The organism is Clostridium thermopalmarium DSM 5974, from assembly GCF_002995795.1.
Lineage (GTDB): Bacteria > Bacillota > Clostridia > Clostridiales > Clostridiaceae > Clostridium_H > Clostridium_H thermopalmarium.
Map to the genome: position 1 here is coordinate 1 of NZ_PVXN01000053.1, position 57,671 is coordinate 57,671.

The following is a 57,671-nucleotide window of genomic DNA, read 5'->3' on the forward strand; positions in this document are numbered from 1 at the left end:
CTTCTCTTAATATTTCTTCCTTCAATTCTTTTGTATAAGTTCTTCCTCTCATGGCTTACCTCCAATCACTTTCTACATTATAATAAATGTATAGGCAATTGTCCAAATCAATTTAGGGGCTTATGAGAATGAGGCTTTTATAATGAAAGCGGGACTAAGGACGTCAAGTTAGTCAGTTTCAGAGATAAGTCAAATTTGATGATTTTAGTATTAAATTTCAAACGCAAAAAGCAAGCACTTTATAATTATGTGAAAATAAGTAGGGTTTACAATGTAAAACAAAGTATACAGATATATCTATTATATACTACATATAACTTTAAAAGCAAAAAATATAAGGCATACATTTTTAATTTAATATTAAGTTGTACTACAAAGTAATCTCCTTTCAAATTTAAAAGTAATGTGAATATTACAGTGAAATAATAACATAATAACTATAAGTAAAAGGAGGTGTTGCAGTTATAATGAAAAAAATAGTATATACTGTAGTAGTTTTTATGATCACTATTACTATGTGTGCACTTTGTTGCAGTGGAAAAACAAAAGCCTTTAGCGAAAAAAAGGAAATTCAGTTAGAGAAAGTAGCTGCTAATTATTGTAATGAAGCTTTATTGTCATTTGCATATCCGTTTATTACTAAAGCAGTTTATGACTATTATGGTACTAATAAACAGTTTGATTTGTTTGATGCTAAAATACTTAGTATTGATAAGCCAAGTGAAGCATTTACTTATAGGGTTATAATACAGATAAATACTTTTACTGGAGCACATAATCCACCTCTAGGCACGGATACGATAACTATAGAAACTAGTCCAGAAAGTACAAAAGTAATTAATTTTATTCATAAATCAGAGTAAATATAGAAATAAGCCTGTGTTTTTAGTGTGGGCTTATTTTTGTTATATAGCATAAAAAATTAGATGGTAATAATAAAATATATTAACATAAGTAGAAAATAAATGTAAAATTAGTATATAATGTTACATAAATTGCGATAATTAATGTATGAGGAAGTGATTTGATGTTTAAAAAGATCACCTTTTGTATATTAATCTTATTAGGAATAGTTATATTAGCAATGAACTATAAAAATATATTTGGCAGCCCAAAAACTGTACATGCTGTAGCTTTCAAGCCAATAAATATGTATGAGGCTTATAAATTATCATTATTGACAGTAAAAAAATTAAATAAAAATGCTCAAGTATGCTATATCAGTAGTGTTGATGATCCAAAATTAAAAGATATGAATGAAGGTGTAGACGGAAAAAGAAGATTTTGGAATTTAGATTTCGCTGTTCCTAAAACAGATCAACACTATATAGTGACTATACATGACAAAGATGTAGTTAGCTGTAAAGCAGTGAAGAGTGTAGTTGAAGAGGAAACCATTATGAATGATGAAAAAAGTATATTAAATGCTTCAAATAGACTAAAAGATATAAAAGATAAATATAATATCAATCCGAGCATTGGTTGGGCATCAGGATATCATTTTAGGTTAAACTTAGAAGATAATAAATATATGGTGACAGTAATAGGAACTGATAATAGTGGAAATATGGCTAAGATTTTTGTTGATTCACTTACAGGTAATATTGACTCAGCTATTCATAAAATAAGAGTAGGTGGGGGACTGTTCAAGGAGAAGAATAAAATTCAACCGTTAGAAAGTAAAATATTTGGAGCTGTAGGAGCAGCTAAAGCAGATAACTTTCAAGGCGAAGAAGTTATTGCAATTTGGGGGTTTAGCGGAGATTCTGAGTCCTCTATAAAACCAGTGTCGTTAATAACAGCTGATGGGGGACAATCCTGGAAAAAATTAAAATTAAATTATAATATAGCGAGATTATGGTTTTCATCAGGATATAAAAAAAATAAGACTATGTATATAGTAGCAGACTCGGGAGCGTATGTATCAAAAGATGATGGAGATACTTGGGTAAAAACGATTGATATTTCAGGAGATATAATTTATGGATGTAGTATTAATAGAAATAATGTTTCTATAGTAACACAAAAAAAGTTATACATTTCTAATGATGAAGGTAATAATTGGACTATTAAAAACGTACCTGAAGGAGCTCAAATAATTAAGAGTGATTTAGATGAAAAGTTGATTATGATAAAGAATAATCAACTATTTATAGAGAATAGTGGGGGTTGGATAAAGTTGTCTACTCCATTAAATGATGATATTGAAGGGCTAGAGGTCAAAGACAATAGCATAATAATATATAATTCTAAAAAAATTGCTATATTGAATAAGAATACAAATAAATGGACGATGCTTGAGGTGCCTGTACAAATAAAAAACATTTTTATAGATCAAAGTTTAAACGGAGGTTATTCAATTTACATATATACACCTGAGAATAGCCTATATAAATTAAAACAAGGAGGTGATTTTATAGAGTGGACTAATGAAAAAATAGATGTACCACAATATGAGCAGCTGGTAACTATCATATCAGGGTACGATAAAAAACTATATTTTTGTACGGTCCCACAGCAACGGTGGGAAGAAATTAAAAAGGGGATGTAGAACTTATGAAGTTAATGAAATTAAGCAAGATTTTTGTGATGACATTAGTAATAGGAGTAGCTGCCATTACTATTACAAGTGCTAAAACTGTAAAAGCAGATGTATTTTATGAATTATCTCAAACTGTTACAGGCTATACAGGCAGTGGATATACTGCAAGTCAAAAGACTCCTAAAATAGGATATGTTGCAGTTCATCCTAAGGAACCGATAAGATATCCTGGTGATCTTAGAGCTTTGGATCCTTTAATTCCATTTGGTACCATGATAACTGTATTAAATAACAATCCAATACCAACTCCAACAGGATTACGTAGTATTTTTTATGTAGAAGACACTGGTGACACAAATTATGCGAGATACAATGCTGGAAAGCTTACTTATCATTGGATAGATGTATATTGTGGTGCTAGTACATCATCAAATATAGCATTTGCTAATAATAATCTTAATGCTATAGAGAGAAATTATATGTGGGAAAACTAGCTAAAAATAAAAAGCTATATATAATAACTATTCACATGCTTAATGCATTATTACATAATGATAAAAAATTTTATATCCTATAAATATAATATAGAGGTTCTGTCTTCAAATTTTGTTTTGAGATAGAACCTCTATATTATTATAAGAAAGAAATGGATCTTTATTAGTTATTCATATTGAAAATACATCTAAAGGATTATATTAAAACATATCTGATTTAATTTAATTCCATTTCACTCCATTCAGTTTTAAAATCTTAGTATATAACTATTTTTGTTAAATAGATGTGAAATAATTTAAAGATTTTTTGAATATAAGCAGAAAATTTGTTGTATTTTATAATATAATATATAAATATAGGTGTGTAAATCATAAAAAGTAATACATAAGCTCTACACATACTGACTTATAAGTGTTTTGAGGATATTACACATAAATACAAGTAAGTATAAAAGAGGGAGAATTAATATTTGGTAATGTAGACACATGGTTAATCTGGAATCTAACTAAAGGAAAGGTTCATATAACAGACTATACAAATGCATCAAGAACAATGCTTTATAATATTCATGAATTAAAATGGGACGATGAAATTCTAGCAGAATTAAATATACCAAAATCAATGCTTCCAGAAGTTAAACCTTCTAGTAAGATATATGGAGAAACAGATCCATCAATCTTTGGTTCACCTATAAAGATTGCAGGGGATGCTGGAGACCAACAAGCAGCACTATTTGGTCAAATTTGCTGTGAAGAAGGTATGGCTAAAAACACTTATGGAACAGGATGCTTCCTTCTTATGAATACAGGACATAAAGCTGTAGAGTCTAAGAATGGTCTTCTTACAACTATGGCAGCTAGCTGTACAGAAGAAGTTGAATATGCTCTTGAAGGAAGTATATTTATAGGTGGAGCAGTTATTCAGTGGTTGCGTGATGAGCTTAGAATTATAAGCAATTCTCCAGAGTCAGAGAAATATGCAACAGCTGTTGAAGATTCAAATGGAGTTTATTTAGTACCAGCTTTTGTTGGACTTGGAGCACCATATTGGGATTCTTATGCAAGAGGAACTATAGTAGGACTTACAAGAGGAGCTAAGAAGGAACACTTAATAAGAGCTGCTCTAGAATCTATGGCATATCAAACTTATGATGTATTAAAAGCTATGGAAGAGGATTCAGGAATAAAACTACAAGCATTAAAGGTTGATGGAGGAGCATGTGCTAACAACTTCTTAATGCAATTCCAAGCTGATATTTTAGGTACTCCAGTACAAAGACCAGAAGTTATAGAAACAACAGCACTAGGAGCTGCTTATCTTGCAGGCCTTGCAGTAGGATACTGGAAGGATAAAGAAGATATAGCTGCTAACTGTAAGATTTCAAGAACCTTTGAGCCTAATATGGACGAAGAAAAACGTGCTAGATTAATTAAAGGATGGCACAAAGCAGTAGAAAGATCACAAAACTGGGAAGAAAAATAAAAATTAATTAAAAATGGCTATGATGTGTGGTAATCCCACATATCATAGCCATTTTTGCTATTCCACAAATATAAAAAATAAACATAAGTATTATTATACATATCAAAATAATACATCATATCATAATCTATATAATACAAAAACAGGTCAAAATAATCAAAAAAGATTTAAGGATTTAGCAATAAAATTTATATATAAACAAGTTATATTAGTGTTAAAAAGATATTTATATTAAGGGGGATTGAAAGTGAATGAAGTTTTAAACAAAAATTACAATTTGCCTAAAAGCAAAAGAATAGACAAATTAATTAATGATTTATATACTGTAACACCTGAAATTGAAGCGCAAAGAGCAATCTTAATAACCGAATCATATAAAGAGACTGAAGCATATCCAATAATAATTAGAAGAGCTAAAGCGTTAGAAAAGATATTAAATGAAATGGATATAGTAATTCGTGATGGAGAGCTTATAGTTGGTAATTTAACTAAAAGGCCTAGAGCAGCTTCAGTATTTCCAGAATTCTCAAATAAATGGTTGTTGGATGAATTTGAAACTCTAGCAAAAAGAAAAGGTGATGTTTTTCTTATATCAGAAGATACAAAATCTAAGCTTAAAGAAGTATTCAAATATTGGGATGGAAAAACTACAAATGAACTAGCTACAGAGTTAATGTTTAAGGAAACTAAGGAAGCAATGAATGCTGGAGTATTTACAGTTGGAAATTATTATTTCAATGGTGTAGGACATATTTCTGTAGACTATGCCAAAGTATTGGCTAAAGGTTTTAATGGTATAATTGCAGAAGCTGAAGAAGAAAGAGAAAGGTCCGATAAAACAGATCCAAATTACATAAAAAAAGAGCAATTTCTAGAAGCTGTAATAATAACTTCAAAAGCAGCAATAAATTTTGCTAAACGTTTCGCAGATCTTGCAAAAAAATTAGCTGAAGAAACAACAGATAATGATAGACGTTTAGAATTATTACAAATAGCTGAGAATTGTAAGCGTGTACCAGGAAATCCTGCTACAACATTTTACGAAGCGTTACAATCTTTCTGGTTTGTACAAGCTATAATACAAATAGAATCAAATGGGCACTCAATTTCACCTATGCGCTTTGACCAATACATGTATCCATATTTTAAGAAGGAATTGGATGCAAAAACTATTACAATGGAAAAAGCTCAAGAATTATTAGATTGTCTATGGGTAAAATTTAATGATGTTAATAAAGTAAGAGATGAGGCATCAACTAAAGGCTTTGGTGGATATCCAATGTTCCAAAACTTAATAGTAGGAGGTCAAACATCAGAAGGATTAGATGCAACTAATGAATTATCTTTTATGTGTCTTGAAGCTACAGCACATACTAAATTACCTCAACCTTCTATATCTATAAGAGCATGGAGTAAAACTCCAGATGAGCTTTTATTAAAGGCAGCAGAAGTAAGCCGTTTAGGATTAGGAATGCCTGCTTACTATAATGATGAAGTCATTATACCATCCCTAGTAAATCGCGGCCTAAGCATTGAAGATGCAAGAGATTATGGAATTATAGGATGCGTTGAACCACAAAAAGGTGGAAAAACTGAAGGATGGCATGATGCAGCATTCTTTAATATGGTAAAAGTATTAGAAATCACCATTAACAATGGTATGGATAATGGAAAACAAATAGGACCTAAAACAGGGGAATTTACTTCGTTTAAATCCTTTGATGAATTTATGAGTGCATATAAGACTCAAATGGAGTACTTTGTAAAGCTTTTAGTTAATGCAGATAACAGTGTGGATATAGCACATGGACAAAGAGCGCCACTTCCATTTTTATCATCTATGGTTGATAATTGCATAGTTAAAGGTAAGTCTGTTGAAGAAGGAGGAGCTTATTATAACTTTACAGGTCCACAAGGAGTTGGTGTTGCCAACGTAGCTGATTCATTGGAAGTTATTAAAAAGCTTGTTTTCGAAGAAAATAAAGTTAGCTTAGCAACACTTAAGGATGCTTTAGACACTAACTTTGGGGAAACTAAAGCAAACCCAATAGCCGAGCTCGCTAATAGTATTAATGGAGTAAATGGAATACAAAACTTGACACGTGAAGATATAATGAAAGTTATTGAAAAACTAATATTTGAAGAAAAGAAAATTTCATTAGAAGATTTAAACCATGGAAAGGATATTAATCTAGGAGGATACGGGCATAAGGAAAGTCTTCGCCAAATGCTAATAAATAGAGCTCCTAAGTATGGTAATGATATAGATGAAGTAGATGATCTAGCAAGAGAAGTAGCATTATTATACTGTAGAGAAGTTGAAAAATACACTAATCCACGTGGTGGAAAGTTTCAACCAGGATTATATCCAGTTTCCGCTAATGTGTCTATGGGAGAACAAACAGGAGCAACGCCAGATGGACGAAAGGCAGGAGAGCCTTTAGCTGATGGAGTATCACCAATATCAGGAAGAGATAAAAATGGTCCAACAGCAGCAGCTAATTCTGTGGCTAAATTAGATCACTTTATAGCTTCAAATGGTACATTATTCAATCAAAAATTCCATCCTTCTGCATTAGAAGGTCAAACAGGTTTGCAGAATTTAAGCGCATTAGTAAGAGGATTCTTTGATAATAAAGGTATGCATGTACAATTCAATGTAGTAAGTCGTGAAACACTTGTAGATGCTCAGAAGAATCCAGATAAGTATAAGAACCTAGTAGTTCGTGTGGCTGGATACAGTGCTCATTTTACATCTTTGGATAAGTCAATTCAAGATGATATTATAAGAAGAACTGAACATTCATTCTAATTTGTTCTTACTTCATTTTAAATAAGGGAAGAGTTTTTTAACTACTTCCCTAATTTTTTACAAACAGCATTCTACTTATTAGGATAGGCGCTTGTTATTAAGTGTGTTAGATAATACTTTTAATTATAGGAGGTAAATTAATGTTGAGTCATCAAGTAGACTTTAATAAAAAAGGAGTCATTTTTGATATACAGAGATATTCCGTTCATGATGGCCCAGGAATTCGTACAATATTATTTATAAAAGGGTGCCCTCTATCTTGTATATGGTGTAGTAATCCAGAATCTCAGTGCATAGAACCACAAATAATGTTTTTTTCTAAAAATTGTATAGGATGTGAAAGATGCTATGAAGTTTGCGGAAAAGGGGCTATAGATTTTAATCTTCCTAGCAGAATTAATAAAGATAAATGCGTTAAATGTGGCAAGTGTGTTGAGGTTTGTTATGCAGAGGCATTAAACATGACAGGAAATGAAAGAACTGTGCAAGAATTATTATCAGAATTAAAAAAAGATAATGTACATTATAGACGTTCTGGTGGAGGCATTACATTATCTGGTGGAGAAGCATTAGCTCAGCCAGAATTCACTATAGAATTACTAAAAGGATGTAAGGCAAGTGGGTTTCATACTGCAATTGAAACAACTGCTTTTTCAAATCCAAGTGTTTTAGAAAAGGCATTGCCTTGGCTTGATTTAGTTATGCTTGATATTAAACATATGAATTCAAATAAACACTATGCATATACAGGTCAGTCCAATGAATTAATATTGAATAACTCAAAGTTAATAGCAGAATCTGGAGTGCCTCTAATAATAAGAGTACCTATAATTCCCACAGTTAACAACGATGAGGAAAATATTAGGGCCACAGCTAATTTTGCGAAGGACTTAAAAAATGTTAGTGAAATACATATCTTACCATACCATGCTTTTGCACAAAATAAATATGAATCTTTAGGATATGAATATAATATGAAAGATTTGCAGCCACCTACTAGGGAAGAACTTAATAATATAAAAAAAATAATAGAAGAGTATGGGTTTATATGTAAGATTGGTGGAATAGATTAGAGTTACATTCACATTAGATAGACTTCAGTTAATATTAAAATGAAGGTATACATTACTCATAGAAAATCATTGTGGAGTGATGTATACCAATCTTTAATATATAGATAATATTAAAGATTATTTTTATATTTACATTTGAATTTATAAGGTGATAAATTTTCATTTTTATAGAAGACCTTACTGAAATATGACACATCAGAGAAGCCTACTTCCATGGAAACTTGAGTTATAGATTTATCTGTATTAATTAAAAGTTTCTTAGCTTTTTCAATCTTTAAGTTAGTAACATATTGTGTAAAGGTTATACCAAGCTTTTGTTTGAAATATCTACTTAGATATTGAGAATTTAAATGAACATGATTAGCAACAGTATTTAGACTAATATCTCGTGAATAGTTATTGTCAATATACTTTAATACAGCTTTTATTGTATTTTCAGATATATCTTTAGATTTTAAGTCTTTTACTTTTATAGAATCTACTTTTTCAATAGATTTTAGAGCTTTATTTACAACCATTTTTAAATCGATTGGCCTTATAGGTTTTAATAGATAATCGATAACTCCATATTTTATAGCAGTTTGTGCATAGCTGAACTGTTCATATGCGGTGATTATGATGGTTTTCACATTAGGAAGAAACTCTATTATTTCCTTTTGAGCATCTAAGCCGGTTTTTTCTGGCATTTTTATATCCATGAGTATTATATCTGGTTTAAATACCTTAGCTTTTAATACTGCTTCTTCACCATTTTTAGAATCCTCTATAATATCAATGTTATAAAATTCTTTTTTTAATATAATTCTTAATGCCTTTCTTTCAAGAGGCTCATCTTCAACAATCATAAGTTTATACATTCTAATCACCTACTTATAACATATTATTTTAGTTTGGGAATAAATATAGATACTTTAGTTTCAATATTTGGCTCACTTTTTATTTTAAGTCCATAGTTTTTACCAAAATAATGTTTAAGTCTATTGGAAGTATTTTGAATACCAATGCCAAAACTAGTATCAGATAAATCTTCAGCGATGTTCAATATATTAAGAATACTACTATCGATTCCTTTTCCATTATCTATAACGTCAATTACCATATCTTTTTCAGAAACAGAATAAGCTTTTATCTTTATATGTCCGCCTTCCTTTTTTGTTTCAAGGCCATGAACTATGGAATTTTCAACAATAGGTTGAAGTGTCATGGCTAGGATCCTACAGTCATTAAGAGAGTTTTCTATTTCTATTTCATAGGTTATTCTATCGCTGTATCTCATGGTCTGAATGAAGAGATATCTTTTTATATTATCAATTTCGTCTTTTAGCTTGGGAAATTCTTCTACATTTCTTAGATTGTACCTTAATAGGTCAGATAGATTATATATTAGTTCTTCTGTTGTAGGAGCATCTTCAATTAAGGCCATCCTACCAATAGTGTTTAAAGTGTTAAATAGAAAGTGAGGATTGATTTGAGCCTTTATGGTCTTTAGCTGCATTTTCTTAGCATATTGTTCAAGTTTCATCTTATCTTGACTTTCTTTAAGCAGTTTTTTTTGAATAATAGTCTGCATACCCATTTGGGCTATGTAATTTGCAAGAAAAGTATAAAATTCTGTGCAGTTTTGCACATAGTCGCTTTCAACAATTTCTATACATTCAGCAGCTTCAGTTAATTTATCTAATGGAATTTCATACTCTTGAGAAATTCTATTTAAGTCTATAGAGTCTCTTGTTTGTTGGCCTTTTAATAGAACTTGTCCGCCTAATACAGCTCCTAAATAGATATCGTTTACAATAATAGGCGCAGCACAATCTATAAGACCAGCATGACAAGTGTATACACGAGTTTTTTTATCCTGAACAGCAAGAAAGCTTGCTTGAGCATCACAGGATATGCATCTATTGCACCCCTTTGGTGACGAGCGAATAAGTTTACAAAATGGAGTAAAGTTATTTTCCTTGCAAACTGGTATACCATTAATATCTACTGTGATTGCAGAAAAGTTAACTATCTTTGCTAACTTATCTTGAATATCTTTTAAAGTCTTGATATTGATGATATCACTAAACTTATAATCTTTTAATGAATCCATTTTATATCCCCCGTAAAATATATAGAGTTCTGCTAAGTTATATGAACATTGATTTCTTTCCAACTGTTGATATGCAATAATAGCCTTTGCAGTAAAGACTGTAGTTATAAGTCATTCAAGTAAAAGCACTATACAAGGAAAACTTAATATTATAAGGCCTGTTTTATATAATTAACCAATACAACTATATACATCCAATAGCCCCAAAATATATGTATATTATATCATACAGATATCAAGGTTATCAATTTAATTATAGAAATGGTTAGTATCAAGCTCTAGTTGGCAAATCTGTTTTAATAAATTTATCAATTATAACTTTAGTTAGAATCTCCTTTTAAAATGGTTTCGCCAGCAGTCAGTGAATAGATGATTTATGCTTATGGGAGGCGTTTTTCTATCACCAGTTATGTTTTGCAGTAATTATTACTGAATTTGTATGCTAAGATTATACTTTAAGATAAAAATATAATAAATTGTTTATAAGTCAAAATAGTACAATAATTATGCATATTTATAGTACAAAATTCAGTCAAATTAATAAAAAAACTTTAATTACTTAGGTAATAGAATAGAAATATAACTTGTTTATTAAATATAAAATTTTTTGGAGGTGCGATTTTTTATGGGACAAGAAGCATTAGGAATGATAGAAACCAAAGGATTAGTGGCTGCTGTGGAGGCTGCAGATTCAATGGTTAAGGCTGCAAATGTTGTTTTAATAGGATATGAAAAGATAGGATCAGGTCTTGTAACGGTTATGGTTAGAGGTGATGTTGGAGCTGTTAAGGCTGCGACAGATGCAGGTGTTGCTTCAGCAAAGAGAGTAGGAGAAGTTATTTCTGTACATGTAATTCCAAGACCACATACAGATGTAGAAAAAATACTACCTTCGTTTTCCAAATAAATAAGAACTTTGAGGTGGGACTATGGATCAAGATATAATAAATCAAGTTTTAGAAGAAATCCGAAAAAGAGTAAATATAGAAAGCTCCAGCAATGATTTATCCAATATTACGCCAAAATCATGCCAGGAGATTGAAGAAAAGGAAGAAAAAAGGGAGGCTAAAACTATGTATGATGATGTACCTACAATAACAGAATATGTAGGATGTACAATTGGAGATACAGTTGGTCTAGTTATAGCTAATATTGATTCACATATTCATGAAAAAATGAAATTAGATCCAAAGTATCGTTCTTTAGGTATTATAAGTTCAAGAACTGGTGCAGGTCCACATATTATGGCGGCAGATGAGGCAGTAAAAGCTACTAATACTGAAATCGTATCAATAGAAACTCCAAGAGATACAAAGGGTGGGGCTGGACACGGATCATTAATAGTTTTTGCTGCAGAGGATGTATCAGATGCAAGAAGAGCAGTAGAAGTTACACTAAAAGATGTAGAGAGGACTTTTGGAGATGTGTATGGTTGTGATGCAGGACATGTAGAACTTCATTATACAGCTAGAGCAAGTCTTGCACTTGAAAAGGCATATGGTGCTCCAATAGGAAAAGCCTTTGGAATAATAGTGGGAGCTCCAGCGGCAGTAGGACTTGTTATGGCAGATACAGCAATGAAAACAGCTAATGTAGACTTAGTAACTTATGCAAGTCCAGATGAAGGTACTGCGCATTCAAATGAAATCATTATAACTATAACAGGAGATTCAGGAGCTGTTAGACAATCAGTGATAGCGGCAAGAGAAGTTGGATTAGGCATATTAAAGTCTATGAAACAAAATCCTGTTTCAACTACGAAGCCTTATATTTAAAATACATAAAGTAAAGGCTAAGAGAGTAATGAAACGTTATATTTGAAGTTATATTAAAAATAAAACATCCTTTTTTATGCTATTAAATGGAAAAGGATGTTTTAAAATTATATAACATGAAAAGCTATGTAAAGCAGTAGAAAAAGGTGGTGTTTACAAATAATGGAGGCAGTAGGATTTATAGAAGTTCGTGGTAAGCTTCCAGCTATTGAGGCGGCAGATATTTGTCTTAAGTCTGCTAATGTTAAATTGATAGGGTGTGAACTTACAAAGGGAGCTTTAGTAACAGTAAAGATAGAGGGAGATGTTGGTGCCGTAAAATCAGCAATTGATGCCGCCAAAGTTAGTGATATTGTTAAAAGTAAGTTGATAGCTAGTTTAGTTATTCCAAGGCCAGCAAAGGGTATAAGTTCAATGTTGCAATTTGATAAGGATAAAGAAAAGGAATTTGTAGAAGAAACGAAGGATATTGAAGGTAGAAAAGAAGTTATAGATATAAGCGATGCTAAGAAAAATGAAAAACCAGAAAGCGTAAAAGAGGCTACATGTAATTTATGCCATGATTCAAAGTGCGGCAGAAAAAGAGGACAACCTAAAGTTCTATGCATACACTTTAATAAAAAAGTAGAAAATTCTGAGGGTGATATAAGTTATGAAACTAGATGAAACACTCATTAAAGATATAGTTTTAGAAGTAGTAAAGAAATCTAATGTTAAGAATAGAAATTTATGCATACCTGTAGGTATATCTAATAGGCATATCCATTTAACTCAAGAGGACTTAGAAGTCCTGTTTGGTGAGGGATATAAGCTTACCCCAAAAAAGAAATTAGGTCAGCCAGGACAATTTGCATCTGAAGAAACTGTATGTATTGCAGGTCCAAAAGGATGTTTTACAAATGTGAGAGTTTTAGGACCTGTGAGAAAGTATAGCCAAGTTGAAATTTCAAAAACAGATGCAGTTACTTTAGGTATACAAGCTCCTGTAAGAAGATCAGGGAATATACTTGGTTCAGCCTCTTTATGCGTAATTGGACCAAAGGGGATGAAGGTATTTAATGAAAAGGTTATATGTGCAAAAAGGCATATACATATGACTAAGAAACAAGCTGAAATATTTGGGGTGAAGGATGAAGATTTAGTCGAGGTTGAAACAACAGGAGAAAGAAAAGTTATATTCAGGGATGTGCTTATACGAGTTACTGAGGATTCTGAGCTTGAAATGCATATAGATACTGATGAGGCGAATGCTGCAGAAGTAAAAAGTAAAGATTTAGTAAGAATTTGTGGGATAAATAGGTGAACGCCATGTTAGAGATTGCTAATGAAATTATAAAAAGTATGGAAGAGAGAATTATAGATGAAAATTTAAACTTTAAAAATAAAAGTATAAGTGTTGAAAAGCTAACTGAAAATGACATAAAAGTAGGGGTGGATTTAGGAACATCCAATATTGTTATAACAGTTTTAGATAAGTTTAATAATCCTATAGGTGGAGCTTTAAAATCTGCCAGTGTAGTAAAGGATGGAATAGTAGTAGATTACATAGGTGCAGTAAATATCGTTAGAGAGCTTAAAGAAAGAGTGGAAAAAAAACTTAAATTATCTCTTAACTACGCAGCAACGGCTATACCACCGGGAATAATTAAAGGTAATGTTAAGGTTATTGAAAATGTTGTTGAATCATCTGGTTTTCAACTTACTAATGTTATAGATGAACCAGAGGCGGCTGCAAAGGTCCTTCATATAAAAGATGGAGCTGTTGTAGACATAGGCGGAGGTACAACAGGTATATCTGTATTAAGGAATGGAAAGGTAATCTTTTCGGCCGATGAACCAACAGGAGGAACTCATTTAACATTAGTTACAGCGGGAAATTTTGATATATCATTTGAAGAAGCAGAGAACTATAAAAAGGATGAGAATAATTACAATATGGTCTTCCCAATTGTTACACCAGTAATTGAGAAAATGGCAGATATAGTGTTAAAAAGCGTTAGTGGATATGATATAGAATGTATTTATTTAGTTGGTGGAACTTGCTGCTTAAAAGGATTAGAAAATGTTTTCCAAAAGTATACTTCAATAAAATCCATAAAGCCGTATAATCCATTACTTATTACACCAATTGGAATTGCTATGAGCAATGAAAAATGAATGAGGTGCTGTTATGAACATTGAAGATATAGTAAAAAGTATAGTGAGAGAAATATTGCCTCTACTCAATAAAAAGATATTGATTTTTATAAGTGGAGGTAAAGTCAATTCTGAAATTTTATTAAAGGCATTATGTGACTTTAGCACTGTGGAGTACAGTATTGTAATGTCACAAGAGGCAAAATTAATCATTGATAGAGAATTGTTAGAAGAGTTAAATGGTAATATCATAGAATCTACAGAAAAAATTGATGATTGTATAAAGAATTCAGAATTTGTGTTAATTCCTATACTTACACGAAATACTTTGAGTAAGGTAGCTCTTGGTATAGAAGATAATATTGTTACAACTGGCATAGCACGATCAATAATGCTCAATAAAGAGATTATAGCTGTTAGAGATAGCTATGATCCTAAAAATTCCATTAATATTTCAGAAGGCTTTTCAAGTAATTCTGCATATAATTCAATGCTTTTAGAATATGAAAAAAAGTTGGAGAGTTTTGGTGTTAAATTCATTGACTCAAAAGAATTTAAGAGGACTATTCAACACAAATTTTTTAATTCAGTACCTAGAAGTTCCATCAAAGAAAAAGAAGATATTCCAGCAAAAGACACTACAAATAAAGCAAGAGTTGAATTTAACTCTTCGATTTTAACAGTAAAAGATATCAATCAGATATTAAATGACGGAGTCATTACTCTAAGGAAAAATACAATAATTACTCCTCTTGCTAAGGATTACATTTATAATAACAAAATTAAAGTTGAATTTTGTTAGTATTTTTTCTATTAAAATTTTGAATATAGTTAATTATAGAAAATGGAGGATAATAATGGAAGTATTAGATAAAGATTTACAATCAGTACAAGAAGTAAGAAATCTTATTGCAAAGGCAAAAAGAGCTCAAGATAAGTTTAAAAATTTTTCTCAAGAGCAAATAGATAAAATTATTAGAAATATGGTGGAGGCAGTAGAAGCTGAAGCTAGCAGACTTGCAAAGATGGCTTATGAAGAGACAGGCTTTGGTAAATGGGAAGACAAAGTATTAAAAAATAAATTCGCCAGCAGAACTGTATATAATCACATAAAGGATATGAAAACCGTTGGAATTCTTAATGAAGATAAAGAAAAAAGAATATTAGAGGTTGCTGTACCGGTGGGAGTTATTGCAGGACTTATTCCTTCAACAAACCCGACTTCAACTACAATTTATAAATCTATAATATCACTTAAGGCAGGAAATGCAATAGTATTTTCGCCGCATCCAAGTGCTAAAGAGTGCATAATAGAAACTGCAAAAATATTAAGCAAAGCGGCTGTTGATGCTGGGGCTCCTGATGGGATAATTGGATGTATTACAGTTTTAACTATGGAAGGAACAAATGAATTAATGAAGCATAGAGATGTTTCGTTAATATTGGCTACTGGTGGAGAGGCAATGGTTAAAGCTGCTTATAGTTCAGGTACACCAGCTATAGGAGTTGGACCTGGAAATGGTCCAGCCTTCATAGAAAAATCAGCAGATGTACAGCTTGCAGTTAAGAGAATAATAGATAGCAAAACCTTTGATAACGGTGTAATATGCGCATCAGAGCAGTCGATTGTTGTAGAAGAGTGCAATAGAGAAAAAGTTGTTTCAGAATTAAAAAGACAAGGAGCGTATTTCCTAAGTAAAGAGGAATCTGATAAACTAGGAAAGTTCATTTTAAGAGAAAATGGAACAATGAATCCTAAGATAGTAGGAAAGAGCGCACAAGTATTAGCTGATTTAGCAGGGATTAGCATACCATATGGAACGAAGGTGCTGATTTCTGAGCAAAGTACAGTAGGAAAGAATAATCCTTATTCAAGGGAGAAGCTTGCTCCAATACTTGCATTCTATTGCGAAGAAAATTGGGAGAAAGCATGTAAAAGATGTATTGAATTATTGATGAATGAAGGAAAGGGACATACTCTTGTAATTCATTCAAATAATGAAAAAATAATAAAAGAATTTGCACTAAAAAAGCCAGTATCAAGAATACTTGTTAATGCTCCAGGGGCTCTAGGAGGAATCGGAGGAGCAACAAATCTAGTACCTGCTCTAACCTTAGGCTGTGGTGCAGTTGGAGGAAGTGCAACTTCAGATAACATATCACCTATGAATCTATTAAATGTAAGGAGAGTAGCTTATGGGGTTAGAGAATTAGAAGATTTAAGAGAAAATGAGCCTAAAAATCAATGTGAGGATAATGACTCAGTATCTGAAAAGGATATAGAGAATATAGTTAAAAGTCTTTTATTAAAGTTACAAAGGTAAATGAGGAAATTTTAGAAAATTTCATTAAAGGAGCACGAAGTTATGGTCTTAGGTAAGGTGGTCGGGACAGTTGTATCCACTCAAAAAAACGAAAAACTCATTGGAACAAAGCTTTTAATGGTAAAACTTATTGATGACAATGAAAATATTATTAAGGATAAATCTATAGTTGCTGTAGATACAGCTGGATCAGGCATTGGAGATACTGTTCTTATTGTGAAAGGGAGCTCTACAGGGTCAATATATAATGATAGAAAAATCCCTACTGATGCGGCTATTGTAGGTATCGTTGACACTATTGAATTAGATGAAAAATATAAATAACTAAACTAGGGAAGTGTCAAAATCTTAAGGGGGAATAAAAATTATGAAAAAGTTCAGTATTAAACCTAATATATATTTTCAAAAATCATCAGTTGAATACTTAAAGGAGTTAAGGGGCAAAAAGGCTTTAATTATAACTGATTCTTTCATGGTTCAATCAGGATATATAAATAGGATGTTAAGAATTTTAGAGAATAAGGGAATTGATTATGAAGTATTTTCAGATGTAAAGCCGGATCCTCCAATAGAAATTGTAGCTATAGGAGTTAAAAAAATGCAGATAACAAAACCTGATGTTGTAATTGCATTAGGAGGAGGCTCTTCAATAGATGCGGCTAAGAGCATTATTATGATTGCTACAGATATAATCTTTAAGGAAGATAACAATTATACTAAGCCACTATTTGTTGCTATTCCTACTACAAGTGGTACTGGCTCTGAAGTAACAGATTTTTCAGTAATCACATTTGGAGATAAAAAGGTGCCGTTAGTTGATGAAATGCTCCTTCCAGATGTAGCTATATTAGATGCGGATTTTGTTAAGTCCGTACCATCTCAAATAACAGCAGATACCGCCATAGATGCTTTAACTCATGCAATAGAAGCATATGTTTCAATGGAAGCATGTGACTTTACAGACGCTCTTGCAGAAAAATCAATAAAAATAATATTTGAATATTTCTTAAGAGCATATAGAAATGGAGAGGATATGGAGGCAAGAGAAAAAATTCATAATGCTTCTTGTATGGCAGGAGTAGCTTTTGCCAATGCTTCTTTAGGTATTAATCATAGCATGGCTCATGCTTTAGGTGGAGCTTTTCATATACCTCATGGAAGAGCTAATGCTATATTATTACCATATGTAATTATGTATAATGCAAATCTACAAGGCAATGAAGAGACAAGAGCTGCAAAGAGATATTCTGAAATTGCAAAAATCTTAGGCTTACCTTCACCAACAGTAAAAGATGGAGTTTTTAGTTTGATTAGTGCTATAAAAATTATAATGAAGGAAAGCAATACTCCTTTGACATTAAAGCAGGCAAAAATAGATAAAAGAGAATTTATTAGCAAGATAGATAGTATGGCAGATACAGCAATGAAAGATAGATGTACAGTATACAATCCAAGAGTGGTTACTAAAGAAGATATAAGAAAACTATTTGTTGAAGTGTATGGAGAATAACAATAAAGGAGCTGTTGTACTAAAAAAAGCAGTGTGATAGTTGCTTTTGCATAATTGAAATATTCTACGGCGTAAAATATTTTGAGCACGATAGTGTAAAGTTGACTTATGAAAAATTAGACTTCGCATTACAGAAGGTAATAACATGTAAAGACCCATAAAAAATAGTTTTGTGGACTTTAAAATGCTTACGTTCTTTCTTAGTAGCTAAAGTATGTCTACAATAAGGACAACGAAAAATAATAGACTTATTGTGATGAATTGTTTCGTTAAATAGCTTTCCGCAAAACTTACATTGATACTGACCCTTAGAACCATTATTCTTATAGATGTATTGGTGCGAAACACCACAACGAGGACACACAGTTTTTTCAGGAACAGTTGACGCTTCAGATCTACGATTTATTGGCTTAACTGTTTTGCCATACTTATGCTCATAGCAAGCTTATCCACCTTGAATTTTTGATATTCTGGACTATGTGAACCCTTGGAAAACCACTGTTTAAGAGGAATATATCTGGCAATAAACAGAAGTAATTGAAAGATTACTCTTAAAAGATATTGATTATACGAAATTAAATAAGTTATACTTGAAGTCAAGACAATGATTGTCCTTTTTTGATAATGATTAATGTGTGGCAACTTCAATTATAACAGGAAATAGGGGAGGCATTGTTTTTTTCCAAAAAACTCTATAACCCTTGATATATAAAGGAAAATTCAAAACAAAGTGTAAAAAACTTTACACCAATTTGAGCATTAGGTAGGGAAAAATTATGAAACCAAAGGTAGCATTTATATGTGTACACAATTCCTGCAGATCACAAATGGCGGAAGCATTAGGAAAGTTATTTGCATCAGATGTATTTGAATCTTATTCAGCAGGTACAGAAAAAAAGCCACAGATAAACCAAGATGCTGTAAGGATAATAAAAGATTTATATAATGTTGATATGAATGAAACCCAGAGTTCTAAATTGCTTCAAGATATACCAGAAGTTGATATTGCTATAAAAATGGGCTGTAATGTAGTGTGCCCATACTTACCTGTAAAGCACGTAGAGGATTGGGGATTAGATGATCCAAGTGGTAAAAGTGATGAAGAGTTTATAAAAACAGCTAAAACAATTGAAGAGAAGGTTAAAGATTTAGCAAAAAGAATCCAAAATAAGGAAATCAAACTTGCACCATAATCCAGATATTGGCCAATCTCTGCAACAAGTTGCAAATATATAGAAGAGAACTTAAGATCTCCATGTACTCAAGAAATAACTGTATTTAGAGCCTTTGCATAAATAGTTAAAAACATAGGATCAGGTTATTGTTATTGACATTGTAAAAAGTGATTGCATTACGTATGAGTGCAATCACTTTTTTACTTATTTCTAATACATATTTACGAAAATAAGTGGAAAACTTATTAGAGAAAAATTAAAAAGAGGTGAGTTATTTCATGAGTGAAACTATATTAGAAAAAGCTGAAGGACGCGTAAGTTATCACGATTCAGTTGAGGAAATGATGAAAAGAATTAGAGAAGATGGAATGTCTAACGTATTTGACAGATGGACTAAACAAGAAAAGATACGTTGTAAATTCTGTCTTCAAGGTTTGAGCTGTCAATTATGTTCAAATGGGCCATGTAGAATAAATGATAAAGGTGAGCCTGAAAAAGGCGTATGCGGAATTGGACCAGATGCTATGGCAATGAGAAATTTCCTATTAAAAAATATAATGGGAGCAGGTACATATAGTCATCATGCATATGAAGCATTCCGCACATTAAAGGCAACAGGAGAAGGAAAAACTCCATTTAAGATTAAAGATGTAGATAAATTAAAATGGATGTGTGAAAAGCTTGGCATTGATACTAATCAAGATATAAATAAAATGGCTGTACAATTAGCAGAATTACTACAAAGACAACAAGAGATTGGTGAAGATGATGAAAATCTTATGGTAGAAGCTTTTGCTCCAAGAAAAAGAAAAGAGCTTTGGAAAAAAATAAATGTTTATCCTAAAGGCACAATTCATGAGGAACAAAACTGTGTAGCAAGCTGTTTAACAAATGTGGATGGAAGCTATAAATCACTGGCTGCAAAAGCACTTCGTCTAGGAATTGCAACTATTTATAATTCTCAGATTGGACTTGAAATGGTTCAAGACATTTTATTTGGAACACCTATGCCTCATGAAGTTGATGTAGATTTAGGTATTATGGATCCAGACTATGTAAATGTAGTGTTTAACGGACATCAACCTTGGGGTGGAGCCGCAACAATTCTAAAGGCAAGAACTAAGGAAGTGCAAGAAAAGGCAAGAGCAGCTGGAGCAAAAGGACTAAGAGTAGTAGGTTCTATAGAAACAGGACAGGAATTACTACAAAGATTTGAAATTGATGATGTTTTTGTAGGATTAATGGGTAACTGGTTAGCTATAGAGCCATTACTTGCTACAGGTACAGTAGACGTTCTAGCAATGGAAGAAAACTGTTCTCCACCAGCTTTAGACCAATATGCTGAAAAATATCAAGCAACTTTAGTTAGCATAAGCACAATTATAGATATGCCAGGAATTGAGCATAAAATTCCATACTATCCTGAAAAAGTGGATGAAATGGCAGATAAATTAATTGAACTTGCTATAGAAAACTTTAAGAAACGTAAAAATAAAGTTAAACCTATGGTTCCAAAGATTACACAAAAGGCTATTGCAGGTTTCTCTACTGAAGCTATATTAAAGGCTCTTGGAGGAAAGCTTGATCCATTAGTAGATGTAATAGCTGCAGGAAAGATTAAGGGAATAGTAGCTATTGCAAACTGTTCAACTTTAAGAAATGGACCACAGGACTGGAATACAGTAAATCTTGCAAAGGAATTAATTAAAAAGGATATTTTAGTAGTTGCAGGAGGATGCGGAAACCATGCATTAGAAGTTGCTGGACTTTGTACTCTTGAAGCAGCTAATAATATTGCAGGAGAAGGTTTAAAAGAAGTTTGCAACCTTTTAAAGATACCTCCAGTACTAAGCTTTGGAACTTGTACAGATACAGGAAGAATATCTATGGTTGTATCTGCACTGGCAGATCATTTAGATGTAGATGTATCTGATTTACCGATAGCAGTTACAGCTCCAGAATGGATGGAACAAAAGGCAACAATAGATGGAATATTTGCATTAGGATTTGGTGCATATACTCACTTATCTCCAACTCCATTTATGACTGGTGCTCCTAAACTTGTAAAGTTATTGACTGAAGAGGTAGAAGGTATAACAGGGGGAAAGATAGCTCTTGGGGATGACCCAGTGGAAGTAGCAAATAATATAGAAGCTCATATTATTGATAAGAGAAAGAAGATGGGATTAAATTAAATTCATAAAAAAGAGAGGCTAATTCTTAAAATGACTTTTAAAATCATTTTAAGATAGCCTCTTTTTACGTTTTTGTTTATGTTAAACTAACATTCAGCATCATCAAAAGTACTCCACTTAACAATATAGCTATTCCTTTAAAATTTAATTCCTCAACAGAATGTTTTTTAAAGTTCTTGTGGTAATCTGTTGATTGCTGCTGTTGCTTTACGTCCTCAAGAGTTTCATTTGCAATATATTGAACATTATTTTTATCAAGGCCTAAAAGAGAAGCTTCTGAAGTATTCCTTCTCATCATCAAAAAAAGCCCAATTATTATAACTCCTAAGCTTACATAAAATAATATATCTGTAAATTGTTTTTCAAATGATTTTGAAATTATCCATGATATAAAACCAAATAGTGTAGCAATTATAAGAGAATATAGTAATAGATTTATATCATGCTTTGGTTTGGAAACTGCCAGTTTAATCACCTCCATAATATTTTTAGTTTATTAACCTTGAAGCCTAATATAGCTTATATCTGGCTGTGCAATAGAAGTTTCCCAACTAACAAGATAATCATTAGTTGTACTTTCAGCATGAAGACTTCACTATAAATTAGACATAAATTTTAAAAAAAATGTTTCAAAAAAAATGAAACTTTTTATAGATGTTTTTATCTTATATATGAATTAACAATTCAAAGTTAATGTAAATTTTTTATATGGGACTAATATATCAAGATTAAGTAAATAAATATAGTGACTTAGTTATTTGGGATTGACTGTTTGCCATAACAGTTAATCCTGTTTTAGTTTTTTGAAGTTCAAGAGTCTTTTGTTTTTGGTATTATTTTGCTAAAATTTCGAAATATATGTGGCATAGAAGATACAATATTTTTAATGCGCATTTTGTTGAAACTGCCCTCAAATAAACATATAATTGTTTGGGGAGATGATAGCGTGGAGAGTATAATAAAGACTTTAAAAAATGAAGTAGTTTTTACTGGAGCTTTGATACTAGCTATAGGAACATCTTTTATATCTATTCCAAAGCTAGATTACATAGACTTTAAGGTATTGTTTTCTCTATTTAATCTCATGCTTATAGTAAAGGCATTTGAGGAATTAAAAATCATGGACAAGTTGGCTGTTGAAATATTAAGCAAATATAAAAATTCAAGAATGGGTTCTTTAATATTAATCTCTTTAACCTTTATAAGTTCTATGTTTGTTACTAATGATGTGGCATTGATAACTTTTGTTCCATTAACATTGGTTATAGGGAAAAAGACTAAAATAGAAGTTATAGATATAATAATATTTCAAACCTTGGCTGCAAATATAGGAAGCAGTCTTACACCAATGGGAAATCCACAGAACTTATTTTTATTCTCTTATTACAAATTAAAAGCTGGTGCTTTTTTTAGAATAACTGTTCCGTTGGTTGTTATGGGAACTATATGGCTTTTTTTAATAAACTTAAGGACTAAAAATATTTCTCTAGATTTTGAATTAAATCCTATATCAATAAAAGATAAAAAGAAGGCATCAATATATGGAATTCTATTTTTTATAATCATAATGTCTGTATTTAATGTTATAGATTATAAGTTAGCTTCAGCATTAACTATAATTGTAGTATTTTTTCTGGACAGAGAGCTTATTATGAAAGTGGATTACTTTTTACTATTTACCTTTATAGGTTTTTTTCTTTTTATAGGTAATGTATCTAATAGCACAGGTGTTCATTCAGTTATGAAGTATGTTTTAGGTAGTGAGAAAAAAAGTTATTTTGCTGCTATTTTGTTAAGCCAAATTATAAGCAATGTGCCTTGTGCAGTTTTGCTAGCTGGATTTACGGAAAATTGGAGAGAGATTTTGCTTGGAGTAAATATAGGAGGAATGGGAACGCTTATAGCTTCTCTTGCCAGCGTAATATCTTATAAGCTCTATGTTGCCGATTTTCCAGAAAAGTCTAAGGGATATTTAAAGAAATTCACCATATATAATTTAATAAGTCTTGTTGTTTTTATAATCATAAATTATATTATACTATAGTCGAATTATGTATATTTGTTGTATATTATAAAATATTGTGTCTGATATGTGGTAATAATATAATTAGTTTAACAAATATATGATTATAAAAAATGGGATTTAAAGGAGTAATCTCTACTATGAAAGAAATAACCAAATATGAAAGCCTTAGACAGCAAGTTAAAGCCTACGAGAGAATTTTTGATACTGTACGAGTTGTAGATCCAGTTACAAAAAAAGCTACTATATATAAAGATGATAAAGATATTTCCGAAAATATAACCTGCTATTCAAGGTGGTTAGATGGTAATGAGTGTAAGGATTGTATTATTATAAAGGCACTAAATCATAAAAAAACCTTTGTAAAAATACAAAATAATGCAGATAAGATGTTTTTGATATTTGCTGTGCCTTTAGAGCTTAATGGAGACATATTTGCCTTGGAATTGATTAAGGATATTACGGATATCTTGGTTTTCGAAACAGTTTATCAATGTGAAAGTCATGAATTACGGAATATTGTACAAGATTTGAATACTCTTATAATGAAAGATACATTGACTAGTCTTTACAATAGGAGATACATTGATAGAATATTGCCAGAAGAAATTGCTAGATGTGATGATAAAAATCCTTTATCTATTGCCATGATTGATGTAGACCATTTTAAGAGTATAAACGATACCTATGGCCATAATGCAGGTGATATTATTATAAAGAAGCTTGGACAGATATTATCGAATTCCATTAGAAATGATACAGATTGGGCTGCAAGATATGGTGGAGATGAATTTTTAATATGCTTACCTAATACGGATAATAAAAAAGCGTATAAGGTTCTAGAAAGAATAAGAAAAAATGTGGAAAAGATAAACATAAAAATTGAAAATATAAAAATAAAAGTAACTGTTTCTGGAGGATTATATACATTAAATAATAATATCTTAGCGCCTGTTGATTTAATTAAATATGCAGATGATAAACTATATAATGCAAAAGAACAAGGAAGAAATAGGATAGCATCATAGAAATAATAATTAAGAAAATTGCGCTGCAATTTTCTTTTTTTGTTTCACGTAAATAGGCATTATTACATAGTATGAAATATAACCAATTCAATATGGAGTGTGTTTTAGTGATATATGCACTAATATTAGCCGGTGGAAAAGGGACAAGACTTTATCCATTATCTCGTGAGAAAAGTCCAAAGCAGTTTTTAAAAGTCATAAATGATAAAAGCTTTTTACGCAACACTGTAGATAGGATTACTCCCATAGTAAATAAAGAAAATATATATGTGGTTACAAATAAAGATTATATAGATAAAATAAAAGAAGAATTACCAGATATAAATGCAGAAAATATTTTTACAGAACCTGCAAATAAAGAGACTGCTACCTGCATAGGTCTTTCGGCAGTAAAGCTTTTAAAAAAGGATAAGGATGCAGTTATGCTAGTACTGCCATCAGACCATTTTATTCAGAATGAAAAATTGTTTATAGATACATTAAATCAAGCAATCCAGATTGCAGAGAGAAAGAGAGGGCTTATAACCATAGGCGTAAATCCTACAAGGCCAGAAACAGGATATGGATACATTCAAATGGGAGATAGAGTTGCGGGGGATATTCCAACTTTTAAGGTAGCTAGATTTACTGAGAAACCTAACCTGGAAGTGGCAAAGGATTTTTTGTTTGATGGGAATTACTTATGGAACAGTGGTATGTTCGCATGGAGAGCAGATGTATTCTTACGGGAGATGGAAAAGTATCTTCCTAAAATGTACAAAAGTTTAATGGAAATATATAAAAATGTAGGAACGGATAAAGAGGAAGAAACAATAGAGGAGCAGTATAATCTAATAGATGGTATCTCTGTGGACTTTGGAATAATGCAAAAGACTAGAAAGGCATACGTTATAAAATCAGAGTTTGAATGGGATGACATTGGAAGCTTCTCTGCTATGTGCAGATTTTTAAGCAATCACAGAGGAAACAGTGTATCAGGAAATGCTTTCATGGAACAAAGCGAAAATTGCTTTGTGTTTGGAAAAGAAAAGCTTATCATAGGTTTTGGGATTAAAGACTTGATTATAGTGGATGCAGGTGATGTGCTTCTTGTTATGGATAAGAACAAAGATCAAGAAATAAAGCATTTAGTAAATATTTTGCAGGAACAAAAAGGATATGAAAAATATCTATAGATTAGATTTAGGGCCATGATACAATTTGTGTTTAATGAGAATTGTGTCATGGCCTTTTTCTCATTATGAACCTTAACCATAGTTATTACACAATAAATACAGAAATATGATAAACTACATTAATATAGGAACAAAAATAAATGAGGAGGATATTTATGTACAAAATACTCATAGTAGAAGATGACTTAATAATAGCTAAGTCAATAAAAAATCATATACAGTCTTGGGGATTTGAAGCGGAATGTGTAACAGATTTTAAAGATGTGCTTGGGGCGTTTGTTTCTTATAATCCACAGCTTGTTCTTTTAGATATATCTTTGCCTTTTTTTAATGGATATCATTGGTGCAATGAGATAAGAAAGCTTTCTAAGGTACCTATCATTTTTATTTCTTCAGCTTCAGATAATATGAACATTGTTATGGCTATGAATATGGGTGGAGATGATTTTATTGCAAAGCCCTTTGATCTTAATGTGTTAACAGCTAAAGTTCAAGCAATGCTTAGGCGCACCTATGATTTTGCTGGGCAGACTCATCTTTTAGAGCATAAAGGAGCAATACTTAATATAAATGATTCAACTTTAAGCTATCAAGGTAAAAAGATTGAGCTTTCTAAAAATGAAAATAAGATACTTGGAATTCTTATTGAAAATAAAGGCAAAGCTGTATCTAGAGATACTATTATGACAAGGATTTGGGAAACGGATAACTATATTGATGATAATACTCTCACCGTAAATATAACTAGACTTCGTAAAAAACTGCAGGATATAGGATTGTTTGATTTTATTGAAACCAAAAAGGGTATAGGATATATGGTGAAGTAATATGAAGGAATCAGGATTTTTTAAACTTATAATTTCATATTTTAAGTTACATCTTAAAGGGATTATTCTCTTTTTCTTATTTCCATCAACCTTTGCATTAGTGTTTTATCTTTATAATTTGCCTATAGAACCTGTGGCATATGCTGCTGTACTTTATGCTCTCATAAGTTTAATTTTATTTTCTATAGATTTATTTCAATATTATAAGCGTAATAAATTATTACAGGATTTAAAAAATAACACTACATTAAATATTGATAAATTGCCTGATCCTAAAGATATAATCGAAAAAGATTATCAGGATTTGGTTCATGCTATTTATAAAGAGAATATTCAAGTTAATTATAATGCAGAAATTAGTAGAAGCAAACTAATAGACTATTACACTTTATGGGCTCATCAAATTAAAACTCCTATTGCAGCAATGCGCTTAATTCTTCAAGGAGAGGAAAGTGAGCAGAATTCTGAACTTTCTATGGAGCTTTTTAAAATAGAAGAGTATGTGGAATTCGTACTTCAGTATTTAAGAATTGAGAGTATATCCTCAGACCTTATACTTAAAAAATATAGCTTAGATGATATAGTAAAACAGGCAATTAGAAAGTATGCTAGGATATTTATTAGAAAGAGAATAAAGCTTAATTTTGATGAATTAAACTGTGAGGTTTTAACAGATGAAAAGTGGCTAGTATTTGTTATAGAACAAATTTTATCAAACGCTTTAAAGTATACCAATGAGGGAATCATTTCAATTTATATGGACAATTTATCAGAAAAGACACTTATAATTGAAGATACAGGTATTGGAATAAGAAAAGAAGACTTAGCACGTATATTTGAAAGAGGTTTTACGGGATACAATGGACGATGGAATAAAACCTCCACAGGCCTTGGACTATATTTATGCAAGCAGATTTTATCTAAACTTTCTCATGGCATAACTATAGAATCTGAGGTGGATAAAGGTACAAAGGTAATGATAGATTTTTCTACAATTAAAGTAAATACGGAGTAAGATTTATTGTAACCTTACAAGAACGTAAGGTTAAAGGAAGAAGTGTAAGCCAAAGTTAAGGTGAACATTTCTTCCTTTTGCTATACTGAAGATGATGATAATGCAAGGAGGAATATTTTATGGCTATATTAGAAGTAAAGAAACTTAAAAAAATATATACTAGCCGTTTTGGAGGAAATCATGTTCAGGCTTTATCGGATGTATCTTTTTCTGTAGAAAAAGGAGAATACGTAGCTATAATGGGGGAATCTGGATCAGGAAAGACCACATTACTTAATATTGTTGCATCTCTAGATAAGCCTACAAGTGGTGAAGTGCTTCTCAATGGGAAAAGCATCATAGATCTTAAAGAACACGAAATTTCTAAGTTTCGACGTGACAACTTGGGATTTGTATTTCAGGATTTTAATCTACTTGATACTTTTTCTTTACAAGATAATATATTTTTACCCCTTGTCCTTTCTGGAAAATCTTTTGACGAGATGAATAGCCGCCTAAAGCCCATTGCTAAAAAGCTTGGAATTGATAATATCTTGAAAAAGTATCCTTATGAGGTTTCTGGAGGTCAGAAGCAAAGAGCAGCTGTTGCTAGAGCATTAATCACTCATCCTCAGCTTATTCTTGCTGATGAGCCTACTGGAGCGCTGGATTCTCATTCAAGTGACGAGTTATTACATCTATTTAATGATATAAATAAGGAAGGACAAACAATAATAATGGTTACTCATAGTACAAAGGCAGCAAGCCATGCAAGCCGCGTACTATTTATAAAGGATGGAAAGGTATTTCATCAACTTTATAGAGCATCCATGTCTCAAGAAGAAATGTATCAAAAGATTTCTGATACCCTTACTATAATCGCTACAGGTGGTGTTAGAAATGAATAGTATGTTTTATCAAAAATTAGCTTTAACCAACATTAAAAAGAATGGAAAGACCTATTTCCCTTATATTATAACTTGTATATGTACTATTATAATGTTTTATATCATGGATTTTATATCAGTAAATAAGGGCTTAGACCGTATGTCTGGAGGAAATAGTCTAAAAACAATACTGAATTTAGGAACCTATGTCATTGCCATTTTTTCGGTGATATTTTTATTTTACACTAATAGTTTTCTTATTAAGAGACGTAAAAAGGAGCTCGGACTGTATAATATACTAGGTATGGAGAAGAAGCATATTGCAAGGGTTTTGCTTTGGGAGACCTTCTTTACAGTCATTATAAGCATGGCAGCAGGGTTTTTAGGTGGGATTGTACTAAGCAAGCTTATGTTTTTGATTCTTCTTAAAATTTTAAATTTTAAAGTACCAATGGGATTTTCTATATCAATTACTTCTCTTATTAAAACAGCTATTCTTTTTGTAATTATTTTTGCATTAAATCTTGCAAATAATGTAAGACAGATTCATATTGCAAAGCCGATTGAACTTCTTAATGGTGGACAGGTTGGTGAGAAGGAGCCAAAGACTAAATGGGTTCTTACTTTAATTGGAGTTATAGCCCTTGGAGCAGGTTATTATATTGCCTTAACTACCGAATCTCCTTTAGCAGCACTTAATATGTTCTTCGTAGCAGTAATTTTAGTTATGATAGGAACTTATGCATTGTTTACTGCTGGAAGCATTGCTATTTTAAAGATGCTTAGGAAAAATAAAAAATTTTATTATAAGACTAAGAACTTTATAAGTGTTTCTGGCATGATTTATCGAATGAAGCAGAATGCAGTAGGGCTTGCTAATATATGCATTCTTTCAACTTGTGTTCTTGTAATGATTTCCACTACAGTGTCACTATATATTGGAATGGAAGATGTGCTGAGAACACTATATCCACGTGATATTTTAATAAGCATAGATAATGCATCTAAAGAAAATATACAAACTTTAGATAATATTATAAAAGAAGAGGCAGAAAAAAAAGATCTTTCTATGAAAAATGTAGTTAAATATCGTTCTATACCTTTTGTTATGGTACGGGATAAAAATTCCTTTACAGAAGCCCATGATGATTCTGTTTTTGTAAGCAGCGTATGCATATTAAATTTTATAACATTAAGTGAGTATAATCACATAGAAAACAAATCTGTTAATTTAGAGGAAAATGAGGTGCTAATATATAGTAATAGGGAAAGAATAGATTATAATACTATTAATATTTTAAACAATGAGTTTAAAATAAAGGAAAGATTAGAGGCCTTAACCATAGATAATATAGTATCTTCAAATGTTTATAATAACTACTATATTGTGGTGCCTGATGAGAAGATAATTGAAACAATTTATCTTTCTAGCAATCAGTTTAAGGGCAAAAAGGTTAATTTATTTTATTACTATTCTTTTGATACTGATAATAGTGCTGAAAGCGAGATTGTCTTAGTAAATGATATTAACAAGAAAATGGAAGATCTATCTATAGCTGGTCGCTGTGAAGGATTAGAAGAATCTAGAGAATCTTTCTTCTCTATATATGGTGGGCTTTTCTTCCTTGGAATTTTCCTTGGAGTGTTGTTTATTATGGCAACGGTTCTTATTATATACTACAAACAGATTTCAGAGGGCTATGATGATAGAGGACGTTTTGAAATTATGCAAAAAGTTGGAATGAGCAAAAAAGAAATAAAAAAGTCTATTGGAAGTCAAGTTCTCATGGTATTTTTTATACCGCTTGTAACAGCAGTTGTTCATATTGCTTTTGCCTTTAAAGTTATTGTTAAGCTTTTAGAAGTGCTTAATTTAACCAATGTTAGTCTGTTTGCATTATGCACAGCAGGAACGATTTTAGTATTTGCTATCTTTTATAGTGCTGTGTATCTTTTAACGTCACGAGTATATTACAGAATTGTTAGTTAGCATATGTTAAACAGTTCATATTTTTAATATTTACTATAGTTATATCATGATAACACTTTAAAGTAAAAATATTATAAAAATTCCCAAAATAGTATTGACAAGCTAATTTTTTGATGGTATATTTCATCTAAACAAATTTTGGGGCAATATAAACGCTATGCTAAGGAGTATTAAGCATTTTCAGAAGGTTGTTGATTGGGGATAAACAACGTTACTGAAATGCTCAACTAGCCTTGGAGCGGATATGTGAAAAATTTTTTAATTAATAGAATAAATAGTTTTCCATGAAAAAGGAAGATTCTTTTATCCCATTTCTCATGGAAAATTATTTATTATAAATCTATTAATAAAAATTTTATTGGGGGCTATTAAAATGAAAGAACAAACAACATTAAGGGGCAAAAAGATTGCTTCTGCAATTGCAGTGGCCTGTGTATTATTCAGTTCCCATGCAGGCGGGGGCTTTGCCACAGGAAATCAAGCAACACAATACTATGTGCAGTATGGGCGGACTGCACCAATTATGGCGTTAGTGGCCATGGCACTTTTAACATTAACACTTCGTGAATGTATGATTATGTACAATTCAAGAAATCTTGGAAGCTGTAAGGAGCTTTTTCAAAATCTATATCATCCTTTTGATAAATTATCAGTTTTGTTTGATATCTATTTCTATCTTTTAGTTTTTTGTGCTGTTGGGGCTGTATTTGCAGGAGCAGCATCCTTATTAAACAAGACATACAATATTCCATATGTATACGCTGTGTTTTTTATAGTAGCAATACTGCTAGTACTAACAATTTTTGGGGCAAAAGTGGTTTCTAGTGTATCAACAATAATGTCTGTTGGAATTTTGACTTCCTGCGCAATAATATTTGTTCTGGGTATTAATGCTAAAATTCCAGAAATAATGACTATCCTTACATCTTCAAACAGCCAAGGAAATATTCCTAAAGGACTTTTAAAGGCTTTTACTTATGCGGGTTTTCAATCAGTTTTTATACCAACAATGATTTCCTGCGGTAAAACGCTAAAAAATCAAAGACAAATTTCAAGTTCAATGCTGATAGCATTCTTTATCAATTCAATTGCATTGGTATTGTCTATTATAATGCTTTTAGGGTGGTACGCAGAATTTACCCAAGCTGGAGAAAGTACACTACCATCACTTTATATTAGCAATCAGTTAGGAAAAAAATATGTGTTTTGGGCATATAACATATCATTATTTCTCTGCCTTATTTCTACAGGAGTAACGACTGTTTATGGCTTTGTTGAAAAGTTCCAAAACGCAAAGATATTATCAGGAATCAATAAAGTTATTGTGAGAAAAATTGTTGCATCATGTTTTATTATGATTTTATCAGTTGGAATTTCCATGGCAGGTTTGGACAGTATAGTTAAATACGGCTACGGGTACATGGGATATTTAGGAATAGCTATCATAATAATTCCTTTTTTAACCGTTGGTGTTTATAAAAATCGTAAGTATTTAAGGGAACAAACTAATAAACAAGAAAGCGCAGAAAATGAACAAGAATATAATGAAAAGGTGAGTTAATATTATAAAGTATAGAATTAGCTGCTGAATTTTTATCAGCAGCTTTTTTTATATTTATGAGAAAATAAATATAGGTATTGAAATGAGAATGAAAATCATATACAATTATTTTATTGAGAATGAAAATCATATACATTTGAAAGGAGAATAAAATGAAGAAAAAATCATTATTAAAGAATATTTTAGTAGCTTGTGTTACATCCATACTTCTTGTTGGTTGTGGAAGCACAAATAATACAAATAATTCTGCAGTAAAAGAAAAACTAGAAACTGTTAAGGTGACTGATGTTAAAGGAGAGGTGGAAATTCCTGCAGAGCCTCAAAGAATAGTGGACCTAAGCGGTAATAGCGATATTTTATCTATTTTAGGGTATAAGGTAATAGGAACTGCTAATAGTGATGCTTATGATTATAAAAAGTTCCCTACATATTTAGAAGATACTTTAAAGGATGCAACAATATTAGGCTATAGTATGCAGGACACAATGGATATTGAAGCCATAATGAATTTAAATCCAGATTTAATCATAATTTCAACAGTACAAGAAAAAATGTATGATCAATTAAAGGAAATAGCTCCAACAGTTATGATCAAGTTAGAAGCGTTAGATTGGAAGGAAGATGTTAAGACTTTTGCAAAGGTCTTTAATAAAGAAGAAGTTGCGAATGCTTGGCTTACAAACTACCATAGAAAATCAAAAGAAGCTGGAGATAAGGTAAAAGAAGCTCAGGGTAAAGATAAAACCTACCTTTCTTTCTTAGCAAGCGGTGGCCAATTTTATGTGTTTGATGAAGCAGGATTTGGAAATGTTTTATATGAAGATATGGGATTAAGTAAGCCATCAGGTATGCCTGAGCAAAAGGATATAAGTTTACCTGTTGTAACCTATGAAGGATTGGCAAAAATAAACGCAGACCATATATTTGTTATTGGAACAGATGAAGATCTAAAAGTTCTTGAAGGAAATACAATATGGAATAGCCTTCCTGCTGTAAAAAAAGGCAATGTTACTAAATTAGGTGCTTCACCTTACTTTACGCAAGGATATAGTTCCATTGGTAGAGAAAAGCTTTTAGATGAAATCGTGGAGATGTTAAATGGAAAAGGGCAATAAAAGGACAATAACTTTTATAATTTGCAGTATTTTTGTTCTAATAATTGGGATGTTCTTAGCTATAAGTCTAGGAACTTCTCATATTGGAATTTCAGAAATATGGCATAGCATTTTTAATTATAATGAAAAGCTTGATATTGTATTAATCAGGGATGTGCGCATTCCAAGAGCACTCTCTGTACTCTTAACTGGAGGGATTTTGGGGGTTACAGGAGCTATGATTCAAGGAGTTACAAGGAATCCTATAGCAGAACCCTCACTTCTTGGAGTGAGTCAGGGAGCTACTTTAGTTGTTGCAATATTTTATGCTGCTGAAGTTTCAATAAATACTACAAATGTTATGATAGCTTCTTTAATTGGAGCAGTGTTTAGCGGAATTATAGTTATAGGATTTATGTCAAGAAAAGCCAATAATACTTCAATTACAAAAATACTTCTAGCAGGTACTGCTATGAGTACTTTCTTTATTTCTTTAACAACTATTGTTGGACTTTTGTCAAATAAATCTCAACTTATTGCCTTTTGGGTAGCTGGAGGTTTTAGAAATGCAACATGGGCAGATACCAAATTAGTTGCAATAGTTGGGATATTAGGCTTAATTATAGCCATTTTACTTTCAAAAAAGATAAATATATTGAGCCTAGGAGATGATGTGGCAATAAGCTTGGGAGAAAATCCTGAAAGAATAAGATTGTGGGCTTTACTTGTGATGATACCAATGTGCGCTGCTGCTGTTGCTGTTGGGAAAAACATTGGTTTTGTAGGGCTCATAGTTCCTCAAATTGTAAGGAAAGTGTTAGGAGAAGATTATAGAAAGGTAATACCGTCCTCTTTTCTATTAGGAGCAGTGCTTTTAACCTTTTCCGATATTGCTGCAAGAATGGTCTACAACCCATATGAAACTCCAATAGGAGTATTTACAGCTTTGATAGGAGTTCCGTTCTTTATAACTGTAGCAAGAAAGGAGAAAGGCTAATATGAAAAAAAGAAGTTCAAAAATAACTGCTTTAGTATTATTAAGCCTTTTAATAATATCTTTCACTGTATATTTAAGCTGGGGCAGTTATAAAGTTCCGCCTTTAGATATTATAAAGATTTTATTAGGACAAGGTACAAAGCTGCAAAGGACAGCACTTTTAAATATTAGAATTCCACGAATGTTGGTTGGAATTTCTGTTTCTGTAGCTTTGTCCACAGCAGGAGCTTTATTACAGACTATAACAAAGAATGAACTAGCTGATTCTTCAATAATTGGTATTAATGCAGGGGCAGCAGTAGCAGCAGTTATTTTTATTTCATTAAAAACTGCAAACTATTATAGTGAACTTGGGAACTTTTCTATATATGTACTGCCTTTTATGGCTATTTTAGGTGCAGGAGTTTCAGCTGCTTTAATTTATTTCTTGTCAGGGAGAAGTAGAATTAGGATCAAAAGGCTGCTGCTCATAGGACTTGGAATAAATGCAGGACTAAATGCTTTTATTATATTCTTTACATTTAGAGGTGGAGTAAATGATTATAATAGAGTGCTAGTGTGGATTTCCGGCAGCCTATGGGGATCTGGCTGGAGTTATGCAAAGATACTAATTCCATTAGTTACTCTAATGTTTATCTTAGTAATAATAAATCATAAAAAGCTAGATGTTCTTAATCTCTCAGATGAACATGCAATTTCTCTTGGCTTAAATTTGAACAGGGAGAGAAAAAAGCTTTTAACCTATGCAGTTATTCTTGCTGGTGGTGCTACAGCTTTTGCAGGTAACATAGGTTTTATTGGACTAATATGTCCTCATATGGCTAGGAAGTTAGTTGGACCTTATCATAAAAACTTTCTATCAATATCTGCAATTATAAGTGTAATAATAATTTTGTTTGCAGATGCAGTCTCGAGAAATTTATTTTCTCCAATTGAAATACCAGTAGGAATTACAATTTCAATATTTGGAGTACCATATTTTATTTATTTACTAACTGTTAAATAAATATAGATTTTTATATTGATTTAAAAATTTCCTTAATTATTTAATGATGAAGGAGAAATATATGGAAGCTATTAGTGTAAAAAATTTATCCGTAAGTTATGAAGATAATTTAATAATAGATAATATGAATCTTTCAATTCCAAAAGGAGAAATAAGTATAATTATAGGTGCTAATGGATGTGGAAAATCAACTTTGCTAAAAACTATAGCAAGGATTATAAAGCCAAAGAATGGAGAAATCTTTATAAATGGGAAAAACATTAAAGATCAAAAAGAAAAGTATATAGCAACCCAAGTAGCTTTCCTACCTCAAGGACCAGTTTGCCCAAGTGGAATAACAGTTAAGGAATTAGTGGCATTTGGAAGATTTCCACATCAAAAAATCATAGGTGGACTTAAAAAACATGATAAAGAAATTATAGAGTGGGCAATTGAGGAAACAGGGCTTAAGGACTTTGCGGATAGGCAAATAGAGAATTTATCTGGAGGACAAAGGCAAAGAGCTTGGATTGCAATGACCTTGGCACAAGAAACCGACATAATTATGTTAGATGAGCCAACAACTTATTTAGATATGTCTTATCAACTAGAAGTGCTGGAGGTATTGGAAAAATTAAATAAACAAAAGAATATTACCGTTGTTATAGTACTCCATGAACTAAACAATGCCTGCAGATTTGCAAATAATATAATCGGACTAAAAAAGGGAAAGATTGTTTGCAAGGGTGTTCCAAGGGAAGTTATAACAAAAGAAAGCTTAAAAGAGATTTATGGAATAGATGCTAAGCTACAATTAAGTGAAGATAAAAGATACCCAATTTGCATAGATTATGAACTTATAAGGTGAAATAATGAAAAATAAAAACTTTGTTATAGTAGTTATTGGACAGATAATTTCTTTGTTTGGAAATGCAATTCAAAGATTTTGTATGTCATTGTATATTTTAGATTTAACAGGAAGTGCTAAAACTTTTTCTATAATATTAGCAATATCAAATATTCCATATATATTATTTGCACCCATTGCAGGGCTTTTGGCGGATACAATAAATAGAAAAAAGATAATGGTTTATCTTGATTTTTTAAGCAGTGTTTTAATGGCGGGGTATTCTATAATAATAATTAGTGGAAAAGACAGCAGCATAATAATAGCGGTTGTAATGTTCATACTGTCTACTATCTATACTTTATATAGTCCTTCTGTTACATCATGTATCCCACAAATTGTTGAAAGAGAAAAACTAGCTACTGCTAATGCAATAATTCAACAGGTGGGATATATAGTCAACCTAGCTGGACCTATAATTGCTGGACTATTATATGGTTTTGTTGGTATGAAAATGATAGTAGTAATAAATGCTATTAGCTTTTTTATCTCAGCCATTTTAGAGCTGCTTTTAGATATTCCTGATTTAGGGGTGAAAGAAAAATTAAACAATCCTCTTTTAAAATCTGTTAAAGAGATGAAAAAAAGCTTTGTATATTTAAAGAATAAAAAGAAAATTGTATTAGGAATTATATTTTCCTATGCACTGACTAATATCTTTGTAGTACCTGTTTTAAGTGTTGTATCTCCTTATTTCATTAATGTAAAATTGGATATGCCTTCTAGTATATATGGTTATGTAGAAGGAGTATTTGTTTTAGGTATGATAATAGGAGCCACTTTAATAACTTTAAACCCTAATTTATTTATTATGAAAAAGTTACATAAGACCATGTACCCTATGGTAGCAGCTCTGCTGATTATGGGAATATCTACTTACTTAAGTATACAAAATAAATTTATTATTTTAGGGCTTTATTCTATAGGAGGCTTTGGGATAATGTTATCTTTAGCTTTATCTAATATTATATCTTTAACGTACATTCAACAGGAGATAAGTGAAGAAATGTTGGGAAAGGTTAGTGCTTTTTCTACTGCGGTTGCTACAGCAAGTGTTGTACCTGGTCAAATAATGTATGGGCAACTAATAGAGCTTAACTTGAGCATTTTTAATATCTTAATATTAACTTTTATTTTTAGTATTGGAGTAGTTAATTTTATAAAATGGAATGTTAGAAAAATCTAATGTGTTTATTAAAATTTAATTTGGCAATATAAACATAAGTAATATTAGAATAATATTATATTTAATGAATAATATAAAGAGGTATAAGAATACTTTTTGAAGTAAAGCGAACTTATGCCTCTTTTTTTACATGACAAAGTTTAGCCTTACACTTATAATAGTAACAGACTAAAAATTTTGGGAAGAAGGTAAGCATGGGCGATGAAAAAAATAAACGAAATTTTTAGTGATTATAAGTTGGGAGAAAACATAGATACTGCTATTGTAGAAGGGGTTATTTTAAAGAAAAATACTAAAACCCTAGAGTTGAAAATTAAGTCAGATAAGTATATTGAAATACGAGAACTGGAATCTCTTAAAGATTTTATAAAAAAAAGATTTGACTTAGAGGATTCTAAAATTGCCGTAAATTATGCTGATGGAACAGAGAAAAAGCCATTGGAAGAGGAGCTACAAGATATTATATTTTCTATTGGAAATAAGTATCCTGCTTTAAAGGCAGTAATGAACAAATGTGAATATGAAGTATATGAAAACACAATAAATTTTAATTTTAAATCTGCTGTATCGAACTTTTTAAAGGCCATGGATTATGATAAAAGAGTTTACGAAGCCATAAAGAATATGTATGGTACAGCATATAAAATAAATTTTATTGATAAGATTAGCCCTGAAGAATTACTAAGAATGGAACAAGAATGTGAAAAAGAAAGGTTATTAATTCAAAATGAAATTAAGGCAGCATCAAGCAGTAATACACCGAAAGAAGCCCCAGCATCAAGCAAAGAAGTAAAAGAGGTTAGTGGGAAAAAGAGTGATCCAACTCTTATACTAGGCAAAAATAGTAAAATTAAGGAGCCTGTTATAAAAATTATTGATATCACACCAGATGAGGGAAGAATAGCAATAGAGGGAGAAATATCTAATATAGAAGCAAAGGAGTTAAGAAGTGGAAAAACTTTGATTTCCTTTGACTTATATGATGGTTCAACTTCTATGACTTGTAAATGCTTTGTTAAGCCTGGAGAAGATGGTGAAGTGCTATCTAGACTTAAAAGTGCAAAAGGAGTTAGGCTTGTTGGAAATGCAAGTTATAGTAAGTTCTCAGGAGAAGTTGAACTTATTGCAAATACTATAATAGAGACAGAAGGCATAAAGAAAAACAAGAGAATAGATAATGCAAAGGTTAAGAGAGTAGAACTTCATATGCATACACAGATGAGCCAAATGGATGCTATGACCAGTGCTACTGATTTAATAAAAAGAGCTATGAGTTGGGGAATGAAGTCTATTGCTATAACAGATCATGGAGTTGTGCAGGCTTTTCCTGAGGCACATAAGCTTCTTGGACGGGATAATCCAGATATGAAGGTTATATATGGAGTGGAAGCTTATTTAGCACCAGACAAGAAGCCTTCTGTAACCAACTCTAAGGGGCAGAGTATTGATACAACTTATTGCGTACTAGACTTAGAAACTACAGGATTTTCACCAAAGACGGAAAAAATTACTGAAATAGGAGTTATGAAGCTTAAAGATGGCAAAGTAATAGATAAATTCAGTTGTTTTGTAAATCCAGAAAAGCCTATTCCTGCAAGGGTTGTGGAAGTTACAAAAATAACTGATGATATGGTAAAAGATGCAGAAACTATAGAAAAGGTATTTCCTAAGCTTTTAGGCTTTATAGATGGCAGCGTGCTAGTTGCTCACAATGCTGATTTTGATATAGGTTTCTTAAAGTATACTGCTAAAGTTTTAGGATATGATTTTGATTTTACATACTTGGATACTTTGTCATTAGCACAGGAGCTATTTCCTAATTTTAAAACTTATAAATTAGGAAGAATTGCAAAGCAGCTTGGCATAAGTGTTGAAGTAGCTCATAGAGCTTTAGATGACGTTGATACTACTGTTAAGGTGTTTAATGTAATGCTTGATAAACTAAAGGAAAGAGGAGTAGAAACTCTTGATGATATAGATAAGTTTGCTTCTGATGAAGAAGCTAAGATGGAAGAATATAAAAAACTTAAGACTTATCATGCAATAATATTAGCAAAGGATTATGTAGGATTAAAGAATTTATATAAATTAGTATCATATTCTCATTTAGATTATTTTTATAAAAAGCCTCGTATATTAAAAAGCCTTTATAAAAAATATTCTGAGGGATTAATACTTGGAAGTGCTTGCAGTGAGGGAGAGCTTTATCAAGCGATTTTACTTGGAAAATCAGATGAAGAAATTGAAGCTATTGCAGAAGAATATGATTATTTAGAAATTCAACCTTTAGGCAATAATGATTACTTGGTAAGACAAGGTCATGTACCAGATAGAGAATATTTAAAGGAAATAAATAAAAAGATTGTAAGTCTTGGAGAGAAGCTTAATAAACCTGTAGTGGCAACGGGAGATGTTCATTTTATGGATCCTGAAGATGAGATATACAGACGTATTCTTGAAGCAGGTCAAGGATATAAGGATGCAGATAATCAAGCTCCATTATACTTAAGAACTACTGAGGAGATGCTCCAGGAATTTTCATACCTTGGAGAGGGAAAGGCATATGAAGTGGTAGTGGAAAATACCAATAAGATAGCAGATATGTGTGAACAGATAAGTCCAATCTCACCAGAGAAGGCAACACCATATATTGAGGGCTGTGAGCAGACTATAAAGGATATTGCCTATGGCAGAGCTCATGAACTGTATGGAGATCCTTTGCCAGAGATTGTTCAAAAAAGATTGGATAAAGAATTAGATTCTATTATAAAAAATGGATTCTCTGTAATGTATATTATCGCTCAAAAATTGGTATGGAAGTCAAATGAGGACGGATATCTAGTTGGGTCCAGAGGTTCTGTTGGTTCTTCTGTTGTAGCATATATGACAGGAATAACAGAGGTAAATGGCCTGCCGCCTCATTATAGATGTCCGAACTGCAAATATTCGGACTTCACGGATTATGGATATAAGATTGGATTTGATTTGCCAGATAAATCATGTCCTGTTTGTGGAGAAAATATGCATAAGGATGGTATGGATATTCCTTTTGAAACATTCTTAGGCTTTAATGGAGATAAGGAACCTGATATAGACTTAAACTTCTCAGGAGAATATCAAGCAAGGGCTCATAAGTATACAGAGGTTATCTTTGGAAAAGGCACAACCTTTAAAGCAGGAACTATAGGTACTATAGCAGAGAAAACAGCTTTTGGCTATGTAAAAAAGTATTTTGAAGAAAAAAATATACATGTAAACAAAGCTGAAATAACAAGACTTTCAAAGGGATGTACAGGAATAAAAAGAACTACAGGACAGCACCCTGGTGGAATAATAGTAGTACCTAAAGGAAGAGAAATTTTTGAATTTTGCCCAGTACAGCATCCTGCAGACGATCCAGATTCTGATATTATAACAACCCATTTTGATTATCACTCTATTGACCAGAACCTGTTAAAGTTAGATATACTGGGTCATGATGATCCTACGGTAATAAGAATGCTTCAGGATATTACTGGGGTTGATCCTCACAAGATACCTATGGATGATAAGGAGACTATGTCTATATTTTCATCTACAGAGGCTTTAGGAGTTACACCAGAGCAGATAAATTCACAGGTAGGAACTTTTGGAGTTCCTGAGTTTGGTACCAAATTTGTAAGAGGAATGCTTGTAGACATAAAGCCAAAAACATTTATGGATTTAATATGTATATCAGGGCTTTCTCATGGTACAGATGTATGGCTTGGAAATGCAAAAGATTTAATTGACCAGGGGATTGTTACTAGCATAAGTGAAGCTGTATGTACCAGAGACGATATTATGGTTTATCTTATTAAAAAGGGTCTTCCACCAAACTCTGCATTTAAAATAATGGAGTTAGTACGTAAGGGAAAGGCACTAAAGGATCCAAAGTTCCCTGAATATGAAGAGTTAATGAGAAAGCACGGTGTTCCTGAATGGTATATAAATTCTTGTAAAAAGATAAAGTATATGTTCCCTAAGGCGCACGCTGCAGCCTATGTAATGATGGCATTTAGAATTGCCTGGTTTAAGGTGCATATACCTAAAGCTTATTATGCGGCATACTTTTCCATAAGAGCAAAGGCCTTTGATGCAGAATATATGATTTTTGGAAAAGAAAAAGTTAAGGAAAAAATGAAAGAAATTCAAATGATGGGTAATGAAGCTTCACCTAAGGATAAGGATATGTATGATGATTTAGAAATAGTTTTGGAAATGTACGAAAGAGGCATTACGTTTCTGCCTATTGATTTATATAAATCTCATGCTACAAAGTTCCTATTAGAGGATGAAGGTTTAAGACCACCACTAAATAGTATATCTGGTATGGGTAACGTGGCTGCAGAAAGCATATATAATGCAGTTCATGAAGAAAAACCTATAAGTTCCGTAGAGGATTTAAAGAAACGTGCCAAGATTGGAAATGCTACTATAGATTTATTAAGAAAGTTTGGATGCCTAAGAGGACTTCCAGAAAGCGATCAAATGAGTTTCTTTGATTTAGTGGGATAATGGTTTCCCACATATCAGGCAATATTTTAAATAGCCAGTTGGAGTGAGTAATAATCACTTTGACTGGCTTAATTTATGAAGTAGGACACAGCTTTTTATAAAGACTATGTCCTGTATTTTAATTAACGTATAAAATTAGTAGCAACTCTTGGCTCATGTTTTGGAAGAGGAATACCTGCTTTTTTACCTGCTTCTATACATTTTAAAAGCCAAGCCATATTTCTTCCCAAGGTTCTCATTATTTGCATGCCTTCAAGATCTTGTTTTACTTCTTCAGGGGTGTTTCCATGAACCATATTCCAATATTGTGAAGATACGATAGGCATATTTGAAATAGTGAAATATTTATTTAATTGCTCAAAGGCTGCTGTTGCTCCACCGCGGCGGCAGCTTACAACTGCAGCACCAGGCTTATTTTCAAACCCACTTCCAGCATAGAAAAATCTATCTAGGAAAGAGGTTATTTGACCAGATGCACTTGCATAATGAACAGGAGAACCGAAAATAAAACCATCAGCTTCTTTTGCTTTTTCTAAAGCTATATTTACAGTATCATCATCAAATACACATTTACCATTAGTATTAGAGCAGCCACCGCATGCAGTACATCCGCGAATAGGCTTGTTTCCAACGTGAAAAATTTCTGTTTCAATGCCTTCTTTTTCTAATGTGTCTGCCACTTCTCTTAATGCTGTATAAGTACAGCCATGAGGTCTTGGACTTCCGTTAATAAGTAATACCTTCATTGATTTCCCTCCATTTAATTCCATATTAAGTGTCTTTATTAACATTATATCAAAATGTAAATATTTTTACCAAGGAACATAGAATTACAGTTGAAATTTTAATTTTTGATTAAGTTAAATTCTATTTTTTATTAACTTTAGTAGAAACATTCTATCTCATTTAGCATATACATTGTTGTAAGAGAGTAATATGCTGGGGGATGTTATGACTGAGAGGAAAGTTAGAGTAAATTATTACTATGGAAAAGAAGAGTTATACGAAATTATAAAAAAGATAGTAAATAAAAGATTATCAGCAAATGAAAGGGAAGTTGTAGAAGAAAACAGAAGTTCTGAGATCGCTAGGAAAACGTTTAAATATAATTATATATTCTCAGGAATACTTAAATGTCATGAGTGTAACGAAAATATGAGCTATAATAAAAAATATGGTGGATATAATTGCATTAATAGTCAAAGGGGAGAGGGTAAGTGTACAGATCATTTTGTTAAGGAAGAGTATTTATTAGAAATTATAAAAAACAATTTAAAAGTATATATAGATAACAATATCAATATAGAAGAGTTATATAAAATAGAAAATAAAAAAGCTATAACTGCAGATGGCTATAAAAAAGAATTAAACAAGATAAAAAGAGAACTTCAAAAAATAGAAAACCAGGTTGAGTTAATGTACTCTCATGATATTGATGATCCAATAAATAAGAGAAATATTAAAAGCTTAATGAGAGCACTACAGAAAAGACAGCAATTTTTAATTATAAAAAGGAGCTATGTTGAAGGTTTAAAAGAAAGAAATGAAATTGAAGGAAATTTATATTATGAAAGCTATAAGGAAGAAATGGATAAGATGTTGGATTTAGGATATATAGATAAAAATTTTATTGAAAGCTTGGTGGAAAAAATTATAGTATCGGAAGATGAAAATTTGAATGAAAAAAAGATTGATATATATTATAAATTTAAAAATTAGAGACAATGAAGTCAATACATAACTTTTATAAAAAATTGTGTACTGACTTCATTTAATTTTTATAAAAAGCATAAAATCAAAGTTAAGATAAACATGAGTGAAATAGATAAGGTATAAACACAATCTATATGTTGATTTTATTTTCTGAATAATTTAGAATAAGGAATTATAGATTTGAGAAAAATATTCATAAATAAAATATAAGAATAATAAGAAATTGTTTACATATACCCTTGCTAGGTATATAATATGTTATGCGGATTAAATTATATGGGAACGGATGGGTCCTGGTGGATCCCGTGGACTTCAAATCCATAGTCGGGTGGTAAGACCGGCCGAGGTGGGTTCAATTCCTACACGTTCCCGCCATTTTTTATGTGAATGAAAATAGTAATGAAACATAAATATTTTATTTTTTATAGTAGTTACTAGGATGACTTGGGGGGTGTTTTTGGGAGAAATAGTAAAAAATATAATTAGAAATGAACTGTATTTGTTATTTTTCATAGTAATTGAAGAAGTCATCCGCGTATTGATGAAAGCAAGAGATGATTTATCTTTTAGCTTAAATCAAATAATTATAATGGTAGTTATTGTAGCTGTTATATCTGTAATACAACAATTAATAAAAAAGAAACCGTAATGTAGATTAATTTCATGCTAATAATAGATAATTATCTTTTTATTAAGACAATATTTAAGGGGGAAGCGGCGTGAGTGATAAGGAACTAAAAAGACTTACACATATGTCTTCAAAGGCTGGATGAGCAAGTAAATTAGGTCCTAGTGACTTGGCACAAGTTTTGTGTCATTTAGATGATGATAAAGAAAAAGATCCAAACTTGATTGTAGGCTTTGATAAGTCGGATGATGCAGGAGTGTATAAGATTTCCGAAGAATTGGCACTCGTTCAAACCGTTGACTTTTTTACTCCAGTGGTTGATGATCCGTATATGTATGGTCAAATAGCAGCCGCAAACTCTTTAAGTGACGTATATGCTATGGGTGGAAAGCCTCTAACAGCAATGAATATTGCTTGTTTTTCTTGTTCCATAGATTCTAAAATTTTGGCTAAAATACTACAAGGTGGAGCTGATAAGATTAAAGAAGCTGGTGCTGTCTTAGCTGGTGGGCACACTGTAACGGACAATGAAATAAAATATGGGCTATCTGTTACAGGAACCATAGATCCATCAAAAATAATAACAAATTCAGGAGCAAGACCGGGAGATGTTTTAATTCTCACAAAGCCAATTGGAACAGGAATCCTCACAACTGCATTTAAGAGGGACTTAATAAATGAGGGGGAACTTCAACAAGCTGTAAATGTGATGGCAACATTAAATAAAAATGCATCTGAAGCTATGCAAAAAATTGGCGTTAATGCATGTACTGATATAACTGGTTTTGGGCTTTTAGGACACAGTTATGAAATGGCTGAAGGTAGCGGAGTTGAAATTAAAATTTACAGTGAAAAGGTTCCGCTTATGGATAAGGTAATAAAGCTAATTGAAAATAAAGCAGTACCAGGGGGAGCATATTCTAATATTGATTATTTTGGAAAATGGGTTTACTTTGAGGACTCTGTTAAAGAGGATGTTAGAATTGCATTGTTTGATCCTCAAACTTCAGGAGGACTTTTAATTTCTGTATGTAAGGAAAAGTCCCTAGAACTTTTAGAAGATATTAATTCTAAAGGCTATTTAAAAGCAGAGATAATTGGAGAAGTACTACAATCAGGAACTCAAAAAAATATAATCACGGTTATTTGAAAAGTTAGAAGGGGCATAGCCTAAGTGGAGTTATCCATATAGAGGTTATGTCCACTTTTTTAAGGGAGGCATAGTTTTGAGTAATTTCGATAAGCAGCAAGTTTTTAGACAGATACCACCTATAAATATTTTGCTTGATTTACCAGAGGTAAAAAAGCTAATCGAAACTTACGGAAGAGAATTTATAGTAGATACAATTCGATTAGTTGTAGATAATTTTAGAAAAAGTCCTAAGCCCATGTGTAGAGAAGAAATTATTGACTACATCGAAAAAGAACTCGATATATACATTAATGAATTTAATAATATTGGATTAAAAAGAGTTATAAATGCTACAGGAGTTATTTTACATACCAATTTAGGTAGAGCTCCAATGCCTAAGGAAGCGATAAACTTAATTAATGAGGTAAGCAGTGGATATAGCAATCTTGAATTCGACCTTGAAAGTGGAGGAAGAGGTTCAAGGCATTCTCATATCGAGCATATTTTAAAAAGAATTACTGGAGCTGAAAGTGCGGTCATAGTTAATAATAATGCAGCAGCAGTATTCTTATGTCTTAATACTTTGGCAAATAACAGAGAAGTTATAATATCAAGGGGACAGCAGGTTGAAATTGGAGGAAGCTTTAGAATTCCAGATATAATAGCTAGAAGCTCTTGTAAAATGGTAGAGGTAGGAACCACAAATAAAACTAGGTTAAGTGATTATTCTAATGCCATCACCGAAGAAACTTCTATACTATTAAAGGTACATACCAGCAATTATAAGATAACTGGCTTTACAGAGGAGGTACCTCTTCAAGATTTAGTATCTTTAGGTAAACAAAAAAACTTAATTATCATGGAGGATTTAGGAAGTGGAAGTTTATATGATTTATCATTAATAGGCTTACCTTATGAACCTACAGTTCAAGATAGCATAAAAAATGGAGCAGACATAGTAACCTTCAGTGGAGATAAGCTTTTAGGGGGAAGTCAAGCTGGAATAATTGTAGGTAAAAAAGATTTAATTGATAAAATAAAGAAAAATCCTCTAATGCGTATGTTAAGGTGTGATAAACTTACTATTGCTGCTCTCAGTGCTACATTAGAGCTATATATGGATTTAGATAAGGCAGTTCAAAATATACCTACTCTTAAGATGATGGCTTTATCGGAGAAAGAGCTTTTGAGTAAAGCTAATAAGCTTAAAGAGCTTATAAGTGAAAAGTTGGGTAATAAATGTGCAATAGAGGTAATTGATGAGCTGGATGAAGTTGGAGGAGGTTCTCTTCCAGGTGTTACTCTTAATGGAAAAGCAGTTGCATTGACCGCAGAAAATATGAATGTAAATGTTCTTCAAGAAAAACTTAGAAAATCACATATTCCGATTATATGTAGGATAAATAAAGATAGAATTAGCTTAAACGTAAGAACAATACATGACGAAGAATTTGAAATTATTGTTAATACTCTTTGGGGTATAATAGGTGAATAGACATGAAAAATGTTGTAATGGGAACAGCTGGACATATAGATCATGGAAAAACAGCACTTGTTAAAAGGCTGACAGGAATTGATACAGACAGATTAAAAGAGGAAAAGCGAAGAGGAATGACTATTGAGCTCGGCTTTGCACCTTTAACTCTTCCAGAAGGAAAGGTTATTTCTGTAATAGATGTGCCTGGACATGAAAAGTTTATTAAAACCATGGTAGCAGGGGTTACAGGCATAGATTTTGTCATGCTGGTTATAGCTGCTGATGAAGGGATAATGCCTCAGACCAAGGAGCATATTGATATAATATCCCTTTTAAATATAAAATCTGGAGTTGTGGCTCTTACAAAAACAGATTTAGTAGATGAAGAATGGCTCAACATGGTAAGGGAGGATATAAGGGAAAATCTTAAGGATACTCCTCTTAAAGATTATTCAATTATACCTGTATCTTCTGTAAGTGGAGAAGGTATTCAAGACCTTATAAAAGAATTAGAAGTTTTGGCAAAGGAGGCCTCAAAGAAAGAGGCGCAGAATTTATTCAGGATGGCTATAGATAGGGTATTTACTATTACAGGCCATGGAACAGTGATTACAGGGACTATTGCAGGAGGAGAAGTTAAGAAAGGCGATATTATAGAGATATTACCAAAAGGTTTAGAGGCTAGAGTTAGAGGAATACAAGTACATAATAAAAATGTAGATATGGCTGCTTCTGGAGATAGGTGTGCTTTAAACATAGTAGGAATTGAAAAATCGGAAATTGAAAGAGGAAATGTGGCAGCAGAAATTGGACTTATGAAAGCTACTAGGCTTGTTGATGCTGTCCTTTATGGAGTAAAGGATGTTAAGAACATAGTACATAATCAGAGAGTACATGTTCATATAGGAACTAAAGAAGTCCTTGCTAGAATAAGGATTTTAGGCAAAGATGAAATTCTAGGAGGAGATAAAGGTTATGTTCAACTAAGATTTGAAGAACCAGTTGCGGCACTTAGAGGAGATAAATTTATAATACGTTCCTATTCTCCAGAAGTTACTATAGGTGGAGGAACTATAATATTTCATTCAACAAGAAATAGACAAAGATTCTCTGAAGAAAGTATTAAGGAATTAAATATAGGGGAAAAGGGTGCCTTGGAGGAGTTAATAGAGCTTTGTATTAAAGATTCAAAAATGTTTTTAAGCCTTGATGAACTTTTTAGATTAACCCTTGGAAATAAAGAAGAAATAGAGAAGGTACTTAATAATTTAGTATATTATAATAAGATAGTTTATTTAAAGGATGTAGACAAGTATTTAAGCAGAGAGCTGTATTATAAATACATGGATAACATCAATAGCAAGTTTAAAAACTTATATAAGAAATATCCTTTTAGGTTTCAAATAGATAAAGAAGAAATTAAAAGTAAGCTGTTTAATTATTTGGATGTAAAAGAATTTACTGCTTTAATAAATTCATATATTAAAGATGGTATTTTTGAGGTAAATAATAATTTTTTAATTCAAGGAGATAAAGAAGCTATTAAGAAAATTCTTCAAATGCCTGAGACTGAATTAATAGAGAAGGTTATTTTGGAAGATGGACTAGGGGTTAGAAATATTCAAAGATTAAAAGAAACTGTGAATATAGGGGAATATAAGCATGAAGATATTGTGAAGTTTTTAGTACAGATTGGCAAAGTGGTAGATTTAGGAGGAGGGGTTTTACTCCATAAAGATATCTTTAATGAAGTTGTAAAGAAGATAAAAAATATTTTTGATAAGAAAAAAACCCTTTCTGTAGCAGAAATTAGAGATTATCTAGAAACAAGCAGAAAAATAGCTCTAGCACTAATGGAATATTTAGATAGACTAGGAGTCACCATAAGAGAAGGAGATATTAGAAGGCCGGGAATTAATTATATGAAGTATTTTACATAGAAATTGGTTTAATTCTATATTGAAAGGAGGTGAAAATCAATGATAAAAATAACTAAAGCAGCTGTTGAGAAATTCAATGAGTTAAAAGCTGAATTAAATAATCCTGAAAATGCTATGCTTAGAATTGTTTTTGGAGGTTATGGCTGAGGAGGCCCTAGATTAGATTTGACTCTGGATGAGTCAAAAAAAGAAAATGATATTATAGAGGAATCAGAAGGAATAAAAATAGTGTATGATAAGGATCTTGGAGAATTTCTACAGAATTCAACTATAGATTATTCAGACAACTGGTTCCAACGTGGATTTATTATAAGAGGAGGAAACACATCCTGCTGCTAATAATAGAAATAAATTGTGACAATCTCTAATATTAAACATTCCATATGAGATTTGTATTTAGGAAAGATTCACTACGCAAAGAAGCTCTAATGCTAGTTCAATGCTTTCTACAATGCAAATCTCATATTTCAGTTCAATATTAAAAAAATTATTTACATTTATTAAATAATAATGTTTTAGGTTAATAATATGGATTATTAACCACATAAGTAAATTAGAATTATGAATGCTGAAGTATATCACAAGTAATGATTAATGTATAATTTGGTACATACTTTTCTTATATTTTATATTATAATAATTGTATATATCAGGGTAAATAACTAAGGTTAGGAATGATGATATACAATGAAATTAAATTTTTTAGGTGGAGCTGCAGAGATTGGAGCTAGTTCAATACTAGTAAATATGGATGGTAAAAACATACTGCTAGATTGTGGAATAAGGCAGGGAGGGAACAAGGATCCTCTACCAGACTTAAGGACAATACAAGATAAGGGCGGATTAGACGCTATAGTTTTAAGTCATGCCCATATGGATCACATAGGAGCGCTGCCTATTATAAGTAAGGAGTATCCTAATGCAAGGATATATATGAATAATATGACAAAGGACTTAGTAAGAGTTCTTCTGTATGATAGTATAAAACTAATGAATAATAGAGAAGCTGAAATTCCATTATACTCTGAGACAGATGTAGAAAATATGCTGGACAGAGTTTTTACTATAAATTATGAAACTACTTTTGCTATATTGGATGGAATAGAACTTACTTTTTATATGGCAGGTCACATTGCAGGAGCAAGCTGTGTTTATTTGGTTTCCAAAGAAGGAAGCTTGTTTTATTCAGGAGACTTTTCTTTATTCTCTCAAATTTCAGTAGAAGGAGCTAGAATTCCAAAGCTAAGGCCGGATTTAGGAATATTTGAATCAACATATGGAGATAAGCTTCATGGAAACAGAGAAATAGAACAAGAAAGGCTTATAGAAATTGCTCAAGAGTGTATATCAAAGGGTGGAAAAATGCTAATACCTGCCTTTGCTTTAGGAAGGTCTCAAGAAGTTATACTAATGCTAAAAAAAGTTATGAATAAGGGTAAATTAAAGAAAACCAAGATATATGTTGATGGTATGGTTAGGAATATAAATAAAGTATATAAGCAGAATCCATTATATCTTAAAAGTTATTTAGGAAAGAAAATATTAAAGGGTATAGAGCCTTTTTATGATGATAATATAATTCCAATAAAGGATAAGCAGGAGAGAGAAGATATAATTAAAAGCAAAGAAAGCTGTATAATAATATCAAGTTCTGGAATGTTAAGCGGTGGACCAAGTGAACAGTATGCAGAAAATATAGTTTCAGATGAAAAGGGATATATAGTGTTTACTGGATATCAAGATGAAGAATCTCCAGGTAGAAAGCTATTGGATTTAATTGAAAATCCTGAGGAAGAGAAAACTATTGAATTAAATGGGAAAATTATACCTGTTAGAGCCATAGTAAAAAGAGTTGGGCTTTCAGCACATAGTGATAAAGATGAGATTAAGGCGCTTATAGCTGCACTTTCTCCAAGGCATAGTTTTCTTGTTCATGGGGAAGAAATGATAATCTCATCTTTAGCAAAAGAAATTGCTAAGGATATAAGAACATTGGTATACACTCCTAAAAGTGGAGATGAATTTGATATAGATATAAAAAATCCTAGAAAGCAATTAAGAAAAGAATTAAAGTATAAGTTAAACAAAAAAGAAGCTTTTGAAGCAGAGTTTCAAGAGGAACTCTGGAACTTTATAAGACAGAACTATGGAGATAGGGCGTTTGCAATAGAAGATATAATATTCATTTGGTATGGAAAAGAAGGCAATTCAAAAGAAGAAATTCAAAGGTTTCAAGATATATTGTTAAATTCAATATACTTCAAACAGGATTTAAGAAGGTTTTTTATGTATAGAGTATGTAGTCTTGAAGATGTGGAAAAAGAATTGGCACCTAAGGAACTAAAACAAAATGAAGTGCTGGACTTAGTAGAGAAATATTTTAAAGAATATGATTATAGAAAAGCAGGATTAAAGCTTGATGAGAAAAAGGTTATTTTAAACTTTGATTTTCCAAGGGCAGTAGATAAATCTATATATGCTCGCATGGAGGACTTCACAAAGGAAACCAGCTGGGATATAGAAATCAATGAAAGAAGTAACACTAATGCAGCAGAAGCTTTGATAAGAAACATTTTTGGGGCTATGAATATAAAAAAGATATCTTTTCATCTTTTAGATGATAAATACATAATAAAAGCAGATAAACCTGCATATAATTTGGAAGAGATATGCGCTAGATTTAAGTATTTAACAGGTTTGGATATAGATTTTATTTTTGATGAAGCGGGAAAAGAAGATAAAGGCTGTGAAGAAGAGATATGGGTTAGCAATTCTGATAAAAAAATGGAGCAAAATAAAGCCTTACAATACATAGACAAATTCTTCTGTGATAAAGAATTTAAGCCCTACAAAAAGAGTGTAAAACTTCCTAACTCTATAGAACTTTGCTTTATATCTCCCAATATAGGTTTAAAGTATAAGGAAGATTTAAAGGAGTTATCTTTACAGATAGGATGGAATGTTTCTATAGCTAGATCTGTTAATCAAAATGAAGTTATAAAGACTGCTCTTCAATTGTGCTTACAAAATGAAATTAAATTAAGAAAAAATCCATCTTTTAATCCAGTAAATCTTCAAGTTACGCTAAAGCTGGATATGGATTCTGTTGATTTAGATAAACTGAATAAAATTAAGAAAATATTTGATTATAACACAGGGTGCAGCTTAAATTGGCAATGAGCTGAACTTTAAGATAAAAACAAGGAGGGGCTTAATGATGAAAATATATATTAGTGCTGATATTGAAGGAACAACAGGAATAACAAGCTGGGATGAGACTGAAAAAGATAAGGAAAGTTATGCTAGATTTCAGGAGCAAATGAATAGGGAAGTAAAGGCTGCTTGCGATGGGGCAATAAAAGCTGGAGCTAAGGAAATATGGATTAATGATGCTCATGACAGTGGAAGAAACTTAAATCCTAGGTTACTTCCTAAAAACATAAAAATAATAAGAGGGTGGGCAGGACATCCTTTTTCCATGGTACAGGAGTTAGACAGCAGTTTTGATGCAGTTTTATTTACAGGATATCATTCTCATGGAGGTTCTAGAAGTAATCCTCTAGCTCACACTATGAATCCATATGATGTAGATTATATAAAAATCAATGGAGAGTATGCTAGTGAATTTACTCTTCATGCTTATGCAGCAGCCTATGTTGGTGTACCTTCTGTATTTATAAGCGGAGATAAAGGGCTTTGTGAAGATGCAAAAAGACTTAATCCCAATATTAGAACAGTAGGAGTAAATGAAGGAAGGGGAGCTTCTACCATAAGTATTCATCCAGATTTAGCTGTTGAAATGATAGAAAAAGAAGTAGAGGAGGCTCTAAAAGGGGATTTAAGCCTTTGCAAAATTCAACTTCCTAAAGAATTCAATTTAGAAATAGGATATGTATCTCACACAAAAGCTCATAGATTCTCATTTTACCCAGGAGCAAAACTAGTATCTTCTAAAGTTGTGGCATTTACTTCGGAAGACTACTTTGAAATTTTAAGGACAATATTATTCCTTACATAGCAGTTTAATATTGAACATTCCAATGGAACCTCTTCTTTTAATTTTTACTTAATAATTAGTATTATTAATAATTTATATTATTGTATTAGTATTTTTTGAATGTCATATGTGTCATATTAGAAAAGCCATCATTATCGCATCTAATGCGACAATGATGGCTTTTCTAATATGACAGGTAAATGAAGAGGTGAATGCGTTAAAGTGCTATGTTCTAAATTTTTACCTCAATGTTTAAAATTATGTTCATTATTTATTAACAACTGTAATTTTAAATTATAATTGTAATGGATAGATAAAGGTTATTATTTGCTGTTAACGTATTCATATAATTTTATATAAAGTGAATACGTTGGCAATAATAATAACTATAAAAGAAAATAAATAGGAGGATATTTATGATTAAGAAAAGATTGTTAGCTATGACTCTAAGTGCTCTTATGGTAGGCTCAATGCTTGTTGGATGTGGTAGTAAAAAAGAAGAAGCAAGCGACACTAGTAAAGATTTAAAATTAACTATTTACTGTGGACTTATGGAAGACCATATGGTAAAAGCAGTAGCAGAATTTGAAAAAGAGACTGGCATAAAGACAGAAGCTGTTAGAATGAGCTCAGGAGAAATACTTACAAGAATAAAAGCTGAAAAAGAAAATCCTAAAGCATCTGTGTGGTTTGGAGGTCCTGCTGATGGATTTATTCAAGGGGTACAAGATGGAGTAATAGAACCATACATTTCACCAAATGCAAAAGATATACCAGATAAATTTAAAGATAAAGATGGATATTGGACAGGAATATATGTAGGATATCTTGGATTTGTATCAAATCAAAAGCTTTTAAATGAAAAAGGCGTACAAGTTCCAACTAGCTGGGATGACTTGTTAAAACCAGAATTCAAGGGTCAAGTTTCTATGGCTAATCCAGGTTCATCAGGGACGGCTTACACTACACTTGCTACAGTTGTTCAACTTATGGGAGAAGAAAAAGGTCTTGAATATATGAAGAAACTTAATGGTCAAATAAGAACTTATCAAAAATCAGGAACAGCTCCAGCAAGAATTGCAGGACAAGGAGAAGCTATGGTAGGAATTACATTCCTTCACGATGCTATAAAGTATAAAGAAGAAGGAATGAAGGATATAGTTATTTCAGCTCCAAAAGAAGGAACTGGTTACGAAATCGGTGCAGTTGCTTTGATTAAGGGCGGTCCAGATCAAGAAGCTGCAAAGAAATTTATCGATTGGTGTTTAACTAAAGAAGCTCAAGAACTTGGTCAAACTGCAGGTTCTTATCAATTCTTAACAAATCCAAATGCTAAAACACCAGAACAAGCTGAACAGATAAAAGATACTAAACTTATAGACTACGATTTAGATTGGGCAGGAAAGAATAAATCAAAACTTATAGAAAAGTGGAATAATGCAATAAAATAATTTGTTGTATCCAAGACCAGATAATAATCTGGTCTTGGATTTAAATATGTAAAATGATGCTGAAGGGAGTGTAGATATGGGGCTAAATAAGCAAAAAAGCAGGCTGAAGAGCGACATTGTAGATATGAAAAAAATATGGCGCGATCCAGTGCTTTTAGTCACAATAATATTTGTTCTTTTATCACTGTTAATTTTCATACTATATCCACTATACGCTGTTTTAAAAGTAAGTTTTATAGGAAATGACGGATTTACCTTAGATGCATATATAACTACACTTAAAAGTTTGGAATTTAGAAAAACTTTAGCTAACACTTTAATACTCGGCATTACAGTTGGGTTATTATCAACTATTATAGGATTTATTTTTGCGTATGCTGATTCATATATAAAAACACATTTTAAGAAATTATTTAAATTGGTTTCAATACTTCCAATTATATCTCCACCTTTTGTACTTGCTCTTTCAAGTATAATGCTGTTTGGGCAGTATGGACTTATAACAAGAAGAATATTTGGAATTGAAGATGCAAATATATATGGGTTTAAAGGTCTTGTATTAGTTCAAACTATGACATTTTTCCCAGTTGCTTATTTACTTCTTACAGGTTTATTAAAGAATATAGATCCTTCTTTAGAAGAAGCTTCTAGAGATATGGGAGCATCTAGATGGAAGACTTTTACCACAGTAACTCTTCCACTTATGGCACCTGGTCTTGCTAACTCATTCTTACTAACCTTTATAGAAACTGTTGCGGATTTTTCAAATCCTATGGTTATAGGAGGAAATTTTAGCACACTTGCAACTCAAATATATATGCAAGCTATAGGAAATTATGATATGCAAGGTGGAGCAACAGTAGCTGTTATACTATTGGTATTATCCATATTATTATTTGTGCTTGAAAAATACTGGATAGAAAGAAAGACTTATGTAACTGTTACTGGGAAAGCATCAAGAGAGAGAACTCCAATTACTGAGAAGAAAATTGTTTATCCAATAGATTTAATATGCCTTTTAATAACTGTATTTGTTTTAAGTTTTTATGTATTAATACCAATAAGTGCGTTCTTTAATGTTGCAGGAGTAGATTATACTCTAACTACTAAACATTTTAAATATGTTTGGGAACTAGGTTTTAAAGCAGTAAAAGATACTACTCTATTATCAGCTATAGCAACACCAATAACAGGTGTGTTAGGTATGGTTATTGCTTTCTTAATTGTAAGAAAAAAATTCTTCGGAAGAGGTTTTATAGAATTTACGTCACTACTTGCAATGGCTGTTCCTGGAACAGTTATAGGTATAGGATATGTATCAGCTTATAATACTAAACCTTTAGTTTTAACAGGTACAGCAGCTATTATTATAATATCCTTCGTTATGAGAAGTGTGCCAGTTGGAGTGCGTTCTGGGGTAGCTTCACTTCAGCAAATAGACCCTTCTATAGAAGAAGCAGCTTCAGATTTAGGAGCAAGCAGCACAAAGGTATTTACTTCTATTACTCTTCCACTTATAAAAAATGCATTTTTCAGTGGACTTGTATATACCTTTGTTAGAAGTATGACTGCGGTAAGTGCTGTAATATTCCTTGTATCAGCCAGATACAGTCTTCTTACAGTGCAAATATTATCACAGGTTGATACAGGAAGATTTGGTGTAGCATCGGCTTACTCAACAATACTTATAATAATCGTATATATAGCTATTTCTATATTATACTTTGTACTAGGCAAATTAGGAGTAAGCAAGGAAGAAATCGAAATATAAAAATAATGGAGGATAAATATGAGAAGTAAGGGTGTTAATATAAAAAATTTATCTAAAATATATATTGGTGCAAATAATAACGAATTTAAAGCTGTCGATAACATTTCAGTAGATATAAAAGCAGGAGAATTTGTTACATTATTAGGGCCATCAGGATGCGGAAAAACAACTACTCTAAGAATGATTGCTGGATTTGAAATTCCAACATCAGGAGATATATATTTAGGGGGAGATAAAATAAATTCCCTTCCACCAGATAAGAGAGATACATCAATGGTATTCCAAAGCTATGCATTATTTCCACACTACAATATTTTTGACAATGTAGCTTATGGATTAAGACTTAAAAAGCTTGATAAAAATGTAATAAGGGAAAAGGTTGCAAATATAATTGAACTTGTAGGACTTAAGGGAATGGAAAATAGGTATCCAAATCAGCTTTCAGGAGGGCAACAGCAAAGAGTTGCTCTAGCTCGTGCTCTAGTTATGGAACCAGGAGTGTTATTATTTGACGAACCTCTTTCAAATCTTGATGCAAAATTAAGAGTCCATATGAGAACAGAAATAAGAAAAATACAAAAAAAGGTTGGAATAACTGCAATATATGTAACACATGATCAATCTGAAGCAATGAGCCTTTCAGATAGAATAATCATAATGAACAAAGGAATTATAGAACAAGTTGGAACTCCTAAGGAAGTTTACTATAGGCCAAGTACAGAATTCGTTGCAGACTTTATAGGAACAGCTAATTTCATAGATGCTGTAATAGACTCTGTTGATGGAAACGCGGCTATTGTAAATATATACGGCAAAAAGATGAGCGTTCCATATGATGGACAAAAGAAGGCAGGAGAAAAGTGCAAACTTGTATTAAGACCTGAAGCTGTTCAAATTAAAGAGGAGGGATTCTTAGAAGGAAAGGTTGTCCTATCAACATTTATGGGCTCATATCAAGATTATGTAGTTAAAGTTAAAGACGTTGATATAAGGATACAGGATAATAACCCTCAAGGAAGAAAGGTATTTGAAGAAGGTGAAACTGTAGCCATAAGCTTCTCACCATATAATGTTCATATAATATAAGCTAAGATAAAATTTAGATTAGATGGAAAAGTTCAACTGCAACCGCAGTTGGACTTTTGTGCTATAATTAATGATAATATTATATCAAGGGGTTCAATTATGAGATTTTTGAATAAACACAGTTTTAAAGGTAAACTGTTTGCGTCTTTTATAGTTATTGGAGTTGTGCCTCTGCTTTTAATGGCACTCATATCATATTTTAATACTGTAAAACTTATTAAAGATAAAATAAGCAGTTCTATAGTTCAAAATCTTCAGATTGCAAGTAGTTTAATAGATTCTAATATGAGAGACTTTACTTCTATAGTATCATTTATTTCACAAAATTCAGAAATACAGCGAATATTAAACAAAAAAGAATATAAAGACTATAATGATAGGTTTGCAGATGTTCAAAGCGTTTATAGAATAACAAATATTTTGCTAGCTACTGAAAAGCTAGATGTCCCTATATATATTACAGGACAAGGAGCATTAAGTAAATTTTCTACTACTGATAGCTTTGCACCTATATATGCAAATATCAATGGAGAAATATTTAAGAGTATAGATAAGGTTGAGGATGGAAAAGAGCTTATATATATTCATAGAAGAGTAGATGGAAGGGACAGCAAGGATGTGGTAATGGCAATAGGAAAACAGATTATAAGTGCTAAAAATTCAGAAAAGCTTGGT

At 31.7% G+C, this 57,671-nt stretch carries 47 protein-coding genes, 1 tRNA gene and 1 pseudogene (1 of these 49 running past the window's edge); 44 read left to right on the plus strand and 5 right to left on the minus strand.

The window, feature by feature from the left end:
- Positions 1 to 467 precede the first annotated feature (467 nt).
- The 6 genes and pseudogenes from CPAL_RS09085 to CPAL_RS09110 all read left to right on the plus strand — a co-directional run bounded on the left by CPAL_RS09085 (position 468) and on the right by CPAL_RS09110 (position 8,404).
- On the plus strand, positions 468 to 863 hold the full coding sequence (locus CPAL_RS09085; protein WP_106024460.1) for a DUF3888 domain-containing protein: 396 nt from the start codon (positions 468 to 470) through the stop codon (positions 861 to 863).
- Positions 864 to 1,027: 164 nt separating this feature from the next.
- Complete coding sequence (locus CPAL_RS09090) at positions 1,028 to 2,551, plus strand: WD40/YVTN/BNR-like repeat-containing protein (protein ID WP_106024461.1); 1,524 nt, start codon at positions 1,028 to 1,030, stop codon at positions 2,549 to 2,551.
- A gap of 5 nt (positions 2,552 to 2,556) precedes the next feature.
- Positions 2,557 to 3,036, plus strand: coding sequence for a hypothetical protein (locus CPAL_RS09095; protein ID WP_106024462.1), 480 nt, complete (start codon positions 2,557 to 2,559; stop codon positions 3,034 to 3,036).
- Positions 3,037 to 3,487: 451 nt separating this feature from the next.
- A pseudogene (locus tag CPAL_RS09100) lies at positions 3,488 to 4,519 on the plus strand (FGGY family carbohydrate kinase); the annotation flags it as partial.
- A 247-nt stretch (positions 4,520 to 4,766) separates the two neighbouring features.
- A complete protein-coding gene (locus CPAL_RS09105) occupies positions 4,767 to 7,331 on the plus strand; it encodes a glycyl radical protein (RefSeq protein ID WP_061857660.1) in 2,565 nt (854 codons plus the stop codon).
- 140 nt (positions 7,332 to 7,471) lie between these two features.
- A complete protein-coding gene (locus CPAL_RS09110; protein ID WP_061857659.1) occupies positions 7,472 to 8,404 on the plus strand; it encodes a glycyl-radical enzyme activating protein in 933 nt (310 codons plus the stop codon).
- A gap of 110 nt (positions 8,405 to 8,514) precedes the next feature.
- Here the strand turns inward: CPAL_RS09110 and CPAL_RS09115 are convergent, their stop codons facing one another.
- Positions 8,515 to 9,261, minus strand: coding sequence for a response regulator transcription factor (locus CPAL_RS09115; protein ID WP_061857658.1), 747 nt, complete (start codon positions 9,259 to 9,261; stop codon positions 8,515 to 8,517).
- A gap of 23 nt (positions 9,262 to 9,284) precedes the next feature.
- Positions 9,285 to 10,496, minus strand: coding sequence for a sensor histidine kinase (locus CPAL_RS09120; RefSeq protein ID WP_106024463.1), 1,212 nt, complete (start codon positions 10,494 to 10,496; stop codon positions 9,285 to 9,287).
- Between the two features lie 625 nt (positions 10,497 to 11,121).
- Between CPAL_RS09120 and pduA the strand changes: the two genes are divergently transcribed.
- The 9 genes from pduA (at position 11,122) to CPAL_RS09165 (ending at position 18,241) form a co-directional block, all read left to right on the plus strand.
- Complete coding sequence (gene pduA / locus CPAL_RS09125; RefSeq protein WP_061857656.1) at positions 11,122 to 11,403, plus strand: propanediol utilization microcompartment protein PduA; 282 nt, start codon at positions 11,122 to 11,124, stop codon at positions 11,401 to 11,403.
- Between the two features lie 22 nt (positions 11,404 to 11,425).
- The gene (gene pduB, locus CPAL_RS09130; protein WP_061857655.1) at positions 11,426 to 12,271 is read left to right on the plus strand and encodes a propanediol utilization microcompartment protein PduB; all 846 of its coding nucleotides are present in this window, start codon (positions 11,426 to 11,428) and stop codon (positions 12,269 to 12,271) included.
- A 162-nt stretch (positions 12,272 to 12,433) separates the two neighbouring features.
- On the plus strand, positions 12,434 to 12,937 hold the full coding sequence (locus tag CPAL_RS09135) for a BMC domain-containing protein (protein WP_061857654.1): 504 nt from the start codon (positions 12,434 to 12,436) through the stop codon (positions 12,935 to 12,937).
- Positions 12,924 to 13,574, plus strand: coding sequence for a phosphate propanoyltransferase (locus tag CPAL_RS09140; RefSeq protein ID WP_061857653.1), 651 nt, complete (start codon positions 12,924 to 12,926; stop codon positions 13,572 to 13,574). The genes CPAL_RS09135 and CPAL_RS09140 overlap by 14 nt, the downstream gene beginning before the upstream one ends.
- A gap of 5 nt (positions 13,575 to 13,579) precedes the next feature.
- Positions 13,580 to 14,428 (plus strand): ethanolamine utilization protein EutJ, encoded by an 849-nt coding sequence (eutJ, locus tag CPAL_RS09145; protein WP_106024464.1) that lies wholly within the window; start codon positions 13,580 to 13,582, stop codon positions 14,426 to 14,428.
- A gap of 13 nt (positions 14,429 to 14,441) precedes the next feature.
- Positions 14,442 to 15,209, plus strand: a complete 768-nt coding sequence (locus tag CPAL_RS09150) for a flavoprotein (protein WP_061857652.1) — start codon at positions 14,442 to 14,444, stop codon at positions 15,207 to 15,209.
- Between the two features lie 55 nt (positions 15,210 to 15,264).
- On the plus strand, positions 15,265 to 16,731 hold the full coding sequence (locus CPAL_RS09155) for an acetaldehyde dehydrogenase (acetylating) (RefSeq protein WP_061857651.1): 1,467 nt from the start codon (positions 15,265 to 15,267) through the stop codon (positions 16,729 to 16,731).
- Between the two features lie 42 nt (positions 16,732 to 16,773).
- Positions 16,774 to 17,055, plus strand: coding sequence for a EutN/CcmL family microcompartment protein (locus tag CPAL_RS09160; RefSeq protein ID WP_061857650.1), 282 nt, complete (start codon positions 16,774 to 16,776; stop codon positions 17,053 to 17,055).
- Between the two features lie 43 nt (positions 17,056 to 17,098).
- A complete protein-coding gene (locus tag CPAL_RS09165; protein ID WP_061857649.1) occupies positions 17,099 to 18,241 on the plus strand; it encodes a 1-propanol dehydrogenase PduQ in 1,143 nt (380 codons plus the stop codon).
- Between the two features lie 106 nt (positions 18,242 to 18,347).
- Here CPAL_RS09165 and CPAL_RS13765 read toward each other — a convergent pair whose 3' ends face one another.
- A complete protein-coding gene (locus tag CPAL_RS13765; RefSeq protein WP_165815376.1) occupies positions 18,348 to 18,605 on the minus strand; it encodes a hypothetical protein in 258 nt (85 codons plus the stop codon).
- A gap of 412 nt (positions 18,606 to 19,017) precedes the next feature.
- On the opposite strand from CPAL_RS13765, the gene CPAL_RS09170 reads away from it, so the two are divergent.
- Both CPAL_RS09170 and cooS read left to right on the plus strand, forming a co-directional pair.
- Positions 19,018 to 19,434, plus strand: coding sequence for an arsenate reductase ArsC (locus CPAL_RS09170; RefSeq protein WP_061857648.1), 417 nt, complete (start codon positions 19,018 to 19,020; stop codon positions 19,432 to 19,434).
- A gap of 260 nt (positions 19,435 to 19,694) precedes the next feature.
- Positions 19,695 to 21,611 (plus strand): anaerobic carbon-monoxide dehydrogenase catalytic subunit, encoded by a 1,917-nt coding sequence (gene cooS, locus CPAL_RS09175; RefSeq protein ID WP_061857647.1) that lies wholly within the window; start codon positions 19,695 to 19,697, stop codon positions 21,609 to 21,611.
- Between the two features lie 76 nt (positions 21,612 to 21,687).
- Here cooS and CPAL_RS09180 read toward each other — a convergent pair whose 3' ends face one another.
- Positions 21,688 to 22,086, minus strand: a complete 399-nt coding sequence (locus CPAL_RS09180) for a hypothetical protein (protein WP_169798684.1) — start codon at positions 22,084 to 22,086, stop codon at positions 21,688 to 21,690.
- A gap of 471 nt (positions 22,087 to 22,557) precedes the next feature.
- Between CPAL_RS09180 and CPAL_RS09185 the strand changes: the two genes are divergently transcribed.
- The 14 genes from CPAL_RS09185 (at position 22,558) to polC (ending at position 41,801) form a co-directional block, all read left to right on the plus strand.
- Complete coding sequence (locus tag CPAL_RS09185) at positions 22,558 to 23,655, plus strand: SLC13 family permease (RefSeq protein WP_242976303.1); 1,098 nt, start codon at positions 22,558 to 22,560, stop codon at positions 23,653 to 23,655.
- Positions 23,656 to 23,774: 119 nt separating this feature from the next.
- Entirely contained in the window at positions 23,775 to 24,662 is an 888-nt protein-coding gene (locus tag CPAL_RS09190) for a GGDEF domain-containing protein (protein WP_165815375.1), read from the plus strand.
- Between the two features lie 107 nt (positions 24,663 to 24,769).
- Positions 24,770 to 25,837 (plus strand): mannose-1-phosphate guanylyltransferase, encoded by a 1,068-nt coding sequence (locus CPAL_RS09195; RefSeq protein WP_061857643.1) that lies wholly within the window; start codon positions 24,770 to 24,772, stop codon positions 25,835 to 25,837.
- A gap of 155 nt (positions 25,838 to 25,992) precedes the next feature.
- Entirely contained in the window at positions 25,993 to 26,664 is a 672-nt protein-coding gene (locus CPAL_RS09200; protein WP_106024467.1) for a response regulator transcription factor, read from the plus strand.
- Position 26,665: 1 nt separating this feature from the next.
- Positions 26,666 to 27,679 (plus strand): sensor histidine kinase, encoded by a 1,014-nt coding sequence (locus CPAL_RS09205; protein WP_106024468.1) that lies wholly within the window; start codon positions 26,666 to 26,668, stop codon positions 27,677 to 27,679.
- A gap of 119 nt (positions 27,680 to 27,798) precedes the next feature.
- On the plus strand, positions 27,799 to 28,566 hold the full coding sequence (locus CPAL_RS09210) for an ABC transporter ATP-binding protein (protein ID WP_106024469.1): 768 nt from the start codon (positions 27,799 to 27,801) through the stop codon (positions 28,564 to 28,566).
- Positions 28,559 to 30,535: an ABC transporter permease gene (locus CPAL_RS09215; RefSeq protein WP_106024470.1), complete on the plus strand. Its 1,977-nt coding sequence runs from the start codon at positions 28,559 to 28,561 to the stop codon at positions 30,533 to 30,535. The genes CPAL_RS09210 and CPAL_RS09215 overlap by 8 nt, the downstream gene beginning before the upstream one ends.
- 373 nt (positions 30,536 to 30,908) lie before the next feature.
- Complete coding sequence (locus tag CPAL_RS09220) at positions 30,909 to 32,096, plus strand: hypothetical protein (RefSeq protein ID WP_061857631.1); 1,188 nt, start codon at positions 30,909 to 30,911, stop codon at positions 32,094 to 32,096.
- Positions 32,097 to 32,248: 152 nt separating this feature from the next.
- Positions 32,249 to 33,211, plus strand: coding sequence for an ABC transporter substrate-binding protein (locus tag CPAL_RS09225; RefSeq protein ID WP_061857630.1), 963 nt, complete (start codon positions 32,249 to 32,251; stop codon positions 33,209 to 33,211).
- A complete protein-coding gene (locus tag CPAL_RS09230) occupies positions 33,195 to 34,187 on the plus strand; it encodes a FecCD family ABC transporter permease (RefSeq protein ID WP_061857629.1) in 993 nt (330 codons plus the stop codon). Before CPAL_RS09225 ends, CPAL_RS09230 begins: the two co-directional genes overlap by 17 nt.
- Position 34,188: 1 nt before the next feature.
- Complete coding sequence (locus CPAL_RS09235) at positions 34,189 to 35,193, plus strand: FecCD family ABC transporter permease (protein ID WP_061857628.1); 1,005 nt, start codon at positions 34,189 to 34,191, stop codon at positions 35,191 to 35,193.
- Between the two features lie 61 nt (positions 35,194 to 35,254).
- Positions 35,255 to 36,040, plus strand: a complete 786-nt coding sequence (locus CPAL_RS09240; protein WP_061857627.1) for an ABC transporter ATP-binding protein — start codon at positions 35,255 to 35,257, stop codon at positions 36,038 to 36,040.
- A 4-nt stretch (positions 36,041 to 36,044) separates the two neighbouring features.
- A complete protein-coding gene (locus tag CPAL_RS09245) occupies positions 36,045 to 37,265 on the plus strand; it encodes an MFS transporter (protein ID WP_106024471.1) in 1,221 nt (406 codons plus the stop codon).
- Positions 37,266 to 37,466: 201 nt separating this feature from the next.
- On the plus strand, positions 37,467 to 41,801 hold the full coding sequence (gene polC, locus CPAL_RS09250) for a DNA polymerase III subunit alpha (protein WP_106024472.1): 4,335 nt from the start codon (positions 37,467 to 37,469) through the stop codon (positions 41,799 to 41,801).
- A 122-nt stretch (positions 41,802 to 41,923) separates the two neighbouring features.
- On the opposite strand, the gene CPAL_RS09255 is transcribed toward polC, so the two are convergent.
- A complete protein-coding gene (locus CPAL_RS09255; protein WP_106024473.1) occupies positions 41,924 to 42,547 on the minus strand; it encodes a flavodoxin family protein in 624 nt (207 codons plus the stop codon).
- A 205-nt stretch (positions 42,548 to 42,752) separates the two neighbouring features.
- Here CPAL_RS09255 and CPAL_RS09260 point away from each other — a divergent pair, with 205 nt between their 5' ends.
- The 13 genes from CPAL_RS09260 to CPAL_RS09320 all read left to right on the plus strand — a co-directional run.
- Complete coding sequence (locus tag CPAL_RS09260) at positions 42,753 to 43,520, plus strand: recombinase zinc ribbon domain-containing protein (protein ID WP_165815374.1); 768 nt, start codon at positions 42,753 to 42,755, stop codon at positions 43,518 to 43,520.
- Between the two features lie 272 nt (positions 43,521 to 43,792).
- Positions 43,793 to 43,889: transfer RNA gene (locus tag CPAL_RS09265), tRNA-Sec, on the plus strand.
- A gap of 82 nt (positions 43,890 to 43,971) precedes the next feature.
- A complete protein-coding gene (locus CPAL_RS09270) occupies positions 43,972 to 44,163 on the plus strand; it encodes a hypothetical protein (protein ID WP_061857622.1) in 192 nt (63 codons plus the stop codon).
- A gap of 103 nt (positions 44,164 to 44,266) precedes the next feature.
- Positions 44,267 to 45,292 carry a selenide, water dikinase SelD gene (gene selD / locus CPAL_RS09275; RefSeq protein ID WP_082787831.1) on the plus strand — a complete coding sequence of 342 codons (1,026 nt, stop codon included), beginning with the start codon at positions 44,267 to 44,269 and terminating at the stop codon, positions 45,290 to 45,292.
- A gap of 76 nt (positions 45,293 to 45,368) precedes the next feature.
- Positions 45,369 to 46,769: an L-seryl-tRNA(Sec) selenium transferase gene (gene selA, locus CPAL_RS09280; protein WP_242976304.1), complete on the plus strand. Its 1,401-nt coding sequence runs from the start codon at positions 45,369 to 45,371 to the stop codon at positions 46,767 to 46,769.
- 2 nt (positions 46,770 to 46,771) lie between these two features.
- Positions 46,772 to 48,691: a selenocysteine-specific translation elongation factor gene (gene selB, locus CPAL_RS09285; RefSeq protein ID WP_061857619.1), complete on the plus strand. Its 1,920-nt coding sequence runs from the start codon at positions 46,772 to 46,774 to the stop codon at positions 48,689 to 48,691.
- A gap of 39 nt (positions 48,692 to 48,730) precedes the next feature.
- Positions 48,731 to 49,030, plus strand: a complete 300-nt coding sequence (locus CPAL_RS14235; RefSeq protein WP_332925335.1) for a HesB/IscA family protein — start codon at positions 48,731 to 48,733, stop codon at positions 49,028 to 49,030.
- Positions 49,031 to 49,378: 348 nt separating this feature from the next.
- Positions 49,379 to 51,871, plus strand: a complete 2,493-nt coding sequence (locus tag CPAL_RS09295) for an MBL fold metallo-hydrolase (RefSeq protein ID WP_061857618.1) — start codon at positions 49,379 to 49,381, stop codon at positions 51,869 to 51,871.
- Positions 51,872 to 51,905: 34 nt separating this feature from the next.
- The gene (locus CPAL_RS09300) at positions 51,906 to 52,709 is read left to right on the plus strand and encodes a M55 family metallopeptidase (RefSeq protein ID WP_242862604.1); all 804 of its coding nucleotides are present in this window, start codon (positions 51,906 to 51,908) and stop codon (positions 52,707 to 52,709) included.
- A gap of 395 nt (positions 52,710 to 53,104) precedes the next feature.
- Entirely contained in the window at positions 53,105 to 54,139 is a 1,035-nt protein-coding gene (locus CPAL_RS09305) for an ABC transporter substrate-binding protein (RefSeq protein WP_061857617.1), read from the plus strand.
- Positions 54,140 to 54,215: 76 nt separating this feature from the next.
- Positions 54,216 to 55,910: an ABC transporter permease gene (locus CPAL_RS09310; RefSeq protein ID WP_061857616.1), complete on the plus strand. Its 1,695-nt coding sequence runs from the start codon at positions 54,216 to 54,218 to the stop codon at positions 55,908 to 55,910.
- A gap of 18 nt (positions 55,911 to 55,928) precedes the next feature.
- Positions 55,929 to 56,996, plus strand: coding sequence for an ABC transporter ATP-binding protein (locus tag CPAL_RS09315; protein ID WP_061857615.1), 1,068 nt, complete (start codon positions 55,929 to 55,931; stop codon positions 56,994 to 56,996).
- A gap of 99 nt (positions 56,997 to 57,095) precedes the next feature.
- A protein-coding gene (locus CPAL_RS09320) for a cache domain-containing sensor histidine kinase (RefSeq protein WP_106024479.1) crosses the window boundary here: on the plus strand, positions 57,096 to 57,671 show its start. 1,152 nt of this gene lie beyond the right edge of the window; the window shows 576 of its 1,728 coding nt (coding positions 1-576); the start codon lies at positions 57,096 to 57,098; the stop codon falls past the right edge of the window.

What these genes read in the sequence shown, in the direction of transcription:
- CPAL_RS09085 (WP_106024460.1), top strand. Translation starts at nt 468, where the DNA reads ATGAAAAAAATAGTATATACTGTAGTAGTTTTTATGATCACTATTACT.
- CPAL_RS09090 (WP_106024461.1), top strand. Translation starts at nt 1,028, where the DNA reads ATGTTTAAAAAGATCACCTTTTGTATATTAATCTTATTAGGAATAGTT.
- CPAL_RS09095 (WP_106024462.1), top strand. Translation starts at nt 2,557, where the DNA reads ATGAAGTTAATGAAATTAAGCAAGATTTTTGTGATGACATTAGTAATA.
- CPAL_RS09110 (WP_061857659.1), top strand. Translation starts at nt 7,472, where the DNA reads ATGTTGAGTCATCAAGTAGACTTTAATAAAAAAGGAGTCATTTTTGAT.
- CPAL_RS09115 (WP_061857658.1), bottom strand. Translation starts at nt 9,261, where the DNA reads ATGTATAAACTTATGATTGTTGAAGATGAGCCTCTTGAAAGAAAGGCA.
- CPAL_RS09120 (WP_106024463.1), bottom strand. Translation starts at nt 10,496, where the DNA reads ATGGATTCATTAAAAGATTATAAGTTTAGTGATATCATCAATATCAAG.
- pduA (WP_061857656.1), top strand. Translation starts at nt 11,122, where the DNA reads ATGGGACAAGAAGCATTAGGAATGATAGAAACCAAAGGATTAGTGGCT.
- pduB (WP_061857655.1), top strand. Translation starts at nt 11,426, where the DNA reads ATGGATCAAGATATAATAAATCAAGTTTTAGAAGAAATCCGAAAAAGA.
- CPAL_RS09135 (WP_061857654.1), top strand. Translation starts at nt 12,434, where the DNA reads ATGGAGGCAGTAGGATTTATAGAAGTTCGTGGTAAGCTTCCAGCTATT.
- CPAL_RS09140 (WP_061857653.1), top strand. Translation starts at nt 12,924, where the DNA reads ATGAAACTAGATGAAACACTCATTAAAGATATAGTTTTAGAAGTAGTA.
- eutJ (WP_106024464.1), top strand. Translation starts at nt 13,580, where the DNA reads ATGTTAGAGATTGCTAATGAAATTATAAAAAGTATGGAAGAGAGAATT.
- CPAL_RS09150 (WP_061857652.1), top strand. Translation starts at nt 14,442, where the DNA reads ATGAACATTGAAGATATAGTAAAAAGTATAGTGAGAGAAATATTGCCT.
- CPAL_RS09155 (WP_061857651.1), top strand. Translation starts at nt 15,265, where the DNA reads ATGGAAGTATTAGATAAAGATTTACAATCAGTACAAGAAGTAAGAAAT.
- CPAL_RS09160 (WP_061857650.1), top strand. Translation starts at nt 16,774, where the DNA reads ATGGTCTTAGGTAAGGTGGTCGGGACAGTTGTATCCACTCAAAAAAAC.
- CPAL_RS09165 (WP_061857649.1), top strand. Translation starts at nt 17,099, where the DNA reads ATGAAAAAGTTCAGTATTAAACCTAATATATATTTTCAAAAATCATCA.
- CPAL_RS09170 (WP_061857648.1), top strand. Translation starts at nt 19,018, where the DNA reads ATGAAACCAAAGGTAGCATTTATATGTGTACACAATTCCTGCAGATCA.
- cooS (WP_061857647.1), top strand. Translation starts at nt 19,695, where the DNA reads ATGAGTGAAACTATATTAGAAAAAGCTGAAGGACGCGTAAGTTATCAC.
- CPAL_RS09190 (WP_165815375.1), top strand. Translation starts at nt 23,775, where the DNA reads ATGAAAGAAATAACCAAATATGAAAGCCTTAGACAGCAAGTTAAAGCC.
- CPAL_RS09200 (WP_106024467.1), top strand. Translation starts at nt 25,993, where the DNA reads ATGTACAAAATACTCATAGTAGAAGATGACTTAATAATAGCTAAGTCA.
- CPAL_RS09205 (WP_106024468.1), top strand. Translation starts at nt 26,666, where the DNA reads ATGAAGGAATCAGGATTTTTTAAACTTATAATTTCATATTTTAAGTTA.
- CPAL_RS09210 (WP_106024469.1), top strand. Translation starts at nt 27,799, where the DNA reads ATGGCTATATTAGAAGTAAAGAAACTTAAAAAAATATATACTAGCCGT.
- CPAL_RS09215 (WP_106024470.1), top strand. Translation starts at nt 28,559, where the DNA reads ATGAATAGTATGTTTTATCAAAAATTAGCTTTAACCAACATTAAAAAG.
- CPAL_RS09220 (WP_061857631.1), top strand. Translation starts at nt 30,909, where the DNA reads ATGAAAGAACAAACAACATTAAGGGGCAAAAAGATTGCTTCTGCAATT.
- CPAL_RS09225 (WP_061857630.1), top strand. Translation starts at nt 32,249, where the DNA reads ATGAAGAAAAAATCATTATTAAAGAATATTTTAGTAGCTTGTGTTACA.
- CPAL_RS09230 (WP_061857629.1), top strand. Translation starts at nt 33,195, where the DNA reads ATGGAAAAGGGCAATAAAAGGACAATAACTTTTATAATTTGCAGTATT.
- CPAL_RS09235 (WP_061857628.1), top strand. Translation starts at nt 34,189, where the DNA reads ATGAAAAAAAGAAGTTCAAAAATAACTGCTTTAGTATTATTAAGCCTT.
- CPAL_RS09240 (WP_061857627.1), top strand. Translation starts at nt 35,255, where the DNA reads ATGGAAGCTATTAGTGTAAAAAATTTATCCGTAAGTTATGAAGATAAT.
- CPAL_RS09245 (WP_106024471.1), top strand. Translation starts at nt 36,045, where the DNA reads ATGAAAAATAAAAACTTTGTTATAGTAGTTATTGGACAGATAATTTCT.
- polC (WP_106024472.1), top strand. Translation starts at nt 37,467, where the DNA reads ATGAAAAAAATAAACGAAATTTTTAGTGATTATAAGTTGGGAGAAAAC.
- CPAL_RS09255 (WP_106024473.1), bottom strand. Translation starts at nt 42,547, where the DNA reads ATGAAGGTATTACTTATTAACGGAAGTCCAAGACCTCATGGCTGTACT.
- CPAL_RS09260 (WP_165815374.1), top strand. Translation starts at nt 42,753, where the DNA reads ATGACTGAGAGGAAAGTTAGAGTAAATTATTACTATGGAAAAGAAGAG.
- selB (WP_061857619.1), top strand. Translation starts at nt 46,772, where the DNA reads ATGAAAAATGTTGTAATGGGAACAGCTGGACATATAGATCATGGAAAA.
- CPAL_RS09295 (WP_061857618.1), top strand. Translation starts at nt 49,379, where the DNA reads ATGAAATTAAATTTTTTAGGTGGAGCTGCAGAGATTGGAGCTAGTTCA.
- CPAL_RS09300 (WP_242862604.1), top strand. Translation starts at nt 51,906, where the DNA reads ATGATGAAAATATATATTAGTGCTGATATTGAAGGAACAACAGGAATA.
- CPAL_RS09305 (WP_061857617.1), top strand. Translation starts at nt 53,105, where the DNA reads ATGATTAAGAAAAGATTGTTAGCTATGACTCTAAGTGCTCTTATGGTA.
- CPAL_RS09310 (WP_061857616.1), top strand. Translation starts at nt 54,216, where the DNA reads ATGGGGCTAAATAAGCAAAAAAGCAGGCTGAAGAGCGACATTGTAGAT.
- CPAL_RS09315 (WP_061857615.1), top strand. Translation starts at nt 55,929, where the DNA reads ATGAGAAGTAAGGGTGTTAATATAAAAAATTTATCTAAAATATATATT.